Here is a 57,671-nt window from a genome sequence, read left to right as displayed (position 1 = left end):
CCTCGGTTTTCCTAACCAGTGGACCTGGGGCGAGCCGCCGAGGCACGGGGGGGTTTCATGGCACGGGGCCTCTATCCAGTTTTCACATAATCCAGCCTTGGCTGCCGCCCAGCACGGGCATTCCGTATGGATCCGTGTGCGGAACATCGAATTGCTGTATCAAATACATCAGGATAACAAGGCGGAAATCACAATGCCGCTCTCAAAGCAGGTTTATGGACTTAATGAGTATGTTATTAAGGACATTAATGGTTACTACATTACTTTCGCTGCTCCGACAAACTACAAAAAGGGCCATTCGGAGCAACTGCCTGCCAACATTAAAATTTCAATAAAAAAGCCAACGGTGGCCCAGTATCGCAACTTGTTCGAAGCCGTGGGTTGGGCTAATACAGCAACTGACGAAATGTTACAGGCACAGCTTGACTTCATGCAAACGACCGTGACAGCAGAAAATTCGGACAATGGCGATGTAATCGGCTGCGCATTGTTGCTCGGCGACGGATTCAGTTTTTATTATGTAAAAGACGTCATGGTCCACCCCGACTGGCAAGGAAAACGCGTTGGCACGGCAATTATGCAGGAACTCACGCGCTGGCTTGATCAGAACGCTACAAACAAAGCAATGGTAGGGTTATTCTCTTCCGAACACCTGGCTCCCTTCTATCAGCAGGTCCATTTTACGCCTACATTTGGAATGATGCGGATTATCGACCGTGATCACCAGCCTATGCCGTAATCCTCGCCATGGTTGCTGGATCCGCCCCAGAAACTTTTATGCTGCCAGTCAAAGTAAATAGCGTTGATTGGGCCGCTGGTCCTTGGCTGATAATAAAGCTTATAGCCCATTCTCGAAAGTTCCTTCCTCGACCAATCGGGCATCACCTGGTTCAGGATCAGTCCGCCTGGTTGCTTTTCGTGTGCACCAAAGCTCGCATACATTTGCAAAGTTTTAAAACTCGGCGCCTCCGTTGCTTCCTGAACTGTCATTCCGAATTCCACAACATTCAAAAAGAATTGAAGGAGCAGTTGATCCTGTTCATCACCAGCCTGTTTAGCAAAGGAGAGAAACGGCCTTCCGTCTTTCAGTGCAAGACTTGGCGTTAACGTTACGCGCGGGCGCTTTCCTGGCTCTACAACATTAAATGGATTTTCTTTCGCATCAAGAACGAAGGACTGCATACGTTGGCTCAGTCCCACACCCGTGTTACCTGCAATGCACGCAGGCACCCAGCCGCCACTCGGCGTAATACTCACAACCCAACCTTCTTCGTCTGCCGCTTCTACGGAGGTGGTTCCGGCTGTGAATTCTTCCATGTATTTCTCATTCAGTCCATTCGCATTGCGGTTGAGTGAAGCATGGAAATTTCCCCAGGATTTGATCTGATCGGCATAAGGGTTTTTCTTGCCTTCAAATGGATATGGATCTCCCGGAAGCGCCTTGGCATCATTTGTTTCCCAATTGATCTGCTTGATTCTTTCCTTTGCATATTCTTTAGAAAGCAAACCCTTCATTGGTTCCTCGGGAGCAAAAGCCGGGTCGCCATAATAAAAATCACGGTCAGCAAAAGCTAGGTTCATTGTTTGGTACAACGTGTGCACATAACGCGATGAATTGTAACCCATACTTTTCAGGTCGAAGTTTTCCAGCATATTTAATGTCTGGAGCAAAACCGGTCCTTGTGTCCATTGCTGCATTTTATACACATCAATGCCCCGGTAAGAAGTCATTAGCGGCTCCTCGATTTTAACTTTCCAGTTCGCCATATCCTGTTCGGTGATCAGCCCGCCCTGTTCCTGGGTTCCCCTGGCAATTTCTTTGGCAATATCCCCTTTGTAAAAGCGGTCATAAGCGGCGTAAATAGCTTCTTTCCTGTTTTTGCCTTTTTTTAAAGCTTCCTGCTCAGTATCGACCAATTTTTGAAGCGTGGCCAGCAGATCCTTTTGAACAAAAATTTCACCAGCGTCCGGCGCTTCGCGCTTCGATCCGAGGTGGGGCAGGAACACTTTGGTAGAGTAAGGCCATTTTTTGATTTCGCCTTTATCCCGTTCAATGGCATTGGCGGTCTGAGCTTCGATCGGATACCCTTCCGCAAGTTGCATGGCTGGTGCAAGCACTTCTTTCAGGGACATTGAGCCGTATTCAGCAAGCATTGTCATTAATCCACCCGCGGTTCCAGGTGTCGTTGCAGCCAAAGGACCGTATTCCGGGGGATATTTCATCCCTTTGTTCTTGAAAAACCCGGCCGTCGCACCAGTTGGAGCTACGCCCATCGCATTAATTGCGATCACTTTCTTCGTTTTCGGGTTATAGATCAGAGCCTGCGTTTCACCGCCCCAGCTCAATACATCCCACATGGTGCAGGTGGCCGCCAACATAGCACAGGAAGCATCGATCGCATTTCCTCCCTTACTAAAAATCATCGCTCCCGCGGTCGCTGCCATTGGTTTGCCGGTGATACCGATCCAATGTTTTGCGTGCAGAGGCGGTTTTTGCGTGGTGACGGGGAAATTATTAAAAGACTGTCCATTCGCTGTAAAAGTGGCGATGGCCAGGATGAGGGAATTGAAAAGGAAATTTATTTTCATAAAGGTAGCTGGTTCAGGTCTTGGCGACGGGTGATCTGCAATCCCCACATCATCCTCTACGCAATTTAAACATTTACCCCTTGCTGAGCCGCGCCCTTTTATATTTTTGTTTGAACTGTCGACATTGTTTGAAACGTCCGCAATGGTTGCACCATTAACATTGTTTTCACCATCAACATTGTTTGAAACGTCGACATTCAATGTTGTTCATGACGCGACACCCTGCGCGCCATGAAACAAACATGTTAAAACAACGAACCTTGTGTATAACTGCCTCCTGGAATCCCAAGAAGGGGAAATGTAGCAATTTGCTCGTACTTAGAGCCTGTGATCAGTGATCTCCTGAGCAGGATCATTTCGCTGGCCTGAAAGGTGGCAAGAAACTCGCGGTAAAGCCAGTCTATCGCAGCCTTCGCAGTTTGCAAAGCGCTCATATTTCTGGCAATGGTAAAATGCGGATGATCGCAGAAATGATTTTCTCCCGGTGCCCATTGCCGCACGTGATTCCCCACTTCCATTTTCAGCCTTTTCGCCAGATCGATAATCTGGTCCGACGCGCTGGTTTCCAGATCAACGTAAAATGTGCCGTACTCGTACTTTCTAAACTGGGTGAGCGAAATAGATAATGGGGATGCATGACGGGCCACTTTCTCGAAACCCTGGATAATGCGATCCACTTTATTTTCATGGATGGTGCATTTAAAGAGCGTCAGGTGAGGCACGAGGTTAGCAGCATATGCACAGCCATAGTTCTCTTCGAAATACCGCTTGACATTATGAAGCAAAGCTTCTGTAACCTTATCACATGAAAATACCAACAGATATTCATACATGTGGTGCCTGATGCTGGCCAGTGTATTCCAATGGTTGTTGTTGATGTGAACCCGTTTCATAATTAATAATGATGAAGTGTAATCCTGATGTAAAAATATTAATGTTATTTTAAATATCAAACATTTGACACTAAAAATATCTGAAATATTTTTCATAAAACATTGACAGGGCTCGTTTTGGAACGTGCAAGCGCGAATTTGACGCGTTTTAGAGAAATTTAGCTGAGGTATTTTTTCCTGAAATCAGAAGGATTTTCGTTCACGATTTTCTTGAAAAGCTTATTGAAGTAGGAGAGACTTTCAAAACCGACGGCAAAACAGGTTTCCGAGACAGTTTTGTTTTGTAACAGTAAATTTTTGGCCTGATTGATACGATATACATTAACAAAATCTGTAAAAGTCATCTTGGCATTTTTCCTGAAAAACCTGCAAAATGCGGGCGTAGTAAGGTTAACGTGCTCTGCAATAACATTCACATCGGGATTTTGGTCATAATGCAGCTCAACGTATTTGTAAATCGAATCCATGCGATGTTGCTCCTTTTGCAAGGATTTATTACCCGCTGGCAATGTATTCAGTGTTATGACTTCCTCGGAAGCAGCCAGTATTCTGAGGATTTGCAACAGTAATATAAGTTGGTCAAAATGATCAAGATCAGGGAGTTGCTTTAACTGTGCGCCAATCGCTTTCTTTGTTTGGCCAGAAAATGAAAGTCCGTGATGCGATCTTTCGAAAAGTGTTTTAATAGGAGCAAACTCGGGAAGGTTCAAAAAGTCTTTGCCTAAAAAATTTTCTTTCATCTGAATAATAACCTGCTCACATTCAGTTCGCACACCATAATCGAAATTGAGGTGTGGGATGTTTGGACCAATAAAAACAAGGTCGCTGCCTTCATAAACCGATGTATGGTCGCCCACATGGCGTGTGCCGCTGGTCCCTTCTACGTAAACGATCTCATACTCAGGATGTAAATGCCATAGAAATGTATCGTTTAGTCCGGGAGTCAGCAACACTTTAAAAGAACTTCCCGCGCTTGGAATAATTTCTTCCCGGATAATCTTCATTGTTTCAAGTCCATGTTTATGTATTGCTATTGACTAAAATACGTAAAGTTCCAGACATTAATGTCAATAGAGAGCAAATTTTGGTTGCTGGAAAGGTGGCGTAGCGGATCTTTGTATGCTAGCTTTGTTATATTAATTCACGTAATAATATTATAGCATGGAACAGCAAACAATGACGGCAACAATGGTGCCGGGCAACGCGCATACCGACATTCCCGGAAATCCATCGACCGCAAAATCAAGCAATGTGAAACTTAATGACCGAAGTAATGGCAGGCCGCTGGGGTTAATGACGGAGGAGGATTGGGATTTTTGGATCACAAATGGCTACATCGTTATTAAGGATGCGGTTCCGAAAGACCAGGTTAAAAAGCTTGCAGACTTTCTTTGGGAGTTTGAAGAAAAGGATCCGAATAATCCCGAAACCTGGTATGCGCCTCCACGTGCAGAGATGAAAATGAAGGAGTTGACCAACACGGGAATGGTCGAAGTTTATAACCACCAGTATTTGTGGGATAACCGCCAGTTTCCGAAGGTTCATCAGGCATTTACGGATATATGGGGGACAGAAAAGTTGTGGGTAACGATCGACCGTGCCAATCTGAATTTGCCCTTGCGGCCTGGGTTTGACTATAAAGGCTTCATTCACTGGGATTATGATCCGGAAACAAAACCACAAAATGTGCAAGGTGTGTTGGCGCTGGCCGATCAGGACGATGAAAATATGGGTGGTTTTCAATGCATACCCGAGCTTTTCCGGACTTACGACACCTGGAAATTAACGCAACCCGAAGATCGCAATCATTTTCAGCCGGATACGACAGGTTTTGATCTCGTAAAAGTAAAGATGAACGCGGGCGATCTGCTGATTTTTAACAGCTCGCAGCCCCATGGCATCAGAGCAAATCGCAGTCAGGACAAAGTGCGTCTTGCACAATATATTTCCATGATGCCGGCTCAGGAAGATGATGAGGCATTGCGTCAATGGCGCATTAACTCCTGGCGGGAAAGAGAAGCGCCAACTGGTTATGCATTCCCGGGCGACCCTAGAAACTGGGAGAAAACCAAATACGAAACCGCACAACTTTCGGAGCTGGGAAGGAAGCTGCTGGGGCTGGATAAGTGGTGATGGGTTGATGCACATTCGTCATTCAAAACCAGTTTTCTGTCAGTTGATCCGCGCTTTATAACGATTGGTCATTTTATGGTTGAGGAGGGGAGGTCAGAAGTGTGATTTTTGCATTGTTATGAGCAAGGCGATCGTCATTTTTCTGTTGTTTTATTTTCCGGTCTTTGGCCAGTCGGACTGGAGGTTAACCGCTGAAAAGGACGGGATAAAGGTGTATGCCAGAACAGTGGCCGACTCGAAAATTAAAGCTTTAAAGGCAGAATGTATTATGAAAGCCACTGTGCAGGAAGTAGTTGCATTGTTGCTTGATGTGAAGGCAGCAGAAAAGTGGGTATGCCACACCAAACTCTGCTCGCTGGTCCGAAAAGTGTCCTCAACAGAACTTTATTACTATACAGAAGTGTCGTTGCCCTGGCCCATGGAGAACCGGGATTTTGTCACGCATATGGAAGTTTTCCAAGACCCGGTAACGAAGATTGTGACCGTTAATGCACCTGCAGTGCCAGGCTTTGTTAATATGAAAAAAGGCAAGGTTCGCATTAACCATTCATCCAATGTCTGGAAGATCATTCCGCTTGACAGAGAACGCGTAAAGCTGGACTATACTCTCCAAGTTGATCCTGGCGGCTTGCTCCCAGCTTGGGTGGTCAATTCTTTCGCTTGCCAGGGGCCGATTATCAGTTTCACGGCGATGAAAAGGGAGTTGAGCACAGGAAAATACAAACAAACGGCTACCCATTAATGCCGAATTTGCTAAGAGGTGGCCAAAAAATAGCGCAGCCATGGTGTTTTTATAACCATGCTGCGCTGTGAGTTGGGGATTAATCTTCAAATTCAGACCATTAACATTCCGGGGGGATTCGATCTAAGTTAAATGTTTGAAAGTTTAGTTTTTTATCAACTTAGATGAATGCAACGTTCCGTCCTGCTCCCGAACCTGTATCACATAAATGCCTGCGGCTAGCTGTTTTAGATTAATTGCACTATCAGGAAGCTGTTGAAACTGACTTTTATTCGCTTCATAAACAACTCGTCCTGATTTACTAACAATTTTAACATGGTCTAATTGCTGCACGTTCGGCATCTCGATAGTCAGCCAGTCGGCCACGGGATTTGGATGGAACGCAATAGAAAGATCGTTTTCTACTTGAATGTTCCTGATCCGGCTGAACGCAAAACTTCCATCATTGTCAACCATTCGTAAGCGGTAGTAGTGTTCTGCTGCTAACGGTCGCTCATGTACGTACGAATAAGTGCGCTCTATTTTGCTGTCACCATTTGACTTCACCTGTCCTAATGCCGTCCAGGTTTTGCCGTCCGTGCTATGTTGAACTTCAAAAAAATCACTGTTTGCCTCAAACGAAGTGCTCCAAGTCAGCACGACATCATTTTCCTTTTGAGCAGCCACAAAATCCACAAGTGTAACAGGCAGTACGCTACCGGACGATGTTGCGGTGATGAAATTAATATTCGTCCAATCGCCGGATTCAGACACATTGTTCAATATCGGATCAGGCGTGCTTTTATTGGTTGGGATTTGATAAATCTCATTGGCACCGGCAGTCGCCAGTTGCAGCATATCCTCAGAATTTCCATTCAACTCTGATTCCAAGTACGTTATCAGCACTTTACCCTTAAACGAAAGTGGATTCGTAAGCTTATAAACCCGATTTATACTACCCGTTGGTTTACCCACAACCGGCTCACTGGAATGTGTGATCTCATTATTATTTAGGTTAGTAGCCTCAGTGGCTGTCAGTGACAGCGAACTGACGGTAACTATCGTACCGGGAGAAATGAAAAAGCTATTATCGCCAGTTTTAAGTTGTGCCCGTGCTGGAAATGAAGCGGACGCACATCCGAGTAGCGCTATTAGAACGTGTTTTGTTTTCATAAACGAATAATTAACTAATTGATAAACAAGCCAAGCATTAAAGCTTTTGTAACAACCTGCCATTGAAATGAGCAGCGGAAGCGGAAGTTTCGAGTTCAATACCGTTTGTTGCAGACATACCAGCCACAAACACTATATCTCCTTGTTCTAGTTGGCAGTCTATTGTCAAAATTGAAGTATGATGTAAACTAACAAATGACTCAAAGTCAAAGGCCAGAACTGTCTCATCGCCATTACGTGATCTGATTAGCTTAAGAGACGGTTGATACAATAAATCGGGATCTGAATGTACCCATTCAACCATCGCATCAAAATGGTAAATGCCGTTAACGGGTGCAGTAAAATTGTTGCTTGCTACATCATATGCCCCACCTAAATTGTATTGCAAAGTCCCAAAATTAACTTTAACTAATGTTAGCCCCTTCGTGGAATTAATATTGCCACCTCCGTTAATCCCGATTTCGGAAAACGCAATGAGATTCACAGCAGGCGTTTGCCATGAGGCGTTACCATTTGCGTCCGAGGTTAAAAGTTTGCCTTGACCAGGTGCTTGCCCGTTACCTGAAATTTTCAGCTTTCCATTAACATTCAGTGCTAATCCGTTAGCACTGGTTGCTTGTACACCAACACCGTTAGTACTGTTTCCTGACACACCGGTGCCTGTTTCAGATGAGCCTCTTACTCCTATTTTCTCGGACAGTCCGGAAATGCCTATTGCATTTGCTTCATTACTTGAATTTTCAATAAAGAATAATGCACCACCGCTACTTCCGCTCTGGCTGAATGGAAGATTCAACCTTGTACCCACAAGCCGCCATAAAGGATTATTTTTATCGCCAGAGTTATAATAGAAACCTTCGGCCCCCATTTGAGTATTGGTATTGTAAAGTAATAATGTGTTCGCAGGATTTGGAATTGTAGTCTTATCAGTGATAGACTCTAGGGAGACTTTTGGTAGCAAAATTCCCTTGTTCCCGCCATTGATATCAAGCACAGCACTTGCATCCGGGGAATTTGTGTTAATACCGACACTTTGTGCATTGGACTGTTGCCAGAGCAACAGGATAATTATTATTGTAACTGTGGATTTCATCATTTTAATTTTAGGAAGTATAATCTTTAATTTTCAATTGCGAGATGTCCATTGAAGTGCGAGTCCATCTCATATGTATCAAGTGCTACCTGAGGGCCATAGGAACGGGCGATTACACTAATCAAATCACCAGTTTGTAATTCGCAGTCGATAGCAATATGAGAAGTGTGATAAGTCTTTGTAGTCCATGCCCGATCCTCTGACAAATCCGTCGTGATCCCGTTTCTTATCCTTACAAGCTTTATTGTTGGCCCAAAAGAATCGTCAGGGTCAGCTATCTTCCATCGCACCATTACGTCAAAATGATAGATTCCGTTTTTTGGCACAAGTAATGAACTGTGGGGGGCCATATTTGCATCATTATAATTAGTCCCTACATCGTATTTTTGATTTGCGAAAGCTATTTTAGTGTAGGTACTTTCGGACATATTTTGATTACCTCCTCCTAAAACACCGTCCGCAAGAAATCCATTGAAAATATTATCGAACTCATTAACAGGAACCTGCCAGGAAGCGTTGCCGTTGCTGTCAGAAGTAAGTACTTTCCCAGATCCTGGCTGCGTATTGCCACCACTGATCTTCATTTTTCCATTGACATTGAGCGCTAATGCGTTTAAGGAAGTTGCGAAAACGCCTGTCCCGGTTCCTGAGCTAATTCCCGAGACCGCTGTCCCGTTTGAAGAAATGCCAGAAATGGCTTGGCCCGTAGCAGCAAATCCTCCAATTGCCGCAGCAGTGGCAATTAACGATGTATTTTCAACTGAAAAAAGTGACACAGGGCTTGACTCAACCTGATTAAAGGGCAGAATTAGATTCTCTTCCACGTTCTTCCAAAAAGGACTCGCTGCCGTCCCAATATTAAAATAAAACCCCTTCTTTTCTAGCAATCCATCATTCGTATTATAAAGCAACAAACCATGCGCAGGGTTTGAAACAGTCCCAGCATCCGTTGTTGACTGCAAAAAGACACGCGGCAGCAACACGCCCTTATTCGTAGCCTGAACGTCCAATACTGCGCTGGGATCCGGGTAGTAAGTGTTAATCCCGACATTCCCGATCGTCTGTGCGAAGAGCTTTTGCTGGAACCAGAGTAGGGCAAAAAGTAGTAGGATTTTCTTCATAACATAAGCAAGGTTTACAAAGTTGAAATGACGCATTTTCCTAATGCGTTAGATAAAAATTGCGCAGCGCTTACGTTGTTACACTATCTAATGTGCCAGGTGTTGGTTTGAATTATTAATCGGCAAAACCCTCCCTTTTATTCGACCGTGTTAAACGGAACGGTTATTATCTCGGCCGAGGATGGTGACTTATTGCCTTTCGAAACGTCCCCGTCAAACGCCCGGTTTACATTGTTTCCAGCCAGATCTTCCAGCCTGGTTTCGACTTTCAGGATGTAATTCTCCTGCTTCCAGGGTGTGTTGGGCTTGAATTGGGCAGATTTCTCTTTTGGGCCAATATGCCATTGGCCGGGTAGTGTTTCTCCTTTACGTGTGGTTACGGAAAAGGTTTCGTTTAGTAAGCTGTGGTCCAGGGATTCCAGGAAATCTACATTCAAAGGCTGTTTTGTGTCTGTTTTAGGGAAAGAAATTTTCCAGCTTGCTGGCGCGGGAGAAATGCTGTCACGGGATGTGGTAAGGAAGGTTTTTTTGAATGCTGTTTTTAGTTTCCCTCCGTTGCTGCCTTGCCATTCGGGTGAGACGGTAATGTGATAGGAAGCGTTACTTTGCAGGGGAGCACCCAGCTTTTTATTAGGTTGCAAATCGCGTTTGACCCTTCCGGGATCCAACCATAGCGTAAGTATTGTGCGGTTTTCGTTCCAGAGTTCTGGCTGGAGATCGAGAAATGCTCCTTGTATGGTGTCGGAATTGCCCTTTACCAATGCTACAAACTTGCCCGATTGGCCTTCACGCATGGGATGGGAAAAGTGCAAAAACACTTTCAGAAGGTTTTCAGGAAGCGTGTCGCCGGATGGAAAGAACCCGGTCAGCTCGGGCGCATCCTTATCGGCCGCATCAGGGATAGTAAATGCTCCTGAACTTTGGTTACGGATAATGAGCTCATAATCAAGTCCGCGGGTGAATGGGACCAAAGGTTCAAAAATCAATGAATCGCCTTGTTTTGAAAAATTACCCAGGATAGCAACTTTATTCTCGCCGTTTTTGAGCGAGATTTTAACTAAATCTGAGATCGAATCGCCGGATATGGATCCCAGATTTTGATTAAAAATTGAAATGCTCGACGCCTTTTTGTCTTTCCAGTGGATGGTAATATGATCGTCGTGCTCCTTCTTTTGACATGCTACCATTGATATCAACACAAAAAAGGTCAGGCTAAACATAACGCTTAACCTGACCTTCCTTAAAATCAAATCCTTATAAATAACGCTCACTGGACGTCCAAAGGTCTAAGCTTCCGTTGGATCTGCGTTGCAGCAGGACCATCCTCGTGTCGTCAAGCTTGTCCAGCTGAATGACATTGGTTACCGGCAGCGATACAAAATCAACGCCTGCCGTAGCAAAACTTTCCTCAACCGGGGTTGTAAGCGATCCCTGGAAGGTTTCAATGCTCTTATATTTTACTTTAAAAACCGGGCGACTGGAATTGGACATCATCAGGAATGATTCACCGCCTTTTTTCATCGTTACCATGTCAATAGGGGAATTTCCACTGCCCATTTCAGCAACGGTCCGGCCTTTTACGTGCGAGCCTGGTTTGAGCTCGTCCAGAGGGAAAAGCACGAGCGGCGTGCAGGTGTAACTAGCCACCAGATATTTTTTGCCGCTGATCTCAGCGGTTGTAAAAGTGCGGATAGGGGACAATGTTTCGTATTTTCCGTGTGCGGCGTGATAAATTTCAAGCGTGGCCTGATCCTGCTTGTCGGTAAACGGAAAAGGAATGCTGCGGAAAGTTGATGCGAATTCCTGGCCCGAAAGCCCGCTTACAAGGACTTTCCCTTCGGCAAAACCAATGTCTGAAATGGCAGAAACGCGTAAGGAATTCCCTCTTTTATCTTTGGCTTCTTCTGACGGCGCACCATTCAATGTCAGACTTGAAAACATAACGCCTTTGGTGCTCACAGCTTCAATTTTATCACCCGAAATTTTAAACAAAACCGGCGTTCCATCGCCGGATTGTACGGCGCAGTAAACATTTTTCGAAACAGGGTTAACGGCAATGTCCTGGATCGTTATATTTTGTGCCTCGGTGCCTAGTAAGGCTGCAATTTTCTGGTCAATGTTCTTAATTTCAATGGCGGGAGCCTGCGCATTGCTGACGGCATCTTCAGTGTCGATTGCGAAAACCGTCGCGCTTTTTGAATCTCCAACAAGCAAAATGCCGTCCGGCCCGAATGCCAGGCCGCTGATCGATTTAATTTCAGGGGTTCCTTTCACCAAACCATAGTTTCCACGCGACAGGCGGCTGGTTCCTGCGAGAAATATGAGCCCTGCAAAGGCAGCAGCCAACAGAAAATACATCTTTTTCATATCCTTATTAGTTTAGTGATTTGCAATGCTGATGAATGCTCAATTTATTGAATTTGAGACAAATGTCATAATGTACGGAAAGGCCTGTCTTTACCTATGGATTTTACATAGGGTGCTTCCATTTTTCGGAAGTTTTTTCAAGTAACTTTTAAAGTGCAACGGACTTTTGAACATGTTCTTTTATTATCCGATTTATCATGCTCATTATTTTGAAACATTGCCGTAAGCATCTGGGAGCAGTCTGGATGTGCATTTTGACACTAGGATCCATTTTTTTGACCGGTTATACAGATAATAAAACGGTTGTTTCGAATTACAAAGATTCCCTGGAACTAGGGTCATTTATAGAAGCCGGGTTTCCCTACATCTCCACGTCGGTCGACGCGCGAAAGCTTGGCCCGGCGTATCCGCAGGATAATATGGCGGCGCGGACATTGGCTTTGCAGCTCGGAGGCGACGCTTATGTTTGTTTTGATACAGATCTTCTGCGTTGGTCGGTGGCATGGACAGGGAAATATTTGCCGATGGTTTTGATGGCGCAGATTTCTTATAAGGACTTTTTTAATAAAAATAACAAAATAGCCTCGCTTACAGGCGATGCCAAAATGGCCACAGGCCTGTATCCGGGCTGGACTTTGGAAAAACCTTTTTTAGGAGATTTATCCAATATAAATGAGATAAAACAGCCTACCTGGGCGCCTATGCCGGCTGACAAAGGCCGGTGGAAGGGTGTTTATGTGTATGGGAATCAGGCTATTCTCAACTATTCTGTGGGCAATTCTGATGTTGCCGAGTTGCCGGGGAGCGCGAAGTTTGAAGATCAAACCGTTTTCACGAGAGCATTTCAGTTTGAAAACAATGCCAAAGAAATTTTCCTGACCGCGGCCGAAGTGCGTAATGCAACGGGTTCGGAGGTGAAGGGCAAAATTGCCTACTTATATCACGGGACAAACAAGGATACGGTTACGGCAGTTGGTGTTTTGGGTAAAGGCGGGTTAATGCAGCCCGAAATTGCTGGTAACCAGTTTTTAACCGTGAAAGTTTCGGCTTCTCAAAAGGCGGTTAACGAAACGGTTGTTATCTGGAAAGGCCCTTCCCGCCTTAGGAAAGCGTTTGAAAATTATTGCAAAAAAGCGAAAGTGACCATTCCCGATTATAAGAAAGGAGGCCCTGCGCTATGGAAAGAAACGGTGGTAACCAAAGGAAAACTCGCGCCAGACACGGCTGCGTTTGTGACGGATCAGTTGACATTGCCTTTGCCGAATCCCTGGAAACGTAATGTGCGTGTGGCAGATATTGGGTTTTTCAAAGACGAAAGAGCTAGCGTAGTAACATTTGAAGGGGACGTTTGGATGATAGAAGGAATTGATAAAAACTTACAAAATCTGAAATGGACGCGGTTTGCGTCTGGTTTTCACGAGCCGATGAGCATTGAGGTCGTTAATGATGAGGTTTTTGTTTTTGGAAGAGAAGGCATTGTGAAGTTGCACGATCTTAATAAAGATGGTGTTGCGGATTTTTATGAAAACTTTTCCAATGTTATGGAGCAGTCAGCGGAATCCAGGGAATGGGCTGCGGATATGGTGACGGCGCCGGATGGCAGTTTTTACATTGCAAAAGGCGGCAGCCTGGACAATGGGCCAGGCATGACATCGAAAACAGGAAAAGGTTTCCGTTCGGGATCCAGCCAGAACGGCGCCATTTTGAAAATTAGCCGGGACGGCCTGAAATCGGAAGTAATTGCAACAGGTTTGCGAGGACCTTACCTGGGCATTCATCCCGAAAAAGGCATTCTCACGTCTTCCGATCAGCAGGGAAACTTTGTTCCTTCTACGCCTATTTATATGATCAAAAAAGGAGACTATTACGGTGTTCAGCCGACTGCGCACCGTTCGGATAACCCGGAAATAGCGCCTCCTTTGACTTGGATTCCGCATAGAGTGGATCGTTCGGCTATCAGCCAGGCGTGGATTACCGGAAATAAAATGGGCCCGCTGAATGGCAGCCTGATCCATTTCTCCTTTGGCAGACCAGGTTTGTTCAGGGTTTTAATAGATAGTTCTTCAAAGGTGATTCAAGGTGGTGTTTCGGCTATTCATGCCGACTACCCGGCGCCGACTTCCAAAGGCATTGTAAATCCGGTGGATGGGCAGCTATATGTAGCAGGGTTCAATTTATGGGGCTCGACTTCGACCGGCATTAGCGCGTTGCTGCGCCTGCGCTACACGGGTAAGCCAAGTTATCTGCCAAATCAGTTTAGAGCTGGAAAGCAGGGCATTGTGCTGGGTTTTGACGCAGAGCTTGATCCGAAGATGGCCACTGACCCGGCCAATTTTGCAGTAAAAAGATGGAATTATCAGCGCACCGAAGAATATGGCTCGGGTCATTTTAAAATGGACGGCACTTTTGGTGAGGAAACAATGTCGGCCGTTGCCTCTTACTTGTCAGCAGATCGTAAAAAAGTACTGTTACTGGTGCCGGAAATGGCCGAAGTAATGCAAATGGAAGTTTCGTACAAGCTGGCTGCCGCCGATGGTAAAAAAATAAATGATAGCTTCTGGTTTACAGTCAATAAAGCGGAAGATATGGATTTGAAACTTTCTGGATTTGCCAATGTTGATCTGGCGCTCTTGAATGTTAAAAAACCGGAAACCACGACGGCTCCCGAAAAAGCAGTCGTGGTTTCAGCGGATCATGGCAGGGAAATTTTCCAAAAAATGGCTTGCGCCGGTTGCCATTCGGAAGGTTTGAAAACGGACGGGATGTACGGCCCGCCGTTCCAGAATTTGTATGGCTCCAAACGCGTTTTCGAGGATGGAACAACGGCAACCGCCGATGAGAAATATATCCGCGAATCCATTTTGAAACCAGGCGATCACATCGTGAAAGGTTACAATGAAGAAATGCCTTCGTTCGTAGGCATTCTTACTGATCCAGACATTGAGTCGGTGATTTTGTACATCAAATCACTTAAAAAGTAGAGCCAAAATGCGCTTGTCAACAGCGGGGAGGCACATTAACCTCCCTGTTTCGTATTTTTCAAATCGTCGTTGTTGATCTTTCTGCCGCTGCCGCTTTTGAACATGCCTCCAAATTCCCAGCTAAACGAAAGCCGGACCGACCGCAACATATATTGCGTGCGACGCGCTGACGAAAATTCGGATGATCTGAAAATTTCGGTCTGTTCTGTATAATTACTGAATGGGTTTGCAACGACGAGATTAACGGTCAGTTTGTGGTCCGGAATCTCTTTTTTTGCCGAGAAGCTGTAATAAAACCAAGCGCTTTCGCTTCCCTGGAGCGTCACTTTCTTTGCGTCATAATCGCCGTAAAGCTGCAAGCTGTAATTGTTTTTTAGTTTCCAGCTGCTGTTTAAATTTAATCCCCAGGCATTTCCGTCGTTGCTAATGTTTAGTGCGCCGCTTTCAAATTTAGCGTAGCGAACATTGGCATTACCGTTGATTTTCCAACCTTCCAAAACAGAAAAAGCGGTTGAGAAATTAACACCATACTGACCGTTGGAAGCCAAGTTTTGCTTGGTTGTGGTTGCAATTCCAACGTTATCAATGGTCACGATGCTTTCGATCGAATTGTTCGTTTTCCTGCCAAACAGCGAAACATTTACAAACAGGTCGGAATTGCTTTGCAGGGCATAAGTGAACTCAACCTGGTTCAATTCCTCAGGCCGGATTGCGGGGTTCCCAACTATAATGTTGTTCGGGTCCTGGCTGTCGCGATTCGGGTTCAGATCCCAGATCGACGGCCGGGAAATGCGTTTGGTGTAACTTAATGTCAGGTTATTGTTAGCATTAAGCTTTTTGAAAAGCGTTGCGCTGGGAACAAAATTCCAGAAATCATTGGTAAAACGTGACCCGTTCCGGACCTGATTTCCTTCCAGAAAAGTGCCTTCCACCCGCGCGCCCGCATGCAGCGCCCATCCGCTGTTCCATTTCAATTTAACCTGACTGTAAGCAGCAAAAACGTCCTGGCGATAATCAAATTGGTCGGATCGTTCGGCAACGGGCAGAAGCACATCCGGATTCTCTTCATTGCTTGCTTCCACGTGATAAACGCTGCTGACATTTCTGAAAATGGCCTTTACTCCGCTTTCCAGCGCATGCTTCCCGGAAGGTGAAAACGGCAGGATATAGTCCCCTTGTATTGTCCATTCGCTGTTTTTGGTGCGGTTATCATTGGTTTCCCTATACATTAATGTTTGCTCGTTATCCCGCTGAAATGCATTGTAGTCATAACTATCCACCGCCCGGTTATGCTGCGCCATTAAATACAATTCCTCACCGGGTTTGGCAAATTTATGTGTGTATCCTAAATTAAGATCCATGCCTTTATTAGGCGCTTTTGTGCTGACTGATTGTTTATAGGACTCCAATAAAGTGCCGTCAGGAAGCGAACGGCGGTTGGATTGCTCGCTATTTTGCGGCCAGTTACCCAGCCAGCCGTTAGCCGAAAAATTGAAGACATTTGCAGAATCGGGAGCGAATTCAACCTGAATGTCGCCCGAGCCGTGCGGTTTAATGTTGTCGCTTTCAATGTTTTGATTCACCTTTCCCTTCGCAATCCCGTTTTCCAGTGTCGTCCGGTCAGTGTTGACAAGCTCCTTTGTCCTCAATCTGTGCATATGGAAGGCGCTGGTAATGTTCCACTTATCCCGGTTTCCCGACAAACGTGGGTTAATAGCTTGTTCCAGGTTGCCCGCCACTGCCTCAATGGTCCCACTGGCACTTTTTGTTCCTTTTTTTGTAATGATATTAATGACCCCGGCGGCACCTTCTGCGTCATATCTGGCGGATGGGCTCGTGATCACTTCCACGGATTTGATGGACCCCGCAGGCATCATATTCAGCGCATCGCCCGGGCTTCGCGCCATTTGCCCTGAATATTTTCCATTAATTAAAATACGTAGATTGGAACTTCCGCGCATGCTCACATTGCCTGCCGCATCTACATTCAGGATCGGCGCTTTACGTAAAACATCCGCCGCCGTTCCGCCCTGGTTACTAATGTCTTTTTCAGCATTATAAATCAGCATTCCAGGCTGTTGCTCAACCAGTTGCTTTTGCCCGGTGATGGTAACCGCTTTGAGTTGATTGGTTTCAGGGGAAAGGTTAATCGTCCCAAGATCAAGGACTTGTGCGGATTGTATTTTGAACGCAACCATTTTCTGACTGTAACCGACGAAACTCAGATTAAGGAAATATGTTCCGGTGGAAATGTCCGCAGATTTAAACAAACCGTTTTCATCCGAATAGGTGAGGGCCACAACTTTTTTCTCCGCATCAAGAATGCTGATGGTGGCATACTCAACAGGCTTTTTGGAAACAGAGTCTATCACGTAGCCTTTAATTAAATAAGCTGGCTTGGTTTGAGAAAAAGAGGCATTGGAAATTAAGGCACTTAAAATCAATGTAGTAAAGAGAATGTTTATTCGTATTTTATTTTTCATGGCTATGAAGATGACGACCAGCTTGCAAACGCCGGAGAAGCAGATTTTTTGGAGCCCAACCGTTGGCGGCCCCACCGTGTGCGGCCCAACCAAATGTAGAAACCTGTAATAGGAAGACTGGTGCAGATTAAGCTCGCTATGAAGTAAAGGATTTTTGTGGTAATGCCGCCAATTGCGCCTACGTGCAACGCATAATTCGTGCGCCGGAGCCACTGGCCGATTTTTAGTTTTGAAATTTGCGTCTCGGATCCAGGTAATTCTTCTAACGTATTCTGATCCAGATAAACGTAGCGCCACGATCCGTTGTACATATCGGTGCAGAGGGAAATCGGGTCGGAGGGCTTTTCCGGAAAGGAAACAATGATAGCATCTTTTTCATAAACACCAATTTCCTCAACGCCTTTTTTCCAGGCTTTGTCCACCATGTCCATGGCAACAAGCGGGCGGATAACCGTTGTGTCGGAGAATGCTCTGGTGTATTTTGGGACCTGTTCGCCGCCTGTGCTGAGCCAATAAAATCCTTTGTTAAACCATGCAAAACCCATGATCAGGCCCGTTACCGCCAGAATGATCGCAATGGTCATGGAGTAGAAACCGAGCACATTATGCAGGTCATAATTTACGCGTTTGAACTTTGCATACCATTTGATTTTAAAGCTTTTGTCACGGGCTGACTTCGTCCACTTTTTCGGCCACCAAAGGATTAACCCGGAAATGGTTATGATCAAAAACATAAGCGTTGCGTAACTGACAATGGCATGTCCCAGATCACTTTCCAGCCAGAGGCCAGTGTGCCCATCTAGGATAAAATGGAAGAAATCTTCATGGTCCACCAACGCAACCACTTCTGCGGTGTATGGATTAATGTAGACAGCCGAATCGGAATTCAAACTAAAATGCGCTGTGTGGTTAGCTCCATGATACCAAACACTGTTAATTTCTTTACCAGGCATAGCATCCTGAACAGCCGGCAAAAGCTTGGACGGAGGCAGCATAGGCAGGTTTTTTGGATTTTCTGCGTGCAAATGCTGCATGGTCATATCTTCCAGTTCGCTTTCGAAAACCAGGATGCAACCCGTCAAACTCACAATGACCACAACGATTCCGGAAGCAAGTCCAAGCCAGAGATGAAGCCAGGCATTTATTTTTTTCAGAATTTCCATATTAAAATTGTAGTCAGAAAAGATAGGTTCTGCCCGAAGAATCGGAGCAGAACCAAATGACGAGGTCTTATTTTGTTTTTTCCAAACGGAGAATGTAGTCGATGCCGCCCACGAATTCAGCGCCTTTTGTCAACTTGTCGCTGGCTGGATCATATTGCCAGATGTAATCTTTATCGGTGGCATTAACGGCAATGTAAGCCTTGCCATCTTCCACAACCACGGCCTGAACCATCCTTTCGCCTTTATCAGCAGGCAAATCAAGTTTCTTGATGAATGCACCCGATTTTACATCGATAACAGAGAAAGAGTGGTCAGCGTCGATGGATTGTCCGGCCGTTCTCGTGCGGATAATGGCTTTTCCGTTGCCGATGTACCACATCGCTGCACCCATTTCTTTGTTCACTTTCGCAGAAAAATCGAAGTAGTAACCCGTATCCAATTGTGTAGAGCCGCTTTTGATCCGGTAAACAGAAGATGGCGATTTGTAATCGTAACCGCTGACAGGGTCGCTGATGAAATAAATATCATTGTTCTCGTCGATGAACGAAGCTGGTGCGTATACAATCGGCCCGCCCGGCGTGGTCGTGCGCGTGTCCGAAATGTTGCTTTCCGTGGTCATAGCAGGGTAGTTGATGACCGCCACATTGAACTTGGAGTAAACGGGCATATTCGGATAATTTGTAAAATCGCTCGACCCAAATCCGTATCCTACAAATAGTTTGTTAGCACGATATTCAGCAAAACCAATGCTGTATTCGTCAAATCCTTTGGGCAATGCTTCAAGATTCAGTTTTCCCGTTGTTACGGTCATATCCGCCACCTTCACAATTGCATAGCGCCCTTCGCTTTCGCCGGTTCCGAAAATAACCAGCGTTTCGTTGTCGGCCCATGCGTAGGAACTCCAGTTAAGCCACGTAAAAGGCACTTCTTTGTCCACCAGCAGGGCCCCGTTTTCAACATGATATTTTCCCAAACGTCCGCTGTTGAAGTTGGCATGATAGTAAAATCCGTCTTTCTGAATAATGTCCTGGGCGTAAACTTTGCCCGTCATTTCGGCGCCATTGCCTTGTAAGCTGATCGTTCCCTCCGTTAGTGAAGGCACGTCGGCAATATAGTAAGCCGTGTTGGGCCAGCTGCCGACGCAAAGCACGGCCGAGTATTTGCCTTCAACGGTCGGGTCCGTTTTTTCAATGTCATCTTCGCTTGAACAGCCGTTGAGGGCAAGTCCCAGAAGTGCGACGAATGCGATTTTTGTGGTCAGATTAAAAATATTGTTCATTTTAGTTATATGGATTTTGATTGAATTATTATTTGAGGAAATACCGTAGTTTCAATGAGAAGGCGCGTCCCGGCTTTTGTAAGCGGAAATTGTCAAACGCGAGGTCGTCCGTCAGGTTGCGGCATTCGGCGGAAATATTGTAGCGGCCATCATGCAGAGAATAGCTGAGCGATGCGTTGTGAATGAGCTGGTTAGGAATCGTGGATTTGCCATTCACATTGCCAAATGCTTCCCAGGTCAGGTAAAACCAATGCACATATTGTGTAAACCAGTTGAACTGCAACCGGTTACCCGTGCCAAAAACATTGCTCTTGCCAATCGTCAGGTTTGCATTACCGAAAAGCCAGGGCTGATTAGGAATTTTGTTCTTATAAGTAGCCTCGTAAGTTGTGGAAGCAGTATTTCCGAACTTGGTCATATTCACCGCATTCTGATAAGTTGCATTGATGTTGAAAGCAAGCAGATCTGCATAATCGTATCGAAATTCGGCTTCAAAACCTGTCACCCTGACGCTGGATTTGTTTTCATTTTTAAGCGCTTTGGATCGCTGGTCGGGAACAGGATAAATGAAATCAACGGCGTTCCGATAAAATCCGGCCGCTTCGAAGAAAAAGCGGTGTTTATTGTTCCGGAAGCCATAGTAAGCGCCCACGTTCACGTTATCGCTGCTTTCCGGTTTCAGGTCCGGGTTAGGCTGAATGTTCAAGCCGTCGCCAAACATTTCCTCCACTTCCTGCAAGCGGTAGGCATGTTCCAATGAGATTTTTACACCCAGATCAGGCAGGATTTTGTATCGGGAAGCGATGCCGTAACCGAAGTTGTTGAACGTTGTATCAACTGTCCGGTAAGCCTGTTCAATATATTTTTTCCTTTCCAGGCCGAGTCCGTAATATTTGGCAAAGAATGTGTTAACCCACTTTTTATCAAGCAGTTCCTGCTGGTAGGCAACGCCCAGGATTTGTTTGTTCATCACGCCCGGCATATCATCATCCGGACTGATCAATGCATTGTAACTTTCGTTTTTCAGGTGATCGATGATGTAGTTAATGTTAAAGGAATGGCGCTCATTTAATGTGTAGCTGAGGTTCGCTCTGGCGAAGCTTCTGGGACGGTTAATGTGCGAAACGGATTTGATAGAACCCATTTCCGACGCACCTTTGGCTGTCCAGGAACCATCCCAGTAATATTGACGCAGCAATGTGTCGGCAGTAATGTAGCTGTCTTTGGTAACGGAGGCAAAAAGACTCAAATCAAGGCCCTGAGTCAGTAAATCGGTCTTTTTGTATCGCAGATTTCCGCTGAACGCCTTGCTTTCGCGGGTAACATTTCCGTAAACAATCGTTTGCTCAAATCCGGTTTGCAGGTCCTGCGTGCCGCCTGTGTAACCAAAACCTGCAAAGAGCACATCGGCCCATTTTTTGTTGGTTACACCCACTTCAATCTGCCCCATGGCAGAGCGATATTTGTCATGAAAACGGCGGGCATCGGTCACTACGAACGATGCGCCGGTAAGGTCCGTGATCTGATCGCCCCTTCGGGTGCCGCCTTGCAGGATCTCGACGCCCTTCATTTTATAATTATTGTCCGAATAATTGAAGAAAGCCGTTCCTTTCAAGATCAAGCCAGTTGGCTTGTGGACGTATTGTCCAGTCAGGGAAGATCTATGGGTGTTAAAAGAACCGTAGCTGTGGCTGATATCAAGGAAGTTGCTCTGTTTTTGATTGGTAATCACATTAACCGCGCCGCCCATTGCATCCGATCCAAGTTGCACCGGAACCACGCCCTTGTAGACTTCAATGCGCTCGGCAATGTTCACAGGAATGTTGTTCAGCGACATTGCGCTGCCCAAAATCTCCATGGGAACGCCGTCAATAAAATATTTGACCGCCTTACCGGATAGGCCATTGATTGAGAAATTAAAATTAGAACCCAATCCACCTTGCTCCCGTATACGTACACCTGCGCTGCGGTTCAGCACCTGGTTCAGATCGGCAGTTGTGTTCGCGAATTGTTTTGTTTCAATGGCATTAGCTGCGAATGCCTGCTCTTTTACGACCTGAGTTTCTGTTTTTCCAAAAACCTGCACTTCATTCAGGTTCGTCTGATTTTCTTTCAAAACAACATTTAAAGTTGCTGTCTTTCCGGCTTTTACATTAACCGTCTGTGAGACTTTCAGGTAACCCAGTGCAGAAATTTCAACAGTATAATTACCGTTTTTCAGGTCACGGATTTCGAAGAATCCCTGCGCATCACTGGTTGTGCCAATGGTCGAATTTTTGATTGAAACAGAGCTGCCCGGCAATGCAGCATTTGGTCCGGTTGTAATATATCCGGAGATAGAAGGGGAGTTTTGGGCATTTGCCCAGCACGACAGCGCTATTATAAATAGTAGAAGCCCTGAGCGCAAGGATTTACGGGAATGCATTTTAGAGGATATGTTTATATCCTAAGTAGCGCATCACATGATTTCCCGAAGTTCCTGGAAAAAAAAATTTAAGATTTTTTCATAACTACATTTTGGGGGCAGATCAGTTCAGTCTTTCAAGCCTCAGAATATAGTCGACGTCGCCTTCAAATTTCAATCCTTTACGTAGCTCGTTTGATTTTGGGTTATAAATCCAGACATAACTTCCCTCAGCATCGGAATTGACCGTAATATAAACCAATCCGTTTTCTACCAGCACACACTGTCGAGCCGTGCCCTTATCGAGAGGTAGGTTTAGTCGGGTAGTTGATTTTGAAGCCAGGTCCAACACAAAAAAATCCATATGCGGAACGCGGTAATGGTCCTTCATGCCCGTAAAAAGCCCTTTACGCTCTGTTCTGACAATGGCTTTTCCATTGCCGATGTACCACAATCCGTAACCGTGATTGCGGATGGGTGAAGCAGAAATGTTGAAAAAATATTCCGGATCAATTTGTCCCTGACCCTTCTTAATGCGGAATATGGCCGTAGGTTTATCAGGATTATTCCCGAGCGCAATGCCTGGGCAGGCTATAAAATAAAAATCGCCTTTTTCATCCGTGAAGTCATGCGACTGATTGGTATTAATCCCGCCCGGATAAGCCGAACGGATATCTTTCATGCGCCCGACAGAGCGCATATCAGGATAATGCAGCACTTCTGTGTACACCGTATCGCTCGTTGTATAACCTTTTAGTGCATGGGTTGTATGATAAGTGTACCCGATTAGCAGCCGGTCATTTTCAAGTTTTGAAAAACCAACAGACATGGAATTAAATGTGCCGAAAGGCGAGGGAATAGGCACTGAGCCTTGCACCGCCTGCATTTCCTTTACGTGCACCTTCGCAAAGCGCACCTTTTGCATGGTCGCATCGCAGCCGATCAGGAGAATGGTGTCCGCCGAAATCCAATTGTAATTTTCAAGATTTTTGAAACCGTCCAGTTGCAGTGAAGCCTCCTCCGTGAACACATTATTAATGATTGCGATCTTGATAAATCGCCCCGTTTTCCAATCGACACGGTAATAATGTCCGTCGCGGACGATGAGGTCGTAATAGAGGGGAGCCGGAGCGACTTTCGCGCCTTCGGAAGGGTCAAGCGTGCCCGAAGCAATGGAATCCACTTGTGAAATGTATTCCTTCCCATCTTTCATCATTGCATAAATGCTGTATTTTTTATCAGTATCGCCTTGTTTGCCAGGCTTTTCTGTGTTGCAGCCGAAAAAAGATATTAGGATTGCTATAAATAGTCGGGAAGCACCCCTTTTGGCAGGATTCATGGGGGGATTGTCAGATATCGAATTGGTGCAAAAGTTGTTTCATAACCAGCGGAGGAAGGCTCATCACAGCGCCCTCTTCGAGCACAATCACCTCGTTGCTGTTTGCGTTGCTGCTATAATTCAAGGCATAATAGTTTAAGCCTTTTTTTAAAATCACTTTCTCTTTGTTATCTGTTGGGTTTTCACAGGTGCCCTGAATGGTGAACTCAATGTCTTCTTTCGGGTTGATCATCATAGCCCCGCAAAAGTCAATCACACCGGTTTCGCTGTTGATCTCCACATTGCTTTTAGGCCCCACAGAAATCGTAAAGTCATTGGACTGAACATTTTTATTGACCGTTTCGGAAGTGTTGTTCAGTTTGATAATGTCCTGAGAACCCGATTTCTGCAAAAAATACCACCCCGACCCGACCATAACAAAAACCGCTGCCGACGCTGCAACCTGACGCCAGAGTGGCCGAATCTTATTTTGACCCTTCTGCGGTAAAACAGAAGCAATTTCCGCCCACATTTCATGTTGTATAGCAAGCTTATCCCCGCCCGCAGGCAATGCCAGTTCGTCGGTGCTTTCGTCGCTGAAAAGCCAGTCTTCGACCGCCTTCTTTTCCTCAGCAGAACACATTCCGTCGTGGTATTTTTCAAGAAGCTCTTTGCTTATTTGCATGCAGGCCGTTCAGGAATTGGTTTGACTTCCTTTATGGTAAAAGTAGCATAAATCTGCATTTACCGTAAGCCGCTTAGGCAAAAACTAGTGGATATACTCGGTAAGATTGGTTCGCAGGGTGTTAAGCGCTCTGGTGATGTGATATTCAACAGCTCGTTCGGAGATCAGCAGAGAAGAGGCAATTTCCTTATTGCTCAATCCTTGTTCGCGGCTCATTTTGAATACGTTGCGACATTGACAGGGTAATGTATCAACCAGGTTATCCACCTTGTTTTTCAATACATTGAACATTACTTCATTTTCTGTGCAATGTGCCGAATTGCAATAATTGGATAACGCAACTTCCGTATGTTCCCTTCTGGATTTTGTATTTCGGATATATTCAAAAACCTTGAATTTGGCCGAGCGCAGCAGATAGCGCTCGATAGAGGTGTTGATTTCCAGCTCATCTTTTCTTTCCCAGAGCGATTTGAAAATCTCCTGGACCATTCCCTTGGCAGGTTCTACTTCGCGGATATTATTATAACAAACGGCATAAACCTTTTCCCAATGCAGCAAATAGATCTGCTTGAATGTCTTTTCATCAATTCTGAAAGGAATAATATCGGGTAAATTTTCAGGCATGCGCTGGATACTCTCGCGATTGGATCGTCGCAAATATAGCAGCTTATTTAAAACTATTCCAGATAAAAACGAGACTTATTAGAATTAATGTAAAAAGCAGGAGCAGCCAATTCGCACCGCTCCTGCCAGTATTACCTAGGATTTACACAATTTGTAAGTAAGAATACGATCCGCATCGCCGATTAGTGTGAAACCGTTTTTCTCTAAAATCCTTCTCGATGGCAAATTGTCAGAATACGTATGAACGATCACATTTTCAACATTTTCGTGCGCCAGGGCCCATTGGGACATGACTTGTAAAGCCTCCGTGGCGTAACCTTTGCCCTGCTGGTTTTCGTGGATCATATATCCGATCTCCGCCTCCCGGTTTTCGTTGGGGAGACCATTGAAACCCATGCCACCCACGGATATATTGTCGCTTTTTAGGACAATTTCCCAGCTTGTAAACCATTGATAGCTTTCCGGGAACTGTAATGTTTTAGGTAACCAGAAGTTTACTAATGCATCCTCAATCTCAGTCACATACAATGGATCGATCTTGATTTCTGAATGATTAAGGCCTAATGCAGCCTCCATTTGGGGCCTGCTGGTATGATATTGCTGCAACAGCTGATGCGTTAAAGGGATAAGCTTTAACCGCGTAGATTCAATATAGAACATTGGATTTGTTTGGTTTTGATAACAATAAGAAACTGGTTCAATTGTGACAATTGAAATTCAGGCCGCCTGTGTAAGGAGGCAATTGTTATGCAATTCCAGGCGTGGAAATCAGCCTTTTAAAGATAATAGGGAACAGAGGCGTTCAGTTTTTTTTACAAAGAAAAAGCATTCAGTCTTAAATGCAAGCAAAGGGAAGGCCTGATTTGTATTTTAATAACCAGTTGATATATTTGTTTTAGCCGCAAATCAAAAACTGTAACTCCGAAATAAGTATGGACGTACTCAATTATTTGCGAGACGAGATTAAAGCATATTTCCCTGAATCCAGCGAATTGCAACTTTCAAGCGCTTTTGCTAATCACCGGCGCTTCAATTTCTACTTTGAAATCGCCCCGCAACAACGTTTTCTGCTCTATCTCAGCTGGGATGGAGATTATGACCGCTTTACATTAAAATCGCTCGAATTCAGTAGTGAGGAAGAGTTGGAAAGGCTTGCCGCAGCCTATCCCGAGAAGGGCTCCAAAGCATTTAACATAGGCCGCCCCCGCGCAACAGTTTCCTTCGAAAGCAGGGGCGGAAATAATTTATCGGCGCTGGAATTCAAGGGCGCGGTCCGTTTAGATACCAATGTGAAAGAACTTTCCGGTCGGGAATTGATGCAATGCGTCAACCCTTTCGAAGGATGAGATTGTGCGGGTACAATTGTTGTACTTTCTCCCGCACATTTAAATCTTCATCATGACAGACTTTACGCAGTTTCCCAAATCCGGTACAATTATTCTGGCGGGCGCTACAGGCGAATTGGGTTTTCTTATTGCTGGCTTTGTGGTCCGGCGCGGTGGCAGTTTAAAATCGTTGGTCAGGAAAGGAAGTGACAATGCGCGTATTCCTGAGCTGCGCCGTCTTGGTGCTGAGATCATTGAGGTGGATTTTAATAATGTCGCCGAATTGGTGAAAGCCTGTTCTGGTGGAACCTGCGTAGTTTCTGCTTTGTCGGGGCTTCGGGATGTGATCGTAGAAACGCAAACCCGGTTACTCAATGCGGCCGTTGAAGCAGGTGTTCCCCGCTTTATTCCATCAGATTATTGCATCGACTACACCAAATTGCCGGAAGGCAGCAACCGCAACCTGGACCTGCGCCGCGAATTCAGCACGAGGCTCAATAATGCACCCATAGCACCCACGTCCATTCTCAATGGCATGTTCACCGATTTGCTGACGGGCCAGGCGCCAGTGGTTTTGTTCAAGATCAAACGTGTGCTTTACTGGGGAGATGCAGATCAACCCATGGATTTTACAACGACAAGGGACACAGCTGCTTACACGGCTGCGGCGGCACTCGATACAACAACGCCGCGATTTCTGCGCATTGCCGGTGAGGTTGCAACAATCCGCGATATCCAGACAGCCGCCACCAAAGCGACAGGCGAAGAGTTCGGGACATTGCGTGCTGGCAGCCTGGGATTTCTTGGCTCAATGATTAAAATTACCCGCGCTTTATCCCCAAAAAACGACGAAGTATTTCCGCCTTGGCAGGGCATGCAATATCTTCACAACATGTTGAGCGGCAAGCCAAAACTCAGTCCGCTCGAGAACGACCGTTATCCCGAAATCCGCTGGACGCTGGTGCGCGAGGTGCTGGCAACGAAACATTAAGCATTGTATCCGCAGACAACTTGGATGGGTAGACTTCCAGGTCAGAAGCGCTTATTGGAGTTATATTATTTCGAAATGATATGACAAACAAGAAAGGGGACGGCGAGAAATCGAACGATGATTATTTTTTCAATCTTCCGCAGGAAGACCGCCGCCTTTTCCTCAAAAAATCCATAGCCTTTGCCGGACTGACATTAGCACCCGCTTCTTTATTGCGAGCAGCTACGGGACAGGAATTGCCTGCCGGTGATGCTGAAAAAGTCAAACTCACCTTGCATGTTAACGGCAAAAAGAGGCGCTTGACCGTGGATCCGCGCATGACCACACTCGACCTGCTTCGCGAAAAACTGGGTCTTACCGGCACAAAAAAGGGCTGCGATTTTGGCCAATGCGGTGCCTGCACCATTCACGTTGATGGCCAGCGTGGACTTTCTTGTCTGAGCCTTGCGGTTATGCAACACGGCAAGAAGATCACAACGATTGAAGGTCTGGGCAAAGAAAGCCAGCTTCACCCGATGCAGGAAGCGTTTATCAAACACGATGGTTTCCAATGCGGTTACTGCACACCCGGCCAGATCATGTCGGCTGTTGCTTGCATCCGCGACGGCCAGGCAGGGTCGGAAGCAGAAATCCAGGAATACATGAGCGGTAACCTGTGTCGCTGCGGCGCCTACCCAAATATCGTGAACGCAATCGTGGAGGTTAAAAACGGCAATCAGAAGTCGGTTAATGATGTTACTGACTCGGAAATGTCTCTTGATCGCGTGGATGGACGGGTTAAGGTGGACGGAACTGCGAAATATTCTGCCGAATATGCTTTCGAAAACCTGGCCCATGCGGTGCTTGTAACGAGCACAATAGCAAAAGGGACTATTTTAAGCATTGATGCAAAAGATGCGGAAGCCACTCCCGGCGTGCTTACCGTGATCAGCCATTTGAATTCTCCCGGAGCGCCTGGATATGGAGAAGCCAAACAACCCGCTGAGCGAGCGAGCATGGGCACAGCATTCCGAGTGTTCTTTGACAACCTTATTTATTTCAATGGTCAACCCGTTGCTATGGTGGTTGCCGAAACCTGGGAGCAAGCCAATTATGCGGCTTCGCTGGTGAAAATTGAGTATAAGATTGAAAGGCATCAGACCAATTTTGAAGAGAATATCCAGCACGCTGCTATTGCGCAAGGTGTTCAAAAAAATAAGAATTCTCCATTTCAGGATTATACAAGAGGAAATCCCGCCGCCTTCGACGATGCGAAAGTAAAGATCGAAGCCACGTATACAATCCCGACCCAGCATCATCAGCCAATGGAGCCGCATGCAATCGTTGCGGTTTGGGAAGGGGCGGATAGATTGACGGTTTATGATAAGAATCAAGGTGTTAAGTCGGCGCAGGGAAATCTGGCACAGGCATTCAAACTGCCGCGGGAAAACGTCAAAGTGAATGCGCAGTTCATTGGCGGAGCATTTGGCTCTGGCATTCGCGTGTGGCCGCATACAGTGGCGGCTGTGCTGGCAGCCAAAAAATTGAACCGGCCAGTCAAGCTGATTTTAGGACGTGATTTAATGTTTACGTCAGTCGGCTACCGGCCTTATACAATTCAAAAAGTCGCCATTGGTGCCGATGAAAACGGGTTGCTCTCAGCCATTTCACATGAAGGTATCGGACAAACTTCTGCTTATGAAGAGCATTTGGAACGCACAATCCTCGCTTCCCGGGCCATGTATGCCTGCCCGAATATGTCCACAAAATATAAGCTGCTTAGTCTGGACGTAAATACGCCTACGTGGATGCGCGGCCCTGGTGATGCCACGGGCATGTTTGCATTGGAATCGGCATTGGATGAGCTGGCATACGCAATGAAAATAGATCCGCTGGAAATGCGGTTGCGCAATTATGCGGAAAGTGATCCGGAACGAAATTTACCATGGTCGGCCAAGGGGCTCAGAGAATGTTATGAGCTGGGCGCGGAGAAATTTGGCTGGAAAAACCGGACATTCGAAACCCGTTCCATGCAAAAAGACAACATGCTCATCGGTTACGGAATGGCTTCCAGCTTATATGGTTTCCACCGGCACCCGAGTAAAGCAAGGGCCATTATGCTTGCAAACGGCTCCGTAATTGTGCAAAGTGCCACGATGGATATTGGCCCCGGAACCGGAACTGCCATGACCAGAATCGCGGCAAAAGTGCTCGGAGTCAGTCCGAAAAAGATCCGTTTCGACCTGGGTGATTCCAGCCTGCCGGACGCTCCCGGCCAGAACGGCTCTTCGACCATTCCAAGTGTTGGTTCCGCGGTACATGTCGCTTGCGAAGCGCTAAAAAAGAAGCTGTCGGATTTGGCTGCCCGAATGCCTGGTGGTTCGGGGTCAAAAAACATAACGTATCCCGATATATTGAAATATCATAATTTACCGCAAGTTGAGGTCACTGAGGAATCCAAATCCGGGCCGGAACGCGATCAGTATTCGATGTATTCTTTTGGCTGCCATTTTGTGGAAGTGCACGTGAATTCCGTAACGGGCGAAGTGCGCGTAAAGCGTGTGGTCACTTGCGCGGATGTTGGCAAAATTATTAACTTCAAAACGGCCCGCAGCCAATCGATTGGCGGCGTCGTGGGCGGCATTGGCATGGCGCTGATGGAAGCGTCTGTCATGGATCATCGTTATGGTCGCTACATTACCAGGGATTTTGCGAATTATCATATCCCTGTTCACAAGGATATCCCGCAAATTGACGTCGTTTACGTGGATAAGCCCGACATGCTGGTTAATCCCATCGGTTCAAAGGGATTGGGGGAAATAGCCATTGTAGGTGTAGCGGCAGCTGTTGCAAATGCAGTTTTCCATGCGACCGGTAAGCGCGTCAGGGAGCTGCCGATTACGGTGGAAAAGCTGATTTGAGCTAGAAAACGAGCCAAACTTTACAAACTAGAACTTGCGCAATTTGGGCTTCAAAACACCCGCGGCTTTTGTGTACCCGCCGTCGGATCCGTCTACGAAATGAATGTGGCCATCTTTCAGGTCGCGGACGTAGCACGACATGACGGATTCCGTGCTTACATAAAGTCCGTATCGGATTTCGTTGTTACTTTCCATGTCGTCAAGCACTTTTTGCAGGGCTATGCGCTGGCGTTCTGTGCCTGAAATCACAGTGTTAATCTTACCGTCGATAACAAGTGTATCAGCCATTTCCACAAGGCTTTTCAGGTAATTTTTGCCTTTTGCAGTGCGAAAATAAAAATAGCCCGTAATTGCGGCAAACCAGTTTCCTATGATATTGAAAATGTTCGCATGTCCTGTTTTGACTTTTACTTCAAGCCGGTTGAATGTTGTTTTCCATTTTAATTTAGGAACAGAAATCGGCTGACGCGCTTCGGGGCTTCCGTATATGGCATCAATTTGATGCAGAACTTTACTGAAAACCTGCGGCTGTTCTTCTACTTTTACTGCAATTACGAGCAATGTAACGATCTCATTGCTTTGCTCAGGCGGCTCGATCCGGTCCCAGCGGCATTGCATTCCGCTCAGGTCAAGGTCGCCTTCGGATGAATCTGGCCCGCTTAGTAAATATCCTTCCCCCTTAATGACCTGTTCGGCGTAATTAAGGCCATTTCCGAGAATGATTGGAATTGCAAAAATGTGGGAACGACGGAATTTGCTCAGCTTCAATTCATGTCCCTGCGCGTAAATGTCACGGACAGCAACCAGGCCAATTCTTAGTTTCAGCTCGAAATTCGCCCATGTATTTGCTTTATACAGCCGCAATGCAGGCATCACCCGATCCACAATAGCGGCCGGAAGCAGGAAAGTGGCGCCATCTCCACCAAAAAAGAAAGGAACGACAATGTTGGCTTTAAATGCAATGTTCAAAACTGTAACAATGCTGCCCGTAGCAACCAGATTTACGGTTTCATGACTTCCATTGACTACCGCAAGCGTTGAGTTTTGAATGTCGGTAATTAACACAAACCAGCTCTCCGGAACCTTGTAAAACAGGTGTTCCTCGGTTAAAAGGTCATTGAGGGAAATATGGTTCTCGGGTAATCTCGAGTAAAACTGCTCATCCTTCGACATAGCCATGGCATAAGGGCGTTTGCGCAGTTGAATATGGTCAAAATAAGTTTGCGATCCAACGTGACTTTATTTGGGCGCTGCGTCTAAATGGGTATGTAAATTTAAACACACCTATGGACAAACCTTTTTATCAGATGACCCACATATTTACACACTTATACTTGCTAATGTGCTGCCCAATGGCTCTTTAGATATAAAAACTGTCAGTAATAATGGTGATATGAGGAAAATCCTTGTTACTGTTTATAAAGCAATCGAGATCTTTTTGTCTAGTGAACCTTCTGCCATCATCGTGTTTTCTGGCAGTTCGGATTCTCGTACCCGGCTATATCAAATAGCTATTTCAAAAGAACTAGTGCTGCTAAATGGGCGTTTTAAAGTTTATGGAGTTTCAAATGAGGGTTTCGAATTCTTCCGCGCGAATCAGCGGTATCGAGCTTTTGTTATTTCTTCAAAAAATACTAACATTGTATAAATCACATCAATATGGCAATTGCAACTAAATCAAATAAAGCGAAACCTGCTGAAATAGAGGCAGGGATTTACGCAACTGCAGAGGAAGCATCATTCGCTAAATATGGTGATCTGTTGAAAACGATAGAGCGGCTAAATATTAGGGTGATTCTTGAGGAGAAAGACAAAGGTCATAAAGCCTGAAGATTTGCTCTATTTTCACCAGGATCATTCCGACCTCAACGACTTTACCGGATTTGCCAGCGCGGCTTTTAGTGATTGGTAAATTACCGTTAGCCAGCAGATTACTAGTGTCAGGATGCAGGCGGCGATGAAGACCCAGGGTTGGATGCCGGTTTTGTAAGGGAAGCTTTCCAGCCAGCGATGCATTGAATACCAGGCGATTGGGATGGCAATGGGGAATGAGAAAAGTACGAGGCGCGTGAAATCTTTGGATAGGAGCAGGACAACGCTGGAAACAGAGCCTCCCAACACTTTCCTTACGCCAATCTCCTTTACGCGCTGCTCGGTGGTAAATGTGGCCAATCCGAACAAACCCAGACAGGCGATCAAGATGGTTAATGCTGAAAAGGAAGTGAAAATCTTGCCTCTCAACTCGTCGGCATGGTAGGCTGACTCGAAATCCTGATCCAGAAAGCGATACTCAAACAGCCGATCCGGGTATATCTCCGACCATTTTTGACCAATAAAAGCGAGCGTGCCGGCCGTATTTTGAGTCTTAATTTTGACATGGATAACCGGGTTAGCGCGGCGATAGATCATAATCAGCGGTTCGATAGGATTGTACAGCGATTGCTGATGGAAGTCTTTGATAACTCCCACAACCTGAGCCGTCGGTGGTGGATTTTTACCGTCGGGCGGAACAGTTCCCAGCATAATTTTCTTTCCAATCGGTTCTTTCCAGTTCATCCTTTTTACCGCAGCTTCGTTAATCAGCACACCATTGGATGTGTCTGCTGGAAAATCTTCCGAAAAATCTCTGCCCTGAACCACTTTCATGCCCATTGTTTTGACATAATCATGATCGATGACTGTGGGTTTAAATGCCATTTCCTTCATTCCGGTGCTGGATTCAACCGTAAAAATGACCCTTCCGCCAATGTTGCTCACAGGTGAAGAGGCCGATGCGGCGCTTTGAATGTTGGGGTTATCAACAAGCAGTTTTCGGAGCGCATTGTATTTATCTTTTGACTGGTTTCCCTGATAATCAATTGTTAAAACCTGATCACGGTCATAGCCCATGTCTTTGTCGCGCATGTAGTTAAGTTGTTGATAAACAATCCAGGTGCAGATCAGCATGACCAGTGAAATCGAGAATTGGGCGACTACCAATGCTTTCCTGAAAAAACTATTTCCCCTCGCTTTGAATGAACCCTTCAAAACTTCTGCCGGCTCAAATGCTGACAAATAAAATGCGGGATAACTGCCGCTGACCAGGCCGGTGAAAACCACAATAGAAAAACCAATCAATAAAAACTGAGGACTTATCAGCTGAATATAACCAATCTCCTTGCCAGAAACCGTGTTGAAAAACGAAAGCAATGCGGCCACTAAAATGAGACTCGAAACCAGGGAGATCATTGTGATCAAAACTGATTCCGTCAGAAACTGAGCGATTAACGCACCTTTCAGAGACCCCATCACTTTCCGCAAACCCACTTCCTTTGCGCGTTTGGCAGACTGAGCAGTAGCAAGGTTCATATAATTAATGCTCGCAATAAGCAACATGAAAAATGCGACGGCGCTGAATGTGTATACATAACCAATATCACCGTTCGTTTCGCCATCCAGCTTGGAATGCAGGTGAATGCTCGTCAACGGCTGCAGCCTGTAAGTAATGTGAATGCCCATGCGTTTGAACAGGCTCGACATATATTTTTCGTATAACTGCGGAAAACCGGCTTCTAATTGCTTGATATCGGCATTCTTTTTGAGTAAAAGATAGCTGTTGATATAAAAACCACCCCAGCCATCTGCATTGCGCTGATCAGAATTGAGTGACATCAATGCGTTGAATGTGAAATGCGAATTCTTTGGAACGTCTGTAATCACGCCGGTGACTTTGTAAGAAGTCGTGTCGTCGGTGCGCAGGACCTGGCCGAGAGCGCTGTTTTTTCCAAAAAAGCGGGCTGCAACTTTTTGGGTCAGCACAATGCTTCCGGGCTCGTCGAGTGCGATTTTTGGGTCTCCTTCAATGAATTTGTGCGTAAAAACATCAAAAACCGTGGAGTCAGTTGCGTAAATGTCTTCCTCATAAAAACGTTTTTCACCTTGCCTGAACATTACCCGGCCATTTCCGAAAAACCGCACGTAACTTTCAACAAATGGATAGTCTTGTTTAAGCGTTTTCACAAGTGGCGGTTGCGTGCTTACCCAATTGTTAATCTTGTCTGGCTCAGTGATATAGGAAACGATGCGATAAATCTGCGCTGATTTCTCGTGGTGGCGGTCGTAACTTAATTCGTCGGTAACATATAAAAGCAGCAACATGCCACAAGTCACACCAATGGTAAGACCGAGAATGTTGATAAGGCTGTAAAACTTATCTTTTACAAGATTACGGAATGCGAGAATCAAGTAGTTTTTTAGCATGGCTGAGAGGGAAATATGAGGTTACAGACGGCTAGCGCAACTTCTGTGCCATGTATATAATGTACTGTAAAACAGTATATTATGATTTGTTTTGTGTCCGAAACTGAACATTTTTGTGCGCTTGCGAACGTCGGGTTGCTGCCGGATATCAGGCACACGACAGACCGGATGATCAGCCTTTTCCCTGATTAAATATCAGCCGGACGGTAGTATGATTACTTTCGTTTATCGACGCAACAATGTTGATACGGAGCAGTACGCATAAATCTTTAACGATGACAAGTCCAATGCCTTTTTGTTCGGGATAAAGGGAAATTTTGAGCCATTCCTCGTATGATCGGTAGGATTTATTGAGCCATTTCATCAGATCCTCGGGCATGCCAGTGCCGCTGTCTTCGATGATGATCTGTTTTTTGCCTGCTATAATGTTCGAGGAAATGATGATTTCGGATGCACTTATTTTCAATGCATTATCCAAAAGGTTATGGATCACAATGGATAGTAGGTTCGGATCGCTCCACACTTCAAAGCCTGGTTCCACCTCGTTTTTGACGGTTACACCCCTGGATCTGGCTATTGCTGCAAACAGTTCACAAATTCCCTGGACCATTTTCTGCGCTTCCACGCGGCCCATCTGTGTCCGTGAGGAGCTGTTTTTGTTTTGAATTTTGATGTAATCCAGCAAGTTTTTGGTTAACGTCCCGATTCGCTCAGACGTGTTCAGGGACTCATCACTTAGTCTCGTAATCAGCGAATTACTATCTTCCTGTTTGTGCAAATAAGCGTTAATTTGCTTTAATGAATAGCCTATATAATGCAAAGGGGTTTGAATATCATGATTGACAGCCGCCACGATCTGGCTGATAACCCGATAATGTCTGACCAGATTGTCCTTTCGCTCTTTTTTGACAAGGTAACCCGTTCGCCATTTCACTGCCATGAAGAATAGCCCGAGGACAAGAAGTGCGAGCAGCGACCGAAACCACCAGGTTTCAAACCACGCTGGCGGAATATGCAAGGTGATGGTTTTGTAAGTGTAATCATTCGTTTTAAAGCCATTTACCTTACGGATAGTGAGCCGGTAATTTCCATACGACATTTTGGGTATTGGAATCGTAAAATCTGCATTTACAGGAAACCATTTCTCACTCCTTCCTGAGCGCGACAAGGAATAATGCATTTGAATGTTGTTAACATGTCCCAGATAGGGCGTTGTCACCTGCAATCGCAGTTGCTCGAAATCACGCGGGATTCTGAGTGTATCCGTAACCTGGATATCTTTGCCGTCGAGATTGGCTGACGTAATAAAAATGCGTTTTGAGGGAAGTTCCGCTTTTATTTTGTCTGGATAAAACCACACGAGGCCGTCCATGGAAGGAAGGGACAATACGCCGTTCGCCAACCGGACGGAACAGGGCTGGCAGCCGCCATTGAACTCATTTGTCGCAAAACCCTGACTTTTGTCGTAGTAGAGATAGTAAACCAGATTCTTGCTATTCCTGGCATAATCCAATAACTGTTGCTTTGCAACCTGAAACAATCCCCGATTCGTATTGATCCAGAAAAACCCTTTTGCGTCTTCGGTTATGCAATGTGCAGTGGCTAAAAAGCGGTCCTTATCCAGCGGGAACTGGATCAGTCTATTGTCTTTTAATAAAAAAATCCCGTTGCCATAAGTCGTAATCCAGGTTCCATGGGTGGTTGTGTAAAAACTGCGGATAGTCATTTTATTGAAATTCGGCAGTTTCTGAACCTTCTTGGTTCGCACGTTAAACGTGAAAACTCCTTTTGTTCCACCAATGAAAAGAATTTCCCCGGCTCCCTGTCCCATGATAGACACGCCGCCGAATGGCGCTCTCAGAATCAATTTTGCGTGGTATTGCCCGCCTGATTCTTCCATTTTGTAAAGCGCATTATTTTCGCTGCCTATCCAGAGCCTGTGCTGCTTGTCGATAAAAAATGCTTTGGCATTGTCTTTCAATTTAAGTTGCAGAAGCACTTTTTTTGCCGTTTTGTCTAACTTAAAAAGATTATATCCGATCCCAAACCAAAAGGAGCTGTCCGGATTCATGGCGATGGAAAACTTGTAACCAAAAGCTTCCATGAACGTTGAAACCCTTTCCGCAACGGTCTGCGAACCTTTGGAATCAAGCCCAAGCTGATAGCCCTGCCCGGTAATCACGGAGTGCATTCCGGCAGGCTTTTGGGCATAAAAAGCATTATCGGCGTCTTTGGAAGCCAGTTTCAAGGTTTGAAAATTTTTGTTTTTTATTAAGAACAACCCTTTTGTGCTGCTCCCCAACAGCAGCGCTCCGCTCGTTCTGTTGTAATGTGCCGCGACGATATCGAGGTCCGGGAAATCGTAACCCTCCAGTATGAGCCTGGTGGTCAAGCGTCCGCCGAGAGTTTCTTCGAGGGTGTAAAAACATTTGTTTAAGTAAAGAAATGCACTTTTGGCCACATTATTCCAATAGAGCTTAAAGTTTGGTTTTCCATTGGTATACAACTTGTTATAAATAATGTCCCCGTCCGGAAATTGTGCTTCACTGGTTGCGTTTTTGGTAATTTTAAGGATCGTTCCTGCCGAATCAAGCGCGTAAGGATGAGATCCTATGAGGAAAAAATTCTTGAACGATCCCGCAGATGAATAAATAAGTTTCCCGTTTTGGTAACAGGAAACGGTTTTTTGTTTCCATATAAAAAATGTCTGGCTGTCTGAAACGGCGAAGTAATGCTCAAACATGGGGTTGCTGGGATATTGCTCGGGCACGCTTCCCAGCATGCTGTTATGCCGCACGTTTTTGCCGGCAAAAGGATCAGTAAGCCGGTATTTTCCATAAAAAGTAGTATTCGATGTAACAAGGCCATTATTCATAACGCCAATGTATTGATTGTCCTCTGTCAGTCCGTAAAACTCGTAAGCTGGGTTGGCATTCCGGCCGGGGAGCGCTGGAACGAAGCCACGTATCCGGTTACTTGAAATCGGCAGGTTAGACCGGTCAAAAGTCAAAAATTTCTGCCCATCGAATCGCACCACGCCTGCTTCCGTTGTAAGCCAGTAAAAGCCGTTTTTGTCTTCCATAACCGCTTTTACGCTGTTTTGAGGAAGGCCATTTTCATCGGTAAAATGTTGCAGGCGATACGCCGGAAGTTCCTGCTGCTGCGCGTCGGTGCGGAAAGCAAGGAGCATCAGACAGAGAAAGCACCGCAAAACCATGACCGGGGAGATTCTCATTCGGGCGTCAGTAATGGCCATTTCAAATTAAGAGAATCCGGCTCTCGGAAGTTACCCGTTTAATTCAAAATATCTCGTGAGTTCGATAATATTGCTGACCCCCAGTTTCTCGAAGATCTTGGCTTTATAACTGCTTACCGACGACGACGAGAGGTGAATGTGCTCGCTTATCGCTTTGGTAGAGAGTCCTTTGGACAATAATCTGGCTACTTCCAGCTCTTTGTCGGTAAGTTTGTCAGCGATGGATTCCTGGGGCCCTTTGGTATTGAAAAGCTGCCCGAAAACCTGTTCCATAACCGAAGGGCTTGCGTAAATTTTTCCGCTGATTACGCTGTCAATGGCCTGCTTAAATTCATCGTTCATCGCCGTTTTGGAAATGTATCCGTTCGCACCGGCTTTCAGGAATGGCAATGCATAGAGTTGCTCGTCGTAGCTGGAACAAACCAGGATCGGGATCTGAGGCTGCTTCATCCGCACGGAGCTGATCATGCCCACTTTGTCGCCGCCGGGCAGATTAATGTCCATGATCAGCAGGTTGTATTTCTGCTTTTCCAGCAACGTCAGCGCTTTATTGAAATCGCCGGTTGTGGTTACGACGGCCGCAGGCATATGTTCCATCAACAAATGCTGAATTCCCATTAAAATCAGGGGATGATCCTCGGCCACGATAATCTCGATGCTCATTGGGAACGTCAGTATTGATGAAAATAAGGCTGTTTGTTTAACAATATTATGAAAAATCAGTCATAGAATTAATTTGGTGGGCTGTTTAATTTTTTTAATCCTCAAATAACATTTTTCAATAATCAATTCAATTTTTTCTTGTGTCGCTAAACGCTATACGCAATAGTTTTGCGCCATGAAAATTGCGTTAATAGACCAGCATCCCGTCCTTCGTTCTGGGATGCGCATATTCCTCAGGAGTCATTTCCAGAACCTCACAATGCTTCAAACATCGTGCCTGCAGAGTTTCAGCCAGGGCGATGACGACGATTCTTTTGATATCATCATTATCGGGATGACCGAGGAAGCCAATGGTATTGATAATGTCGCCTTAAAGCGCATTATGCGTGAAAATCCTGAGTCGTCTTTCGTCGTATATGCAGGAAAGTTGCAGCAGGAACTAGCTGTTTCGCTCATGAACGAAGGCGTTAGTGGCTATCTATTAAAGAGAAACCATCCCGATGAACTCGTGAAATGTATTCAAACGGTTGTAAAGGGTGATAAATATCTCTGCAAAGAAGTGCAAATTCCAATGGACGTATACTGAGCATAGTTATGAATAAAAACTGCCAATTGCTGGGTCTGCTCGCTTCGCTGTTACTTCTGGCAGCAGGTGTCTTCTTCTTGAACGAAAATATGCATTCCAGTCAGCTTGCTTTACGGAGCAGACATTCCAATCCGGTGCGGCTTTACATTCGCAGGGAAATTAAAACAGACTTATATAAGCCGACGGATGGTCCTCAGCCGCTTACAGGCTGGGAAATGAGCGGAGTGGGAAACAGCAGCAAAGAAGGAATGATGCAAACCAAAACGTCAGCACCATCGGACCACCGGACTAAAAAGGGATCAGCCGACAGCACGCAAGCAGGGAACCGCGAAAAGGATTTGGATAGCCTCGCTTCAGCAAACCGGGATTCTGCCGCTTCAAAATAATCTTTCGTTGTTAAAACATCTTTTTTGTCGCGTTTAATTTGGTTAAGCAAATGAATTCATTTTGTTTTACCAAAACCAAAAAAACGACACGCAACGATGAGACAACTCCTATTTTTAAGCCTTGCATTATTTCTCTTTTGCTGCAAATCAGCAAAAATTTCTGACAAAAGTTTTAGCAGGGAAGACATCATTGTGGAGCAGGTCAAACCGAATGTTTACCGGCATATTACTTATTTTCAAAGTGAGACATTTGGGAAAGTGCCTTGCAATGGAATGGTCGTTTTTGATAAAGGGGAAGCCATTATTTTTGATACGCCTGTCAATGATTCTACTTCTTCACAATTGATCAGTTGGGTACAGGATAGCCTTGATTGTAAGGTGATCGCTATCATTGCAACGCATTTCCACGAAGACTGTGTGGGTGGCCTGAAAGAGTTTCACCGTCTCGGAATCCCGTCGTATGCTGAAAACAGGACCATTGCTTCTGCCAAACTAAAAAACTTCCCGACGCCTGAAAAAGGTTTTGATAACAAACTTGCGCTCAAAGTGGGCGACAGGGACGTTGTGACAGAGTTTTTTGGCGAAGGACACACCAGGGACAATGTTGTCGGTTATTTTCCAAGCGAAAAAGTAATGTTCGGAGGATGCCTGATCAAGGAAATCGGTGCTGGTAAGGGTAACCTGGAAGACGCGAACGAAAGCGCCTGGTCCGCTACGGTAACCAAGTTGAAACAAACATATCCGGACGTGCAGGTCGTAATTCCAGGCCACGGAAAATCGGGTGACACAGCCTTATTGGATTACACGATCAAGTTATTTGAGAAAAAGTGATCAGTCTGATTTGAGCGATTTTACCGGATTTAATGTGGCTGCTTTGATGGCTTGATAACTCACTGTCAGCACGGTTAAACCCAACGCTGCCAATCCGGAAACGGTGAATATCCACCAGGGTAATGTTGTGTGATATTGATATTTAGCGAGCCAATTCGTCAGGAAGTAGTAGGTTAGGGGTGTAGCAACAAGTAATGAGGCGGCGATGAGATACACGAATTCTTTTGATATCATGATCCAAATGTTCATGATCGTCGCGCCAAGGACTTTGCGGATACCGATTTCCTTGGTGCGCCGCTCAGCGGTGAATGCTGCCAAACCAAATAGGCCCAGGCAGGAGATTAGAATGGCCAGCACGGCAAAAAAGGTTACCAGCTTTGCAACCCGTTGTTCCACAGCAAATTTTAATCCGTATTCCTGATCCGCAAACTTGAAATCGAAAATGGCGTCCGGCAGATGCTTTTTGAAAACGGACTGGATCTTTTCCATCGCGGCGGCAGTTTCAGCGCCTGATTTTATTTTGAGATAGAGGAAATTGGGCGCGTAAGTCATGAAATAAATCGTTTGCTTGACCTGCGCGAAGGGCGACTGCATGACCATATCATCAATTACGCCCACAATATGGTACTCATCATCGTTGAATGTAGCATCTTTCCATCGGATCGTTTTGCCAATCGGATCTTTCAATCCCATGTATTTTACAGCCGATTTATTCAGGATTACTGCCATAGAGTCTGCGGGAGCATCTTTTGAAAAGTCTCGCCCTTCCCTCACATGCCAACCTACCGTGTTTCCATAGCTGTGAGAAGCGGCTATGACAGCGAAATTTTCCTGCAAATCCGCAGGTTTCCCAGCCCAGAAAAATCCGCTTGCATTGGACAGCACATCCGTCATGGGGCCGGAAGACTGGGCGACGTCCGAGACATAACCACATTGTAACAGATCATTTTTCAATGCTTCAAGCGGGCCGCTTCCCCGAGGCATCTGCACATTGATAAGCCCGTGGCGTTCATAGCCCACGCTTCTGTTTTGTCCGAACTGGAGCTGGCGGAAAACAACGATTGTGCCGATAATCAGAGAAACAGACACCGTAAATTGTAAAATGACCAGAACTTTTCTGGGTAGTGAGGTAATGTTGCCAAAAGGCACATTCCCGGATTTCAATATTTTTGCCGGTTTGAAGGAGGACAAATAAAATGCAGGATAGCTTCCTGAAATGACGGACACAGCTCCACAAAAAGCAAGGATCATCAGCCAGACAACCGGCTTGGTCAGCAAGCCGCTATCTTTTACAAATTGCAGATTTTTATCAGAAACAGTATTGAAATAAGGCAATGCTATTTCTACCAGGAAAAAAGAAATAAGCAATGCAATGGTAACAGTTATAAAGGATTCAAACAAAAATTGATAAATCAGTTGTGAACGCATGGAACCAACTGCTTTCCGAACGCCTACTTCACGGGCCCTTTTTTCGGAACGAGCCGTGCTCAGGTTCATGAAATTAATGCAGGCCAATAATAAAATGGCAATGCCTACGACGCTGAATATGGTTACATAAGTGATGTGGCCGCCTGTGTTAAAGCCATTTTCCCAATCACCAAAAAGGTGCCAGCGTTCCATCGGATGCAGTAACAAAACTGGTTTCAGGCTCGCTTCCAGCTTGTTATCTTTCACGCGTTTCAGCATTAGCCCGCTAATTCGTTCAGATACCGACTTAATGGTTGTTTTGGGCGCAACTTTAACGAGTATTTCAAATGTTTTGATGCCCCAGTTGTCTTTCGCTTCACCAACCCACTGCCTCCTTTTGGCGCTTATAAACAGTTTCCACGGCGCAATGAAGTCAAGATCCTTATACTCGGAATTATCCGGAAAATCCTGATACACGCCCGCTACTTCAGCGCTCAGCTCATTGTCAATCAGGATTATATTGCCCACGGCGCTATCGTTGCCAAAAATAGACTTTGCCGCAGATTCAGATATAATGACGGATGCAGGATTTTCCAATGCTGCTCTGCTGCCTTTGAGCATTTTAGGAGATAGAATGTGTGCGCCTTCCGGTTCCATGAAACGACCTTTGCGGCGAAACTTGCTTTCACCAGACAAAATATCGTAATCGTCGCTGCTCCAAGATATTGCTACTCGTTCCAGATCCTGTTCGTGACTATTCCGAAGCTCCGCAGCGAGCGGAAAAGGCATATTGGGCGAAGTAATGACCTTCCCGTTTTGTGTAGAATTCCACATCACCCGCGCAATGCGATCACTGCTTTCAATGTTTTTGTTGAAATTCCATTCATCCCAAACCCACATGGAAATGAGCAATGCAACAGCCATTCCAATGGCTAAACCTGCAATGTTAATGAAGGAATAAGCCTTATTTCTGGCAAGTCCCCGGAAAGCGATTTTCGCGTAGTTTCGTGTCATATCAAGAGCAGATTTAGTCCCACAAACTAAGTTGAGCCTGTGGTCGTTCGATTTCCAGTAAAAGCGTTTTGTTCGATAATCCTCCTCCAAAACCCACCAAGTTTCCGGTGGCGCCGATCACCCTGTGGCAAGGTGCAATAATGCAGATCGGATTTTTGTTGGCAGCTCCGCCTACTGCGCGCACCGCTTGCGGGTTGCCTATCTGCCTGGCAATGTCGCCGTAAGTTCTGGTTTCGCCGAACGGGATGGTGAGTAATGCTTCCCAAACTTTTTTCTGAAAGGCTGTTCCCTCAAAATCGAGAGGAAGTGAGAATGTTTGCCGTTTCTTGCCAAAATACTCATTGAGCTGCTGCTCCGTTTCGAGCAGGATAGGGTTGTTATTATCTTCAATACCAGGCTTTTCCCGTTCTTCCCGATCCCAAATTACAGACGATAAACCTTTGTCTCTGGCCACCAGCAGTAATTTTCCGACTGGCGAGTCAATGATTTTATGATAAGTCTTGTTCACTGTCAAACTTATTGATGGCTAATGGTGGTCCAATGTCGAAAATTTTGTTGGAAGATTTTTATTAAATATAATATTGCGGCATTAGGCATCCAAAATCAGCTCTTTATGGCTTTCTGCATGATATTTGTTCTTGGCGGAAGTTCGGCAACATTTACTCCGCATGCCCAAAAACCTTTCAAGCTTAATGTCATCTTCAAAACATACCCTTACCAACTTAATAATCTGGTAAATAAGCCGCGTACAAAGATTTACAAGCCGGCCTCGAAGCCAAGCTTTCCGAAAGGTTAAGAAAACAAGGACCAGTTTCTGCCAGCGGACGAATACATGAAATTGTGGAATTGCACATACGATTATAAGGACAGCCTAAGGCTGCAGTCGTATAATTCGGAGTTGGGGCGCTAGGGGCTGTTCACTTCTTCCCATACTGCCGGTTCAGATACTGACTGTGGTATTGCCTCAGCTTTTGATCGAGTTGGTAGCCGGTCCGGTAACGTTCGCCTATGCGGTAGCCTCTTGTATAATTGTATTCCCATGGAAATTCACTGGTGGTTCTCAGCCTGACGTGTTTGCCGTTCAGCAGTTTGCCCGGGAATAAGGGGATTGCGAAGTTGAACCCGATTGTGGAGCCATTGCTGGTTGTCATGGCGTAAAAGCCAATTTCGATATTGGTAAACTGCCGGAGCATATCGAGGCGCACACCTGTGTCACCTGCCAGATAGCGGCCGCCTGACACTTTGAATGTTATATCGGGATTGGAAAGCAGGTAAGCAGCATCCAGGATGAGCAGCAATTTTTCCATATTTCCGTAATAAATTCCTTTATTGGGATAGTAGTAATCGCCGGTCAAACCCGCTTCCACACCGAATGACCAGGGACGCTGCAGATTGGCGCGGCGATATTGAATGTTGACTCCATATTGATCATTCTGAAAAAAGCCGGCCGATGCACTGATATGGTTGTGGTTTTTTGAATAAAACTGGTTTACAAAAACCGGTGAAGGGCGGATCTTTTTAGGACGGTTATCAAGATCATTAACAATCGGGAAAAGTATTCCAAAATCCAGCGACATTCCTGGCAGCAGGAATATCTGGCTTTGGATCGCAACGCTCGTATTGCTTTGAATAGGCTTATCAAAGTTTCCAAAAATTGCATTGAAATAAGGCTGGATCCAAAAGTGCAGGCTATAACCGTTTCTGTGCAGCGGGAATTTACTTCTTTGTTTTTGCCTTTCTCTCACCGCATTGCTAACCGGACTGAATTCAAGTTTCTCATTCAGCTTGTACTGCCCCATAGGTATACCCTGGAACATTGGCACAAAACGCATATTCGCCGAATCCGCAAAAAGTTGTTTGAGCTGGTAAAGGGCAGGAAAGGGGTTTCGGTTTAGTCTTTGTTCGTAGGAAATGATCCCTGCGCTGTCCAAGGCTACATTCTCGAAATTCCCCCGTAGCTTGCGGTAACCGGGATCAATGATAGCTGCTTCGGATTTATCAGGTGTTTGGACATTATCCTGATTTTGTTTTTTGCCCAAAGAAAGCATTCGCTTGGATTGCTTCAAAAGCGATAAGTTGTAGGCGCTGCCAAAAGTGATTTGTTCACCATTTAAAACGGCGGCTTGTATTACCCAGTTTTTCAATGCCCTTACATAAACACCCGCATTGATATTCTGCGAATCATACTCAAGCATGAACCCTACCTTGGACCTGAATGTAAATGAAATGCCCCCAAACGGGCCTTCAAGATAACGTTTGTGATAGGCGTAATCTTCTTTTTTCTCAAATGCCATATTGGCAAAAAGGCCGTAATTATCGAGTGTGCTTCCTTTTCTGTATACGTGATAAGGGCTTCCATAACCAGCGGTTACTTCTGCTTCCCATTGTTTTGCCACGCTAAAATGTTTCGTCGCGACCAGGGCATGGGTTAAAAGGGTGGGGCTGATGCTGGTAGGCGTAGAGGTAATAAAAGCCAAAGATGGGCGGCTCTTGCTTTCTTTCATCAACAGATACCGAAAGTCGAGCTGCCGGTCTCCCAGGCCGAGTTTCACCGGATTTGCAGCGGTGGAAAATAATTGTAACACATTGATATTGATATCGAACCGGGGCAAAACCGTCAGGTTCATGGATAGGACCCTTCCCGGATTTTGATTGTCTGAATTAAAACCGTAATTACCGGGAAAAAAGTGCAGCCCGACTTCCATATTGCCATCAGGGACATAGCGGGCAGTAGGGATGTAAATTAGTCCGGGTTTGCCGGAAATATTTGACTGCGCAATGACTTCACCGCAAATAAAAAGGAGAAGGGTTGATAAAATACCAACCCTACTCAATAAACCGAAATATTGATTCCTAATTTCCTCCACCTTGATTATGACAGCTTTCGACAAGTTTAGCTTTTGATTTTTCTGCTGCTTCAAGCGCAGTTCCGTATGCGTTTTCAATTAAAAGTTTGTTGGCATCATGTGCATCTGATGCGCTTTCTGTGCCAGCAGTTCCTTTCGCTACGCAGGCCTGAAGGTCGGCTTTGGAAAGCTCGTCCAGCGATGTCAGGTAGGCAATGAGCTGTAACCCCACTATACCTTTAAGCGGCAGATAATCATCGCCTAGCAAGTCTTTGTTTGCATCCAGCGCAGCATTCAACTGGTCGGCAAGCGTTTCTGCTGTTTTGATAATTGCAGCGTATTTTGCTGGTTCGCTGGCCGTACATGCGGCTTGCGCGTCACCGATCAGCTTTACTTCGGTGTCATATTTTTCTTTTGCAGAGGCAAGTAATTTCAGGCGGGAAGCGTCCAGCTTCGCTTTGGACTTCTCAAATTCGGCTTCCGCAGCGATCAGGCAGGCATCATCAGCGAGGGTGCCTTCGAATTTCTTAGCCGGGCCACCTTCAACAGCTCCCGTCCGAAGACCCTTGATTTCTTTACCAGCAACAGTCGGCAATGTTACCTTGGGGAAGTAAATAGCCATTTCAGGGCTGGCGCTGGCGCGCGCAAGTATCGCTGTGAGGTCTGCGGGGAGTTTTCCCGTTGTGCCTGCGGCGTCAAGAACTTCCTTCTTTATGGATACCAGTGCGGATATTTCTGCTTTGGTAAAAAACGTAGCGAACTTGTTTGCGGATGCCTTGACATTCGCAGGTTCAGCCCCACCCGCTCCCATGCCAGCGATCTCGGTTCCGAGCGTGGTAACGGCAGGTGACAGCGTAATGGCGGCATCGGTGGAGGCAACGGGCGCAGGATCGGTTAGCTTAACCTGTTCTACGTCAATTTTGGCAAGTTCGTCCACCAGTCCCTGATCCGGTGTGAGCGGTTCAGCATCTTTGTTCTTACATCTGTACATTACCAGCGTCAGCACCAGTATACATACCATCAGGGTAAAAGTTCTTTTGATCATCGTTTTTATTTAAATAGTTGAACTGTTTTTTAAGTTTAATTTTTATCTGCCACGTCCCATCAGCATTACCTGGATCGTTTGCATAATCAGCATCACATCGGTAACCATGCTGTATTTGGTCAGGTAATTCAGATCGTGGCGGAGCCTTTCGACATTTTCCGCAATATTGGAAGCATATCCGACCTTGATCTGCCCGATCGAAGTGATGCCTGGTTTTACAGTGAGCAAAGTCATGAACTCCTGCGGCACTTCCTGCATAAGCATATCTACATCATATCTGAAAAGGGGCCTGGGGCCCACGATGGACATATCGCCCTTGAAAACATTCAGGAATTGGGGAAGCTCATCGAGGCGGCTGCGGCGCAGCAATCTGCCAAGCGGGGTAATGCGTGGATCGTGATCGCCCTGGGAATGTTTCAGGCCAAACTTGTCGGCATCCTGGTACATTGTCCTGAATTTGATCACTTTAAAAATCTTTCCCCAGCGCCCTGAGCGTTCCTGCAGGAAAAATACGGGTCCTGGCGAGGAAATGGCCACCAATCCCATCAGCAACACGAATATCGGTGCGCCAAAGATCATGACCAAGGTTGAAAATATCAGATCAAATGTGCGCTTGACGGTTTCGTCCTGCAAGCCCGAAAATGGTTTTGTATTCAGCTGGATAATAGGGTATTGATCGTGGTATTCGATGGTCGCGAGATTGTTAATAAATCCGCCAAAATCCGGAACCAGACGAACCTGCGCTTTTTGATGCTGTGCGAAGCGGATCACGCCTTTTACCAGCATCTCATTCATATCCGAAAGACAGCAATAGATAAAGTCAGGCTGGGTTTTTTGAAGAAAACGTTCTAAAACCGCAACTTCATCTTTGTCTTCCCCAACCTCGTAATTGCCGCACTTTTTATAACCAAGCTCTTTTCTATCATTATAGAAGCCTTCGATCAGCCCAGCCACTTCACCTTTGCCGATCACGGCGTAGGTTCTCATGTTGTATCCAGCCTGCCGGCAAAATAAAATAAATGCCCAGATCAGCGCCCTGGCGATCAAAGCACTCGAAACAAATATGGCGTAGGTGAGTAAAAACTGTGTCCTGGAAACAGCGCCTCCCTGTTGACTGAAGTATAGAAAACCGAGGATAAATGAGACGTGGATAACGCAGGCTTTCATCAAAATTATTCCCTGACGGTATGGTATATACGATATGCGATTAAACTGATACGTCCTGAAAACATACGTCGTAAGGATCCATAATAAATTCCCGATCAGTAACAAATTGGTGTACAAATGGTCGGGAACCTGAATTTCAAATCGGATGTAATAAGCGACTGCAAAGGATACGTTGAACATCAGCAGGTCCGTCCATAAATGTATTTTTGGCAAAAGCCCTGTGTAGCGATTTTTCATAAAATCGTTGTCAAAATAGTTATTAACCTGACGTAGCTTTTATAGAATTAACTTTGTTTAGTACAAAATAGAAGATCGGTTCCCGCAATATCGGAATGGCATGCCGGGACAAAGATATATGTAGAAAATATCATAAGTCAGGTGTTTTGGAAGGTTTAAATAATGACAAAAAATTGATTGGGTGGGGGAGCCCTGGCATCAACTGTTACACCAAATATACTTTTTAAATAATTAACTATCAAGTGTATAAAACTAATTTCTCATTATTTTAATGTTCATATCTAAATCTTGATGACAAGCATTGCATTTTCAGGCTGTTGCCAGAAGGTTTGTTTCAAAATTACCGATGATGGTGTTTTTAGTCAGGTATTTCTGGGCATATGCCCGTGCATTGTTTCTTAGAATATTTAAATCCTCGTGTAAAGCCGTTTCTATTCCCTGCGCCAGTGCCGCCACATTTTCGGGTTCAATCAGAATGCCCATTCTGTGGTTAGTGATCACGTCGTGCAAAGTAGTGCCCGGCACCGCCGATACGATCACACACCCGGCAGCTGCGAGTATACCCGTAAGTTTGGATGGCATAACCAGGTCCGAAGCAGATTTTTTTTGCAGAACCAGGTGAATATCAGCCATTGCGAGCAAAGCTGAAAGGTTTTCATACGGTTGCAATGGATAGAATTTAACATTGCTCAATCCCAGTTCCTTCGCGCTTTTGATCAATTTGTCTCTTCCGCCACCCGAACCACAAATCACAAAATGAATGTTAGACTGTTCTTTATACAGTTTCGCAACTTCAATAATAATTTCCAAACCTTGCTTTTCACCGAGGTTACCCGAGTACAAAACCACTTTATCGTCGTTATTGATACCGAACTCTTTCCGCAAAGAAAGTTCACGGCTCAGCGGGCAAATAAGCCCGGAGTCAACCCAATTGGGAAAAAGGATCACCTTCGAAGTGGCGATGCCTTTGGCCTGGATTTTACGCTGCATGCCTTCGCTAATGGTTGAAACCTGCCCGCCCCAGTCAAAAATGGCCTTTTCAAGTGCGAACATTAGTTTTAGAAAATGTCTGTTTTTGATCATTCCAAGATCTTTTGCCACATCCACCTGCAAATCCTGTATGTGGTTAATAAACCTTACGCCACGAATTTTGGCATACAAAAGCGGTAGGATGCCAATGTGGAACGGCGGGCTGATGCAAAGCACCACATCAAATTTCTTTTGAAAAAGGGTCATAAACCACCAGGGCAAAATGCCCAGCAGAAACGAGAATTCGTGCAGTATCCTTTTTATAGAGGTCACATTTTTAGGGACATACAACGGACATCGGAAAACTTTTACGCCATCCAGCACCTCCCTGGTCCACCATTTTCCTTTATGCGATGGATGCACTTCCCAATCCGGATAGTAAGGATGGGCGGTGATCACATTTACATCATGTTCGTGTGAGGCGAGCCAGGCAGCGAGCTCTGCAGTATACTTTCCTATGCCTGTCAATTCCGGCGCGTAGTTGATGCCATAGATCAAAATACGCTTTTTTCCATTAGCGTTCATTGGCTTTTTCAATGTCTGGTATAGTTAGAAGAGTTTGCGTAAGGCAATAGCAATCTTTGGGGATGTTTTCAGGCGAGTACTTTGCCCAGTTTGCCTGCCGCTTTTTCCACCGAAAAATCCCCCAAAAACGCCTTCCTGGCTTTGGAAGACATAAGGGCTCTTTCTGTTTGCGAAAGCGACAACCAGCTGACAAGTAAATTCCTGACACCGTCGGAGGTATCTTTTTCTACCAGACCTCCGCCGTTATTCTTTATTTCACGCCAAATATTCACCTGATCGGAAATCAGGACCGGCCTGCTGCATGCCATGGCTTCTACAACCGCAATCCCAAAATTTTCCTGGTGACTCGGCAATAAAAATGCTTCGCAACCATAAAATGCGCCCCATTTTGCGGGACCGGAAAGCATACCGGGGAAGTAAATTTCCTTATCATACAGCGCTTGTTTTTTTATACTTATACCGAATGGAGTATCCATTCCGGGTCCGGCTATGACCAGCGGGGGGAGATCATAACCTTCGGATTTCAGTGACAGATAGGCGTCAACAAGTAGATTGACTCCTTTTTTTTCGTCGATCCTGCCCAGAAATAGCAGATATCCACGATTCTTAATGTTGCAGGCTTTGTTAAAAGCTTCCTGCATTTCCAGGGTGTATGGTGGCGGCCGATGCACGCCAAGTCCGACAACCATTTCAGATTTTGGGAAATAAGGGCTGAATGTCTGCCGGGCGAGTTTTCTCTCTGTTTCGCAGGTGAAAAAAATTCCATCCGCTAGGTGGATGATCCGGTGTTCTAAAAATTTCCAGATCAACCAGTTCCGCAGGCTTTTAATCTCTCTGCCTTTCGCCTGTTGGAACCATGGGTCAAGCATTCCGTGTGGCATTACATAAACCTTCGGGCGCTGACCATTGATAGTGTTAATTGCTTGATAAACAGCATAAGTATGATGTTGCCATAGCCCATGAACAAGCACCGCGTCGTAATGCGCCAGGTTCTTGTTCAGCCAGCTTTGCAACCCTGCACTGAACTGCCACGCACTTTTTCCAGGGCCTGTAAAGTGGATAGGGAACGGATCGTTCGTTTCATGGTTGCCCAACTCCGCACCGACGCTCACAACCTCGCTGTAAATACCCTGGTCGGTAAGTCCCCCGATCATCGTCCTTATGGCCTGGCTTATGCCTCCGGCTTTCGGATCCATTCCGGATACAACATGGATAATTTTCATTTTTGACAAAGCGGTTCCATAGCAGCTGATCGGGGAAATCAGCGCATACGATGATAACGTATACCCAGAAGCGTTTTAAGTTTCTGAGAAAATTTTTAATGAAATTTCCAGAACAGGCTTAGTAACCTGTCAGGAAATTGACAATCAGGATCAGACTTTGTAAATGGGATAAAAGACTAAATATTTTCTTTGGCCTGAGAAAATCAAATTGCTGCCGGGGGATTAGAGACAGGCAAAATAATAAGGGGGATCAGGCCCGGAATTCAATATCTAATTTAGTGATTATTGGTCAGTTTTAAAGGAAAATGGGGTGAAATGCTTGATTTTAGGGGTGAAAAAACGAAAAACAAACGAGCATTTTTTGTATGGCTTATTTTGAATAAAAAATAGGGTATTTCCTGTAAAGTATTCCAAATTATTTTATTATATTTATCTGAATATCAATATGATATAGTCAATCTGGTGAGTTATCGAATTTGCATTTATCCTAAATTTCAATGTATGGATTCACTCTTATTTAATGATGCTTTCACTAGGCTTGAAGCTGAAACAATTGCGCATGAACTGAAATACGGATCGGGTTACCATATTTTTGAAAAAGCACTTTCTCCGGAAGCTGTCACTGCCCTTACCAACATTGTTTCACGCGATTCGCTGCTTGTTAATAGTAATAACCTGGGATATGTGAGAGCTTACTGGACAAAATATCTTTCGCACACCCTTGCGCTTTCAAAAGAATGTTACGATATCATTACATCGGAACGGATCCGGGGAATTTGTCGTGATTTTTTTGATAGCCCATTCAAAATCAGTAATCAAAGAATCTACGAAACGCATACGCGATCTCATCTTCCCTGGCACACCGACAATAACCTGCAAGCCGGAAATGCTTATAATGGAAAGCACGACCTGCCTGGTATCATGTTCCTGTTTTACCTTTCCGATGTCTCGGATACCAATCCTTTTCAATTGATCGCCGATTCATATAAATGGTCGGAACAAAATACTGAGCGTTTTTTTTCGGATAAGTTCATTGAACAAAACTACAAAGATGACATTGTGACCGTCCGGGCGCCAAAAGGATCATTGATTATCTGCAATACGCACCTGATCCACAGGGCGGAACCATTTAACCGGCCGGGTTTTAAACGACTAACTTACCTTTTCCAGATCGATGAAATCTCCACCCAGCATGAAGGGCACGGTGAAAAAATCTTGCTTAATCCTGCATTTGTGAGCGAAACCAGTCCCGAAATCCTCACTTATCTTGGTTTTGGAAGCAAGGCTGAATATCCTGCTTTTCCCGAAACTTCGGTGTCCACTATGTTGCCGAACGATATCGTTTCGTTGCAAAAAGACATTCTTCCAAAGGCTGTAAAAGGCCTGGCATTTTCATTCGCCCGGCGTATAATCCCCGGCTCCATCGTCAACGCAATCAGAAAAAAAATTCATAAAGGCTCTATTTAATTAATAATGAACACTTCTAAAAGAATTGCCAATCTCGACCTGTTCCGTTTTCTTGCCATCGCCCTTGTCATTTACTATCACATTGGAGAGCGTTTTACTTTGGACAAGACCATTGCCATTGGCAAATATGGCGTTGAAATGTTTTTTGTGCTAAGCGGATTTTTGATCACCAACATCTATTACAAGAAAAGTGAGGGTTCAAATCTGCTCAGGTTTTGGCTGCAACGGTTTCTCAGAACATATCCGCCTTATCTGGCTGCTTTACTTATTTCCTATTCTGCCGTGTTTTTCGGCCGGGGCCAGGACTTCGATCCGGGATTTCTCTTCTTTTTCCAAAACTTTTATCAGGTTATTCCATTTTTCAAAATTTCCTGGTCGCTGTGCATTGAAGAACATTTTTACCTCATGTTTCCACTTGTGGTCCTGCTCACTTCCCGGGCCACTTCCTCAAAACATGTTCGTCTCGCCATGTGGATCGCTATTACAATAACTCCATCCTTCATACTACGGTATTTTGCGGGGGATTTTCAGATGAAGGAATTCGGCTATTACACAACCGCAACGATTTTCAGGTTTGACGGGATTGCGCTAGGGTGCACGATTTCTTATTTTATCAATCATTATTCGTTTTCGCTGAGGTCAAATGGTTATATAAGTTTATTATTTGCAGCCGTTTTTGCGGGTATTTCGTATTGGCTGGCTGATGTTGATTCTCAGTTTAAGTATTGCACCGGTTATCTGTTCCTTGTTTTTTCTGCTGGAATGCTGCTGGTTTCTTTTTATTATTCACCTGATTTTTTGCTGAGCAAAACATTGTTTGTAAAGCAGATCGCCCTGATGGCGTATTCTCTTTATCTTACGCATGCCCTTATATTGAATGTTTTTGATAAAATATTTCATAAATATCCTGCTTTCACTATCCTCGCTGTACCCATTTGCGTGACGGCAATGCTGCTGGTTGGACTGGCATTTTACAAAACCATTGAAGCACCTAGTATCTCATTGAGAGACAGTTTGTTAAGCTTTCAGCCCTGGTTCAAAAAATCATCGCGTCGGCCATCTTGAACTCTTCCGGTTTTGGCGGCCTTTTATTTTTTAACTCCCGCATTTTAATCTGGATCAAAAACTCGTAGTAGGCGATATTGACGCAATAAATCAATCCCGGCCTGCCTTCCAGGAAGCCCAGGTTCAGCAGATATGCCTGTGCGAACCGGATCGCGGGCCATAAATGCAAGCGGCTTAACCATGATTTCAATGCCGGATTTCTTTCACTGGAATGATTGGAAAATATGTTTTTAAACGGGGGGCATTCATTGATCCTGCTGAAAGCTTCCTCGTCGGAGTAGCGGTTATGGCGGCTGATCCAATGTGCCCAGCCTTTGGAAAACCCGTAGTGCAGATACGGTTCTCTCAGATATTCTATTTTGCCAATAACCTGGTCTTCCTTTTGGCCGTGCCCAAAATCCTTGAAACGTGCGTGTTCTTTTCTCATTAATCTGAACTGCCATTTGGGGAAATTGTCGCAGTTTTTGAGCCAGCGATTTTCATATATCATTTTCCAGCAGCAGTAAAAACCAGCCACATCGCTATTCGCTGTGAGAATTGCCAGCCTCATTTCGATCAGGAAATCATCGGTTACGATTTCATCCGCGTCCAGAAAAAGGATCCAGTCGTATCGAAAATGAATGTTGTCAAGCGCATAATTTCGTTGTTTGCCAAAGCTTTCAAAGTCGTTATACCAGATTTTTGCGTAATGCGCGATACCGATTTCAACCGTCCGGTCGGTGCTTCCTGAGTCCAATATGTGAACATCATTAGACCATCTCAATGATGCCAGGCAAAGAGGAAGGTCCTTTTCCTCGTTTTTGGTGAGAATTACGACTGAGATCATAAGTTTACTTTATTTTAATTAGTAATTGCAAGGAGGTTGAAACTGCGATTCTTCTACCAATTTCACGTTTTCTATCAGGTGGGCTTCGCTGAACATGGAACATAAAACGACACTTTTGGGAAAATCCCGGATCAGCTTTTTGATCTTTTCGCCGGGGCTCATATCCCACGTGCCGCCCCGCAGCGGTGAAAAGATGATGTCGGCTTTTCCCGAGCGCTCTTCCGCTAGCTTGCGATAAGCCGCAACGCCGGGCGGACTGTTGAATTGCAAAATGTCGAAACGGTCAAAATACGATTCGTGCAAATGTCTCTGGGATTGCATGTACGCAAGCCCGAATGCGCGTATTTTTCCACTTGCTTTAAGCCGCATGGCCATTTCACATAGTTCGTCAATGTTGGTAATGCTTTGTAAAGGCTCATGGACCAGAAAGTAATCGAGATAATCTGTTTTCAATGCTTTCAGACTCTCTTCCAGGCTTTTTTGCATCTCCATGCTATTTATTTCAACTCTTTTAAAGAGCATATCAGAGGGATTTTTCCCGCTGGGTTGCTTGGGGGGCAAGCTGGCGTCCTGCTTTTTTTCTGAACCTCTCAAAACCCGCACAATCGGCTTTATCGGCCTGAGGAGGCTTGCCTTCCAGTCTGCTTTGATGCCAAACTTGCTGGCCAGCACAACCTTGTCCCGATTATTTTTAAACACCCCGCCCACCAGTCCTTCTGCATCGCCAAAGCCATAAGACCGCGCCAGATCATAGTGTGTTATGCCGTGTTCAAAGGCCAGGCTGAGAGCCCTGCGGCATGTTTTGGAGTCAATGGATCCAAGTACCGGCGCACATCCCAATCCAAGTACCGAAGAATGGATTCCTTTAACCAATTCAATTTTTCTCATCAGTTCATCATTAAGTGTTTAGCAAGGCGACATGCAAATGCCCCAAGCAGGAAAGTCGGATTGGCCTGTCCCGAGGTGGGGCAGACCGAGCTGCTGCAAACGTAAACATTGCTCGTTCCCCACAGTTTCAGGTTGCTATCCACCACTCCTTTTCGGGGGCTATCCGCCATTCTCGTGGTTCCGGACTGGTGCATGCCGTCCCTGGACATATTTTTTATCGCTTCATACAATTCATCTTCTTCGTACCAGTAAGTGAGCTTGCCGCATCCGCATTTTTGGAGCCAGCTGTCCAGGGCCTTGTGTGTTTTGATAACCGAATTGATATCATCATCTGTCAATGTATAATCAATGTGCAGCGTTTCCTGGTCTTCGTCCAGGTACAGCCGGTTTTCGTAGTGCGGCACCTGCTCGGAGTGGAAATGAAGCGCATACTTGTTCTCCGGCGAAAACAGGAACACGCCCGGGAGCTTTCTTTTGAGTAAGTATCTTTTGTAAAAAATCGCAGCAGGCGTCAGCAGCGAATGCGGTAGCTCACGCAGGATATTCCGGATATGTTCGTTGATTCCTGTTCTTTTTCCTTTGGTGATAGACTGGGCGATCGCAGGAGGCGCAAGCTTTTTGCCTAAAATCGGCGTGATCATCGCCAGATACATAAATGACATTGCGCCGCTTCGGTGCAACGGGTTGTAATAGAGCGGATTATCCAGCCATATCGCTGTATTTAGCAAATTGTTCTCTTTCAAAAAGTCCGGCGTAAACTGAAATCGCCGCCGGATGTATGTATTATCGCGGCTCTTCATAAATCCGTAATCCGTTTTGTTAGGATTCCCGTTGAAAACAACCGAAGCGATTTTTCCTGAAATGTGGCCCTGATAGTAATGTCCCAAAGCAGCAGGAACCGCATCCAGATTGCGGAAAAGCTGTTTGTTGCGGAGTAATATCCGAGTCGTTTCCTGTGCCCCCGATGCCAGCACAAACTTCATCGCCGTAATTTCCAGTCGCTGCCTGGTAAGCACGTTCCGGATTGTGGCGGAAGTTACATTGCCCTTTTCGTCCGGTGCTTTAAAATCCCTGAACTCGTAACCTTCCAGAATGTGAATGTCCCTTGAAGCCTTCAACTGCTCGGCATAACGCTTCCCGAACCGCGTGGGCATGCTCCATCGCTCGATCACCGAATCGGTGACAAATCCCTCTTCAAATCCTTCCGCAATGTGCGTGTTCTTAAATTCCTTGATCTCATTCAGGTTGAACACCGGCTCGCCGCATTCGAAGTATTCAGCAGTTTTGGGTAGATACGGGGTCAGGTCTTTTAATATATCCATTCCCCAGGTGCAATCATCGCCCGTAACTCCGCGTTCCATGAAGTCAATTTCATCGTACATGACGCACCTTCCGCCCCAGGTTGCAGAAGTGCCGCCCAGTCCTTTGTTGGTGCATTCATAAGGGCCGTAATGGTTTACATTATTATGGACTTTAATGGAATCGTCCAGTGAATTCCGGTCATTTTTACCAGCGTGGCCGTATTCAACGATCAGGATTTTTTTGCCGGGATTAAGCCGGCTATATTCCAGTCCCGTTATGATACCAGCCGGGCCGCTGCCGGCAATGCAGAGATCGTAGAGCATGTTAAACGGATGGGTCAAGTTCATTTTCTAGGAGGAAATTATTGCGTTGTCTGATACATTGGGCAGGGTTTCCGGTATAAACCATCCATGGTTCGAGGTTCTTGGAAGTAATAGAACCCGCGCCCAGGACACTTCCCTCTCCACAGCGTACACCCGGCAGCACAATGGCTTTTGAGCAGATCCAGGCATAGGAGGAGATGTAGATCTTCTTTTTTATGTATGTAAAATCAAGGTGATTGTAATCGTGCGTGGCACCACAAAGAAAAGCGTGTTGCGACAGGATCGAATGATGTCCCAGGTATACGCCTCCCGGATTGTATATCTCGACATTAGGGCCTATGGTGACCACATCTTCCGTTTCGAGCAGCCAGGGAGCCCATATTTTGCAATCAGGATAAATAAAATTGGCTTTACCAAGTTTTGCACCGAACATACGCAGGACCAGTGCCCGCCATGCATGAAATGGAGCAGGGGTCCATGAGCACAGCAGCAGCCAGGAGGCCTTCCAGAGCAACCTCGTGATCTTGTTGCCTACTGAAAACACCGGACGTTTGTAAGGGTCTGAATCGTTGATATTATGCTGAAACATCAGAGTTGTAGTTAAGTGAAACATGTTTAGCAGCATTTCCTGCCACAGACAGATAAATCTTTTCGATCTTTTCAATCGTAATCTCACTATTGAAGCGCTTCACATTTTGTAATCCTTCGGTCACCAGTTTTGTCCGCTCGTCGAGGTCGTATGAAAGTAATTTTTCAAGCACTTTCGCAGCGTCGGTGGCCCAGGCTTCGGCCTTTCGTTCGTCAGCTGGCCGCCTGTCGATAAACAATGCGGCGTCACCCGCTACTTCCGTCATAGGTGCTTCATCGGTTGTGAGCACCGGCGTGCCGCTGGACATTGCTTCTGCAATTGGCCAGCCAAATCCTTCCGCCAGAGAAGGAAAAAGAAACGCACTTGCAGCCTGGTAGGCAAGCGCCACAAATGAGTCTGCCTTATCTACCAAAAAATGGATATCATCCCTGTATGCCGACGACGCATGTGCTTTTTTGATCACTTCGTCCGGTTCAGGCCCGATCATCAGGAGCGGTTTTTGGTTCCTGAATTT

At 45.5% G+C, this 57,671-nt stretch carries 46 protein-coding genes (2 of these 46 only partly in view); 14 read left to right on the top strand and 32 right to left on the bottom strand.

Annotated features, from left to right (window positions below):
* A protein-coding gene (locus B5X68_RS03290) for a GNAT family N-acetyltransferase (protein ID WP_082213226.1) crosses the window boundary here: on the top strand, positions 1–739 show its 3' portion. It extends 92 nt beyond the left edge of the window; the window shows 739 of its 831 coding nt (coding positions 93–831); its start codon lies off the left edge, out of view; it ends in the stop codon at positions 737–739.
* Here the strand turns inward: B5X68_RS03290 and B5X68_RS03285 are convergent.
* The 3 genes from B5X68_RS03285 to B5X68_RS03275 form a co-directional block, all read right to left on the bottom strand.
* Positions 721–2,589, bottom strand: a complete 1,869-nt coding sequence (locus tag B5X68_RS03285; RefSeq protein WP_082213966.1) for a gamma-glutamyltransferase family protein — start codon at positions 2,587–2,589, stop codon at positions 721–723. The two genes, B5X68_RS03290 and B5X68_RS03285, sit on opposite strands and share 19 nt — an antisense overlap.
* Before the next feature lie 245 nt (positions 2,590–2,834).
* Positions 2,835–3,482, bottom strand: coding sequence for a 2'-5' RNA ligase family protein (locus B5X68_RS03280; RefSeq protein WP_082213225.1), 648 nt, complete (start codon positions 3,480–3,482; stop codon positions 2,835–2,837).
* A gap of 158 nt (positions 3,483–3,640) precedes the next feature.
* Positions 3,641–4,486 carry an AraC family transcriptional regulator gene (locus tag B5X68_RS03275; protein ID WP_082213224.1) on the bottom strand — a complete coding sequence of 282 codons (846 nt, stop codon included), beginning with the start codon at positions 4,484–4,486 and terminating at the stop codon, positions 3,641–3,643.
* A gap of 157 nt (positions 4,487–4,643) precedes the next feature.
* Between B5X68_RS03275 and B5X68_RS03270 the strand changes: the two genes are divergently transcribed.
* Positions 4,644–5,615, top strand: a complete 972-nt coding sequence (locus B5X68_RS03270) for a phytanoyl-CoA dioxygenase family protein (protein ID WP_082213223.1) — start codon at positions 4,644–4,646, stop codon at positions 5,613–5,615.
* Between the two features lie 118 nt (positions 5,616–5,733).
* Complete coding sequence (locus B5X68_RS03265) at positions 5,734–6,357, top strand: START domain-containing protein (RefSeq protein ID WP_082213222.1); 624 nt, start codon at positions 5,734–5,736, stop codon at positions 6,355–6,357.
* Positions 6,358–6,501: 144 nt separating this feature from the next.
* On the opposite strand, the gene B5X68_RS03260 is transcribed toward B5X68_RS03265, so the two are convergent.
* From B5X68_RS03260 to B5X68_RS03240, 5 genes are all read right to left on the bottom strand, one after another.
* Positions 6,502–7,509, bottom strand: coding sequence for a T9SS type A sorting domain-containing protein (locus B5X68_RS03260; RefSeq protein WP_170916564.1), 1,008 nt, complete (start codon positions 7,507–7,509; stop codon positions 6,502–6,504).
* Positions 7,510–7,546: 37 nt separating this feature from the next.
* Positions 7,547–8,605 carry a phage tail-like protein gene (locus B5X68_RS03255; protein ID WP_082213220.1) on the bottom strand — a complete coding sequence of 353 codons (1,059 nt, stop codon included), beginning with the start codon at positions 8,603–8,605 and terminating at the stop codon, positions 7,547–7,549.
* A 23-nt stretch (positions 8,606–8,628) separates the two neighbouring features.
* Positions 8,629–9,723, bottom strand: coding sequence for a phage tail-like protein (locus B5X68_RS03250; RefSeq protein ID WP_141110176.1), 1,095 nt, complete (start codon positions 9,721–9,723; stop codon positions 8,629–8,631).
* 137 nt (positions 9,724–9,860) lie between these two features.
* Positions 9,861–10,910 carry a hypothetical protein gene (locus tag B5X68_RS03245; protein WP_082213218.1) on the bottom strand — a complete coding sequence of 350 codons (1,050 nt, stop codon included), beginning with the start codon at positions 10,908–10,910 and terminating at the stop codon, positions 9,861–9,863.
* Positions 10,911–10,977: 67 nt separating this feature from the next.
* On the bottom strand, positions 10,978–12,090 hold the full coding sequence (locus B5X68_RS03240) for a hypothetical protein (protein WP_082213217.1): 1,113 nt from the start codon (positions 12,088–12,090) through the stop codon (positions 10,978–10,980).
* A gap of 197 nt (positions 12,091–12,287) precedes the next feature.
* Here B5X68_RS03240 and B5X68_RS03235 point away from each other — a divergent pair, with 197 nt between their 5' ends.
* Positions 12,288–15,071, top strand: coding sequence for a DUF6797 domain-containing protein (locus B5X68_RS03235; RefSeq protein ID WP_082213216.1), 2,784 nt, complete (start codon positions 12,288–12,290; stop codon positions 15,069–15,071).
* 35 nt (positions 15,072–15,106) lie between these two features.
* Here the strand turns inward: B5X68_RS03235 and B5X68_RS03230 are convergent, their stop codons facing one another.
* The 8 genes from B5X68_RS03230 to B5X68_RS03195 form a co-directional block, all read right to left on the bottom strand.
* On the bottom strand, positions 15,107–17,554 hold the full coding sequence (locus tag B5X68_RS03230) for a TonB-dependent receptor (protein WP_082213215.1): 2,448 nt from the start codon (positions 17,552–17,554) through the stop codon (positions 15,107–15,109).
* A gap of 2 nt (positions 17,555–17,556) precedes the next feature.
* On the bottom strand, positions 17,557–18,717 hold the full coding sequence (locus tag B5X68_RS03225) for a PepSY-associated TM helix domain-containing protein (protein ID WP_082213214.1): 1,161 nt from the start codon (positions 18,715–18,717) through the stop codon (positions 17,557–17,559).
* Between the two features lie 67 nt (positions 18,718–18,784).
* A complete protein-coding gene (locus B5X68_RS03220) occupies positions 18,785–19,996 on the bottom strand; it encodes a DUF4374 domain-containing protein (RefSeq protein WP_082213213.1) in 1,212 nt (403 codons plus the stop codon).
* Between the two features lie 28 nt (positions 19,997–20,024).
* Positions 20,025–22,421 carry a TonB-dependent receptor gene (locus B5X68_RS03215; protein WP_082213212.1) on the bottom strand — a complete coding sequence of 799 codons (2,397 nt, stop codon included), beginning with the start codon at positions 22,419–22,421 and terminating at the stop codon, positions 20,025–20,027.
* A gap of 103 nt (positions 22,422–22,524) precedes the next feature.
* Positions 22,525–23,739, bottom strand: a complete 1,215-nt coding sequence (locus B5X68_RS03210; protein WP_082213211.1) for a DUF4374 domain-containing protein — start codon at positions 23,737–23,739, stop codon at positions 22,525–22,527.
* A gap of 10 nt (positions 23,740–23,749) precedes the next feature.
* Entirely contained in the window at positions 23,750–24,403 is a 654-nt protein-coding gene (locus B5X68_RS03205; protein ID WP_082213210.1) for a hypothetical protein, read from the bottom strand.
* 84 nt (positions 24,404–24,487) lie between these two features.
* Positions 24,488–25,060, bottom strand: a complete 573-nt coding sequence (locus B5X68_RS03200) for an RNA polymerase sigma-70 factor (RefSeq protein ID WP_229208263.1) — start codon at positions 25,058–25,060, stop codon at positions 24,488–24,490.
* A 102-nt stretch (positions 25,061–25,162) separates the two neighbouring features.
* Positions 25,163–25,687, bottom strand: coding sequence for a GNAT family N-acetyltransferase (locus B5X68_RS03195; RefSeq protein ID WP_082213208.1), 525 nt, complete (start codon positions 25,685–25,687; stop codon positions 25,163–25,165).
* Between the two features lie 272 nt (positions 25,688–25,959).
* Between B5X68_RS03195 and B5X68_RS03190 the strand changes: the two genes are divergently transcribed.
* The 3 genes from B5X68_RS03190 (at position 25,960) to B5X68_RS03180 (ending at position 30,243) form a co-directional block, all read left to right on the top strand.
* Positions 25,960–26,373: a hypothetical protein gene (locus B5X68_RS03190; RefSeq protein ID WP_082213207.1), complete on the top strand. Its 414-nt coding sequence runs from the start codon at positions 25,960–25,962 to the stop codon at positions 26,371–26,373.
* 52 nt (positions 26,374–26,425) lie between these two features.
* Positions 26,426–27,343 (top strand): NmrA family NAD(P)-binding protein, encoded by a 918-nt coding sequence (locus tag B5X68_RS03185; RefSeq protein WP_082213206.1) that lies wholly within the window; start codon positions 26,426–26,428, stop codon positions 27,341–27,343.
* An 80-nt stretch (positions 27,344–27,423) separates the two neighbouring features.
* On the top strand, positions 27,424–30,243 hold the full coding sequence (locus B5X68_RS03180; RefSeq protein WP_082213205.1) for a molybdopterin-dependent oxidoreductase: 2,820 nt from the start codon (positions 27,424–27,426) through the stop codon (positions 30,241–30,243).
* A 27-nt stretch (positions 30,244–30,270) separates the two neighbouring features.
* On the opposite strand, the gene B5X68_RS03175 is transcribed toward B5X68_RS03180, so the two are convergent.
* The gene (locus B5X68_RS03175; RefSeq protein ID WP_082213204.1) at positions 30,271–31,422 is read right to left on the bottom strand and encodes a DUF3095 domain-containing protein; all 1,152 of its coding nucleotides are present in this window, start codon (positions 31,420–31,422) and stop codon (positions 30,271–30,273) included.
* A 64-nt stretch (positions 31,423–31,486) separates the two neighbouring features.
* On the opposite strand from B5X68_RS03175, the gene B5X68_RS03170 reads away from it, so the two are divergent.
* On the top strand, positions 31,487–31,891 hold the full coding sequence (locus tag B5X68_RS03170) for a DUF6934 family protein (protein WP_082213203.1): 405 nt from the start codon (positions 31,487–31,489) through the stop codon (positions 31,889–31,891).
* A gap of 11 nt (positions 31,892–31,902) precedes the next feature.
* Positions 31,903–32,073: a hypothetical protein gene (locus B5X68_RS28785; RefSeq protein ID WP_170916563.1), complete on the top strand. Its 171-nt coding sequence runs from the start codon at positions 31,903–31,905 to the stop codon at positions 32,071–32,073.
* A gap of 24 nt (positions 32,074–32,097) precedes the next feature.
* Here the strand turns inward: B5X68_RS28785 and B5X68_RS03165 are convergent, their stop codons facing one another.
* The 3 genes from B5X68_RS03165 to B5X68_RS03155 all read right to left on the bottom strand — a co-directional run bounded on the left by B5X68_RS03165 (position 32,098) and on the right by B5X68_RS03155 (position 38,401).
* Positions 32,098–34,482, bottom strand: coding sequence for an ABC transporter permease (locus tag B5X68_RS03165; RefSeq protein ID WP_082213202.1), 2,385 nt, complete (start codon positions 34,480–34,482; stop codon positions 32,098–32,100).
* A gap of 172 nt (positions 34,483–34,654) precedes the next feature.
* Positions 34,655–37,717 (bottom strand): sensor histidine kinase, encoded by a 3,063-nt coding sequence (locus B5X68_RS03160; protein ID WP_170916562.1) that lies wholly within the window; start codon positions 37,715–37,717, stop codon positions 34,655–34,657.
* A 51-nt stretch (positions 37,718–37,768) separates the two neighbouring features.
* Positions 37,769–38,401, bottom strand: coding sequence for a response regulator transcription factor (locus B5X68_RS03155; RefSeq protein WP_082213200.1), 633 nt, complete (start codon positions 38,399–38,401; stop codon positions 37,769–37,771).
* A 175-nt stretch (positions 38,402–38,576) separates the two neighbouring features.
* Here B5X68_RS03155 and B5X68_RS03150 point away from each other — a divergent pair, with 175 nt between their 5' ends.
* From B5X68_RS03150 to bla, 3 genes are all read left to right on the top strand, one after another.
* On the top strand, positions 38,577–38,987 hold the full coding sequence (locus B5X68_RS03150; RefSeq protein ID WP_082213199.1) for a response regulator: 411 nt from the start codon (positions 38,577–38,579) through the stop codon (positions 38,985–38,987).
* Between the two features lie 8 nt (positions 38,988–38,995).
* Positions 38,996–39,373, top strand: a complete 378-nt coding sequence (locus B5X68_RS03145) for a hypothetical protein (protein ID WP_082213198.1) — start codon at positions 38,996–38,998, stop codon at positions 39,371–39,373.
* Between the two features lie 96 nt (positions 39,374–39,469).
* Entirely contained in the window at positions 39,470–40,204 is a 735-nt protein-coding gene (bla, locus tag B5X68_RS03140; protein WP_082213197.1) for a subclass B1 metallo-beta-lactamase, read from the top strand.
* On the opposite strand, the gene B5X68_RS03135 is transcribed toward bla, so the two are convergent.
* From B5X68_RS03135 to B5X68_RS03100, 7 genes are all read right to left on the bottom strand, one after another.
* Positions 40,205–42,625 carry an ABC transporter permease gene (locus B5X68_RS03135; protein WP_082213196.1) on the bottom strand — a complete coding sequence of 807 codons (2,421 nt, stop codon included), beginning with the start codon at positions 42,623–42,625 and terminating at the stop codon, positions 40,205–40,207.
* Positions 42,626–42,638: 13 nt separating this feature from the next.
* Positions 42,639–43,133: a methylated-DNA--[protein]-cysteine S-methyltransferase gene (locus tag B5X68_RS03130; RefSeq protein WP_082213965.1), complete on the bottom strand. Its 495-nt coding sequence runs from the start codon at positions 43,131–43,133 to the stop codon at positions 42,639–42,641.
* Positions 43,134–43,542: 409 nt separating this feature from the next.
* On the bottom strand, positions 43,543–45,570 hold the full coding sequence (locus B5X68_RS03120) for a YjbH domain-containing protein (RefSeq protein ID WP_229208262.1): 2,028 nt from the start codon (positions 45,568–45,570) through the stop codon (positions 43,543–43,545).
* Complete coding sequence (locus B5X68_RS03115) at positions 45,479–46,516, bottom strand: hypothetical protein (protein WP_082213194.1); 1,038 nt, start codon at positions 46,514–46,516, stop codon at positions 45,479–45,481. Before B5X68_RS03115 ends, B5X68_RS03120 begins: the two co-directional genes overlap by 92 nt.
* Before the next feature lie 42 nt (positions 46,517–46,558).
* Positions 46,559–47,920, bottom strand: a complete 1,362-nt coding sequence (locus B5X68_RS03110) for an exopolysaccharide biosynthesis polyprenyl glycosylphosphotransferase (protein ID WP_082213193.1) — start codon at positions 47,918–47,920, stop codon at positions 46,559–46,561.
* A gap of 309 nt (positions 47,921–48,229) precedes the next feature.
* A complete protein-coding gene (locus B5X68_RS03105) occupies positions 48,230–49,474 on the bottom strand; it encodes a WcaI family glycosyltransferase (protein WP_082213192.1) in 1,245 nt (414 codons plus the stop codon).
* A 68-nt stretch (positions 49,475–49,542) separates the two neighbouring features.
* Positions 49,543–50,697, bottom strand: coding sequence for a glycosyltransferase (locus B5X68_RS03100; RefSeq protein WP_082213191.1), 1,155 nt, complete (start codon positions 50,695–50,697; stop codon positions 49,543–49,545).
* Positions 50,698–51,198: 501 nt separating this feature from the next.
* Between B5X68_RS03100 and B5X68_RS03095 the strand changes: the two genes are divergently transcribed.
* Together B5X68_RS03095 and B5X68_RS03090 are read left to right on the top strand one after the other, a co-directional pair.
* Positions 51,199–52,164 (top strand): phytanoyl-CoA dioxygenase family protein, encoded by a 966-nt coding sequence (locus B5X68_RS03095; protein WP_082213190.1) that lies wholly within the window; start codon positions 51,199–51,201, stop codon positions 52,162–52,164.
* Positions 52,165–52,170: 6 nt separating this feature from the next.
* On the top strand, positions 52,171–53,229 hold the full coding sequence (locus B5X68_RS03090) for an acyltransferase family protein (protein WP_082213189.1): 1,059 nt from the start codon (positions 52,171–52,173) through the stop codon (positions 53,227–53,229).
* Here B5X68_RS03090 and B5X68_RS03085 read toward each other — a convergent pair.
* The 5 genes in view from B5X68_RS03085 to B5X68_RS03065 are tightly spaced (at most 18 nt apart) and all read right to left on the bottom strand, a layout consistent with a single transcriptional unit that may run on beyond the window.
* Positions 53,201–54,055, bottom strand: a complete 855-nt coding sequence (locus B5X68_RS03085) for a glycosyltransferase family 2 protein (protein WP_082213188.1) — start codon at positions 54,053–54,055, stop codon at positions 53,201–53,203. The two genes, B5X68_RS03090 and B5X68_RS03085, sit on opposite strands and share 29 nt — an antisense overlap.
* A gap of 18 nt (positions 54,056–54,073) precedes the next feature.
* Positions 54,074–54,943: an aldo/keto reductase gene (locus B5X68_RS03080; RefSeq protein WP_082213187.1), complete on the bottom strand. Its 870-nt coding sequence runs from the start codon at positions 54,941–54,943 to the stop codon at positions 54,074–54,076.
* Complete coding sequence (locus B5X68_RS03075; RefSeq protein ID WP_082213186.1) at positions 54,943–56,592, bottom strand: GMC oxidoreductase; 1,650 nt, start codon at positions 56,590–56,592, stop codon at positions 54,943–54,945. The genes B5X68_RS03080 and B5X68_RS03075 overlap by 1 nt, the downstream gene beginning before the upstream one ends.
* Complete coding sequence (locus B5X68_RS03070) at positions 56,570–57,157, bottom strand: LbetaH domain-containing protein (RefSeq protein ID WP_141110175.1); 588 nt, start codon at positions 57,155–57,157, stop codon at positions 56,570–56,572. Before B5X68_RS03070 ends, B5X68_RS03075 begins: the two co-directional genes overlap by 23 nt.
* Positions 57,144–57,671, bottom strand: the final stretch of a protein-coding gene (locus B5X68_RS03065; RefSeq protein ID WP_082213185.1) for a glycosyltransferase family 4 protein. The gene runs 684 nt beyond the window's last position; the window shows 528 of its 1,212 coding nt (coding positions 685–1,212); its start codon lies beyond the right edge, outside the window; its stop codon occupies positions 57,144–57,146. The genes B5X68_RS03070 and B5X68_RS03065 overlap by 14 nt, the downstream gene beginning before the upstream one ends.

The sequence above is a fragment of the Dyadobacter psychrophilus genome (assembly GCF_900167945.1).
Taxonomy (GTDB): Bacteria; Bacteroidota; Bacteroidia; order Cytophagales; family Spirosomataceae; genus Dyadobacter; species Dyadobacter psychrophilus.
This window is presented reverse-complemented; position numbering and strand designations above follow the sequence as displayed.

Excerpts from the sequence above, each read along its gene's own strand:
- B5X68_RS03285 (WP_082213966.1), bottom strand. The coding sequence starts at position 2,589 with ATGAAAATAAATTTCCTTTTCAATTCCCTCATCCTGGCCATCGCCACT.
- B5X68_RS03280 (WP_082213225.1), bottom strand. The coding sequence starts at position 3,482 with ATGAAACGGGTTCACATCAACAACAACCATTGGAATACACTGGCCAGC.
- B5X68_RS03275 (WP_082213224.1), bottom strand. The coding sequence starts at position 4,486 with ATGAAGATTATCCGGGAAGAAATTATTCCAAGCGCGGGAAGTTCTTTT.
- B5X68_RS03270 (WP_082213223.1), top strand. The coding sequence starts at position 4,644 with ATGGAACAGCAAACAATGACGGCAACAATGGTGCCGGGCAACGCGCAT.
- B5X68_RS03265 (WP_082213222.1), top strand. The coding sequence starts at position 5,734 with ATGAGCAAGGCGATCGTCATTTTTCTGTTGTTTTATTTTCCGGTCTTT.
- B5X68_RS03260 (WP_170916564.1), bottom strand. The coding sequence starts at position 7,509 with ATGAAAACAAAACACGTTCTAATAGCGCTACTCGGATGTGCGTCCGCT.
- B5X68_RS03255 (WP_082213220.1), bottom strand. The coding sequence starts at position 8,605 with ATGATGAAATCCACAGTTACAATAATAATTATCCTGTTGCTCTGGCAA.
- B5X68_RS03250 (WP_141110176.1), bottom strand. The coding sequence starts at position 9,723 with ATGAAGAAAATCCTACTACTTTTTGCCCTACTCTGGTTCCAGCAAAAG.
- B5X68_RS03245 (WP_082213218.1), bottom strand. The coding sequence starts at position 10,910 with ATGGTAGCATGTCAAAAGAAGGAGCACGACGATCATATTACCATCCAC.
- B5X68_RS03240 (WP_082213217.1), bottom strand. The coding sequence starts at position 12,090 with ATGAAAAAGATGTATTTTCTGTTGGCTGCTGCCTTTGCAGGGCTCATA.
- B5X68_RS03235 (WP_082213216.1), top strand. The coding sequence starts at position 12,288 with ATGCTCATTATTTTGAAACATTGCCGTAAGCATCTGGGAGCAGTCTGG.
- B5X68_RS03230 (WP_082213215.1), bottom strand. The coding sequence starts at position 17,554 with ATGAAAAATAAAATACGAATAAACATTCTCTTTACTACATTGATTTTA.
- B5X68_RS03225 (WP_082213214.1), bottom strand. The coding sequence starts at position 18,717 with ATGGAAATTCTGAAAAAAATAAATGCCTGGCTTCATCTCTGGCTTGGA.
- B5X68_RS03220 (WP_082213213.1), bottom strand. The coding sequence starts at position 19,996 with ATGAACAATATTTTTAATCTGACCACAAAAATCGCATTCGTCGCACTT.
- B5X68_RS03215 (WP_082213212.1), bottom strand. The coding sequence starts at position 22,421 with ATGCATTCCCGTAAATCCTTGCGCTCAGGGCTTCTACTATTTATAATA.
- B5X68_RS03210 (WP_082213211.1), bottom strand. The coding sequence starts at position 23,739 with ATGAATCCTGCCAAAAGGGGTGCTTCCCGACTATTTATAGCAATCCTA.
- B5X68_RS03205 (WP_082213210.1), bottom strand. The coding sequence starts at position 24,403 with ATGCAAATAAGCAAAGAGCTTCTTGAAAAATACCACGACGGAATGTGT.
- B5X68_RS03195 (WP_082213208.1), bottom strand. The coding sequence starts at position 25,687 with ATGTTCTATATTGAATCTACGCGGTTAAAGCTTATCCCTTTAACGCAT.
- B5X68_RS03190 (WP_082213207.1), top strand. The coding sequence starts at position 25,960 with ATGGACGTACTCAATTATTTGCGAGACGAGATTAAAGCATATTTCCCT.
- B5X68_RS03185 (WP_082213206.1), top strand. The coding sequence starts at position 26,426 with ATGACAGACTTTACGCAGTTTCCCAAATCCGGTACAATTATTCTGGCG.
- B5X68_RS03180 (WP_082213205.1), top strand. The coding sequence starts at position 27,424 with ATGACAAACAAGAAAGGGGACGGCGAGAAATCGAACGATGATTATTTT.
- B5X68_RS03175 (WP_082213204.1), bottom strand. The coding sequence starts at position 31,422 with ATGGCTATGTCGAAGGATGAGCAGTTTTACTCGAGATTACCCGAGAAC.
- B5X68_RS28785 (WP_170916563.1), top strand. The coding sequence starts at position 31,903 with ATGGCAATTGCAACTAAATCAAATAAAGCGAAACCTGCTGAAATAGAG.
- B5X68_RS03165 (WP_082213202.1), bottom strand. The coding sequence starts at position 34,482 with ATGCTAAAAAACTACTTGATTCTCGCATTCCGTAATCTTGTAAAAGAT.
- B5X68_RS03160 (WP_170916562.1), bottom strand. The coding sequence starts at position 37,717 with ATGAGAATCTCCCCGGTCATGGTTTTGCGGTGCTTTCTCTGTCTGATG.
- B5X68_RS03155 (WP_082213200.1), bottom strand. The coding sequence starts at position 38,401 with ATGAGCATCGAGATTATCGTGGCCGAGGATCATCCCCTGATTTTAATG.
- B5X68_RS03150 (WP_082213199.1), top strand. The coding sequence starts at position 38,577 with ATGAAAATTGCGTTAATAGACCAGCATCCCGTCCTTCGTTCTGGGATG.
- B5X68_RS03145 (WP_082213198.1), top strand. The coding sequence starts at position 38,996 with ATGAATAAAAACTGCCAATTGCTGGGTCTGCTCGCTTCGCTGTTACTT.
- bla (WP_082213197.1), top strand. The coding sequence starts at position 39,470 with ATGAGACAACTCCTATTTTTAAGCCTTGCATTATTTCTCTTTTGCTGC.
- B5X68_RS03135 (WP_082213196.1), bottom strand. The coding sequence starts at position 42,625 with ATGACACGAAACTACGCGAAAATCGCTTTCCGGGGACTTGCCAGAAAT.
- B5X68_RS03115 (WP_082213194.1), bottom strand. The coding sequence starts at position 46,516 with ATGATCAAAAGAACTTTTACCCTGATGGTATGTATACTGGTGCTGACG.
- B5X68_RS03110 (WP_082213193.1), bottom strand. The coding sequence starts at position 47,920 with ATGAAAAATCGCTACACAGGGCTTTTGCCAAAAATACATTTATGGACG.
- B5X68_RS03105 (WP_082213192.1), bottom strand. The coding sequence starts at position 49,474 with ATGAACGCTAATGGAAAAAAGCGTATTTTGATCTATGGCATCAACTAC.
- B5X68_RS03100 (WP_082213191.1), bottom strand. The coding sequence starts at position 50,697 with ATGAAAATTATCCATGTTGTATCCGGAATGGATCCGAAAGCCGGAGGC.
- B5X68_RS03095 (WP_082213190.1), top strand. The coding sequence starts at position 51,199 with ATGGATTCACTCTTATTTAATGATGCTTTCACTAGGCTTGAAGCTGAA.
- B5X68_RS03090 (WP_082213189.1), top strand. The coding sequence starts at position 52,171 with ATGAACACTTCTAAAAGAATTGCCAATCTCGACCTGTTCCGTTTTCTT.
- B5X68_RS03085 (WP_082213188.1), bottom strand. The coding sequence starts at position 54,055 with ATGATCTCAGTCGTAATTCTCACCAAAAACGAGGAAAAGGACCTTCCT.
- B5X68_RS03080 (WP_082213187.1), bottom strand. The coding sequence starts at position 54,943 with ATGAGAAAAATTGAATTGGTTAAAGGAATCCATTCTTCGGTACTTGGA.
- B5X68_RS03075 (WP_082213186.1), bottom strand. The coding sequence starts at position 56,592 with ATGAACTTGACCCATCCGTTTAACATGCTCTACGATCTCTGCATTGCC.
- B5X68_RS03070 (WP_141110175.1), bottom strand. The coding sequence starts at position 57,157 with ATGTTTCAGCATAATATCAACGATTCAGACCCTTACAAACGTCCGGTG.